Genomic DNA, 57,671 nt, shown 5'->3' with positions numbered 1-57,671 from the left:
CTAGCTTTTGCTCCGCCGTTGCTAAGTCTTTTTTAGCATTGTCTAATAATGTTGTTTTGTTTTTTACATCATTATCTAAAGCGGTTAAATTAGCCTGTGCACTCGTTAATGATTGTTGTGCTTTTTCTAGTACACCTTTTGCATCGGCAGTTGCCTTCTTCGCACTTGCTAAGGATGCCTCTTGATCGGCTTTCTTAGCCATAAAATCAGCTATTTGTTGCTTTATTGCTGACATATTTGTTGTTGGGATAACATATTCTGAGCTTCCAAACTTACCTGAGCCTGAAATATCACTATTAGAAATAAATAGTAATACTAACTTTTGGTTCATTCCTGTTAAACTAACATATCGACTATCATCTAATAAGGTGTTAGCGCTTTGTGGATCTTCTAATGCACTAAGAATCAGATTATAGGTATCACGTTTAAGATCATTTAATGTTACTGGTGTAAACTCGTAGGATGTAACTGTTCGTTCAAAACCATTGAATGACAGAGACGTTTGAGTCATGCCAGTTATTTCTCTATTTAACGTCCCAAAAGCTTTGCCATAGTCATTATATTTTTCTAACCCATTATTGTCAGCAGCATTAGCAATTGAGAATTTTTCATTAGCTCTATCAATATATTCATGTTTTAAGAAATTATTAGCCACATCAGAAGCAAAGTTAACTGAGCCGTTGGTAACCTTTAACGGTTGTAACCCAGCAGCAAAGCGGACTTCATTAATCAAGCTTGCCGCAAACGTTGCTAAACTTGCCCAGTCCCCCTGGGATAATTCATTTAATTCAGCGTATGATCTTTGCGCATCAAGACTAGAATCATGGTACTGGTTCTTATTAAGCGCCTGAATTTCTTCAGCAGAAATAATCGAGTTTGCCCGCAAATTCTTAATGTAATTTTCTGGCAAGTCAATGTGATTAACAGAATTCATTTGGTCATTTAACTGATCGATTTTAGCCTGCGTACCAGCAACAATAGACTGTGCCTTTTCTTGGTCAGCTTGTTTTTGCTTAACGATTTGTTGCTGTTGATTAACAGTTGCTTGTTCACTGTTTACTTTGTTTTGTTGGTCTGCTTTTTTCTGTTGGGCCACCGTTAAGGCAGCATTGGCGGAATCAACTGCCGCTTTTTTATCAGTGATATTCTGTTGGTCCTGTGACAGACTATTTTGTGCATCTACCTGAGCTGCCTTTGCCTTATCTAATGTACTTTGGGCTTGTGAAACCGTCGACTTTGCAGAATCAGCTTGGGCCTGCGCTTCTTGAACCTGCTTTTGCGCACTGTCAACGTTTCCCTGAGCCGCATTTACCTTTTTACCAGCGTTTTCAGCATTTAGCTTTGCTGTATCAAAACTCTTTTGGGCATCATTAACATTTTTTTGCACTTGGGTAACTTGAACCGTTGTCGGCGATGTTGCTGCTTCTACATCACTAGTAGTAACAGCCATTGCACCAAAAGCCAAAGCAACGGTTGTTAATCCCATCACACACCACTTTTTACCAGCCTTGTACAGCTTAAAACGTTTTTTTAACATAAAGTTCTCCTTAATATAAATAAATATAAATGCTTTTTCAGTTTATCATAGTAAGCGGTTACTTGATACACATTTAACAATGTTTTTCAATTTTTATAAAAAAGGAAGCTGACCAGCTTCCTTTTCGTTAATTTGCAATTTAGCCCATTTCAGTTCCTCAGTCTTAGTTGAAGTATTTACTTGTGTAGTGTTTACCTGCTGTAACATCGTATTGGATTAACTTATAATCATGCAAAAACTGCTTCTGCTTTTTGGTAAATGTTTTTTCTTTAACAGTATGACCGCTTTGACCGATAAAATGAGTACTACTGTTAAAAGCATTGACGGTCGAAGCAGAGGTATCCATCGTCATTGCTGGTATCTGTTCATAAACGTTAGTTAGTAAAGCTTGATACCAATCTACCTTTGAATTGGTTTGCTTGGCAACCATCGCAATAAAGTCATTGGGCACAACATATTTCGTCCGATACTCAAAATTCTTTGCACCATGCTCGCGGGCATATTTATTTGAATATATGAAGTAATCTGTTTCATGAAGTTTAACGCCATCTTTCTTCATATCATTTCCATATATTCCTGGTAAGTGATCTCCATAAAATACAATCGTGATCGGCTTATTAATTTCATCTAGCTGTGAAATAAATTGACGTAAGTACTTATCCGTATAGTGAATGCCAGTTGTAAAGTCGTTAACGGCATTGATATTAGTCCCTGCCGAAACTTTAACTGCTTCATATCTTGCAAGATTATCATAGTAATTTTGATCGTATGGGAAGTGGTTCTGCATCGTCACGAGATTGATAAACTGCCCACCATCGTGTTCGCGAATCTGGTCAAGAGCATTATCATATGACGTTTTATCAGATAAGTACGGACTACGATCAATCTTCATCCGATGTTTAATTGGGTCTTTACTTCCTAAATACATAAATTTGTTAAAGCCAAATTTGTGGTATACAGTTATCCGACTATAGAACGCTCCAATATAAGGATGAATTGCCGTTGCGTATCTAAAACTTTGCACAATTGACGGGTTATTTTTTAATGTTGGTACTAATTGGGTATATGGAGTTGGTAATGTTGGTGAAAAATTACTGAGTGTAAAACCGGTTAGAGTCATATATTCCATATTTGCAGTTCCACCACCATAACCAGAACTAATCATCGTTCCACCTGTCCCCTGTTTCTCCATCTTAGTTACAAATGGAATAGGATTGTTTTTCAATTTCACTCCGGGGACACGGTTGGGATTAGCAAAACTTTCACTTAAATTGAAAATAATAGTCTGCTTATCTAAATGATTTTCCCTTGTCTCATTAATTTTTGCAGCTTCCTTACCGTAACGCTGGACAATTTTAACCATTGCCTTTTGCGAATAGCCACTTGGTTGCTTCATTACTGTTACATCAACGTTGTTCAGATATTGAAGAATTGGGCCATTAATTTTAGCCCCACTTAACTGATTGTAAAACATTGGCTGGTCATCAATTGCTGATAAAAAGTTATTTATTGGTGTGTTCGGTTGGTTCCAAATAGTACTACTTAGAAAGATTAACGGAGCAAATAATAAGTAAAATATCCGTTGCCCTCGCGAAAACTTCACCGCCACTACTCTTCTTATTTCTAACCAGGTAATGATGAAAATTAGCAAGATCAGAAAGATAGCAAAACTCAACCATATTTTCAGATCAACCATTCCAAATAATTGTTTAGCAACAGAAAGCATTGCAAGATCAGCTGGAAGAATTGGCTCATTTCTCGCTGCAATTTTTTCTTTGTTAGCTATTACAAGTACAACATTAAAAACCATTACTAGGAAAAGTCCAATCCAATAGCGATTGGTCAGCGCCTGAATAAACTTTATTGAGGCAAAGATTATTAACGTTGTTAATGCTAATGTCATTTCCCGTTGCCCTAAAGTATAAGCAAAGATATTGTAGCTTGGACCAACATTTGGTGTTATTTGCCAACTCGTATTCATTAATAATGTTACAGTCAGTGCCATCATATAAGAAAGTAAGCTTAAGCACAGCGTCGGCCGCAGCTCCCGATATTTTGCAATAGCTATCCTTTGCTGTTTTTTATTAGCCAATAAAAAGAAGTGACTTATCTTCTTACTTAGGGAATCAATAAGTGAGATTCTTAAAAAGAATGTCCAACATTGGGCAATGATTATTCCCACTAATACTAAGCCGAGTGAAAGAACAGCAAGTTTAAATGAAGAGTGGCCAATTTGCTTATCAACAAGGGCCGCCAAGTAAGCAATAATTGCAGTATTTTCAATCAATGTTAGATAGCTAAAGGTAATTCTCAAATTAATAAATTTTATTAATTGCTTAACAATCTGAGCAAGTGCAAACGCCGTTAGAACGGCTAAAAAATTAAATGATGTTGTAAAACGACCAATCGTTGTTCCATCAATACTAAAAAACGGCATGATTGCTTGAAGAAAGGCATTGCCAAATCCAGCAATTGTTGCTAAGCTAAACCATTTTAATAAAGTTAATTTGGGGACAAAACTTCGCCAGCCAAGCAGAACCATCAATGCGTAAAATAGAAAATTAGCTCCGTCTGCCCAGCCAAACATGTTGGGCGTTGAAAATGAAGAAACGAAGACTAGCCCCCATATCAAAATAGGAATATATCTTTGGTACTGCACAGTAAGGTTATCGCTCAACTTCCCCAAAAAGAGGCCGAACATACTTGCAAATATTAATGGATAAGTGTTTCTTAATAATGGAAAGAACGAGTCATAGAAAAGCTTGGGGGTAGCGTTTCTACTACAAAGTGAAACAATCAAGCAGGCAATTGTCCCTAAGGCAAAAGTATTCAACCAAGTTTTAACAGTAAGTGCAATAACATTATCTTTTTGCTTCCTTAGCTGTGTTCCCAATAATATTAGAAAAATAGTTGGCCCTAACAGCGTTAAGCTATGTAACACCTGCAATGCACTAGTGTGTAGGTTGGCACTATTATAATTAGCAATACTTGGCGAAAGTCGCCAGTATACCTGGTCGATTCCAACCCACATCAAAATTAGTAACCATAAAAATTTGTCTTTCAATTTATTCATCTTATTAATCCTCTAATTTAAATTTACAGATTAAATGATAACATACCAATATTATTAGGGTGAGAAACGTTATTTCTCTGGTAGTAGCATATTTTTATCGATCTTAAGTAAAAAAGGAAGCCAACCAGCTTCCTTTTAATTAAATATGATTCTTAGTAGTCCGTGCCAGGGATTCAATCATGTTAACCCCCACATTCATTGGTAAGTTATTGTCCGTGTAAACTGCAATTGAGTATCCACTGTCGCCATGTGGAATATAACCAATACTATTTACGTACCACTTCCAAGAAGGAGCGAGCGCTAACCAACCATTCTTAACGTAGAACTGGTTGCTTCCGGCTGAAATCCCCCAATTTTGGCTTGCAGAAACTGTACTCATTAGTGATTTAATATAGTTTCGTGAATTATCATTCAAGTAGCTAGAATGTGGCTTGATGAAAATTTCATTTAATAACTTTAGTTGGTCTGTTGACGTTGTCTGCGTCAATCCCCAGTGATTATTTACTCCTGGTGTTGTCTGATTCATCCCTAATGCTGAATAGATTGCCCGCATTCCATTTGTACCACCGAGATAATTATTAACCAGCGTCGTAGTAGCCGCATTATCACTGTTTCTAATCATCTTAGCAGCTAAGTCACGTTGATATGCCGTCAAATTGCCATTCGTATTATGAAGTAATTGTGCTAATACAGCAACTTTCACTGTACTTGCAGTTGGTAAGCGGTAGCCAGGCGTATTGGTATATTCATGTACAATCCCATCCTTTTGCGATTGGGCAGCAATCATGATGTGATGACCATTATAGCCATTAATCAATGTCTTCCACTGCGCAACTAACGGATCATCATGAGCAATTCCCTCTTTGTCAAAATAATAGGTCTCACCGTTTACCGGGAAGTATTCAGATGTTGCACGGGCACCGTCCCACTTAAAGTAGTAGCGATTGCCCCAAGCATTCATCCACCGATTATCCCACCGGGCACCATCTGCACCAAAATAATAGGTGTTACCCCAGTTGTTGTAAAATTGATTAGTATAACGAGCACCATCTAGGCCAAAGTAATAAGTGTGGCCCCAATTATTGTAGAAGCGGTCCTTATACTCACGGCCATCATTGCCAAAGTAATATAGTTTGCCATTCTGCGTTAAGAAATAGTTACGTTGCATAACTCCCTGGTTATTAAAGAAATAAGTGCTACCGTTAATATCCGCCTTTTGTGATGTAGCACGGACACCATCGCCAAGGAAATAATACCATTGGTTCCAGGCATTCATCCACCGATTATCCCACCGGGCACCATCGTTACCAAAGTAATAGGTATTACCCCAATTATTATAAAACTTATTATCCCAACGAGCGCCATCTGCACCAAAGTAGTAAGTATGACCCCAATTCGTGTAGAACTGGTTGGTATAGCGAGCACCGTCTAGGCCAAAGTAATAAGTATGGCCCCAGTTGTTGTAAAAGCGGTTTTTATATTCCTGACCATCGGCACCAAAGTAATATACTTTACCATTTCGCTGTTGGAATTGGTTAGCAGCCATCACACCGTAGTTATCAAAGTAATAGGTCGCATGATCAATGTCCGCAAGCTTATTCGTATAGCGGGCACCATCTGCACCGAAGTAATACTTCTTACCCCAATTTTGATACCATTGATTCTGGTAAAGCTTACCATCTTTCCCATAATAGTAAACATTGTTATTAATCGTACTAAAAGTATCAGGCTTACCAGTTGTGGATACTCCATTTACATTCGTAGTTTCTTCGGCGGCTGGTGCAATCGGTGTAACATCTAAAGTTTGCTGATTATTTTCGCCTTCTTGATCAGATTTTGCTTCCGGATTACCAGCGGCCGGTGCTTCTTGAACTGCGGTAATGTTAACCGTTGATTCAGGACTTTTTACAGTGACATCAGCTTGGGCGGTTGTAACGCCAAGGGTCAATCCTGCAAGAACGATTGCTGCGCAACACCACTGCTTACCACTTTTATAAAGTTTAAAGTGCTTTTTTAGATTCAAAATAAACTCCCCTTTTTTCATTACTGCCTAATAGTAACTTTCAATATGGAAAATTACAATCGCTTTCATAAATTTTAACAAAAAAAGGAGCGTGTTACAGCTCCTTTTACGATATTTCAAAGCAAAGTAATCAAATAATACCATTATTAGTTACAATAGGTATGAGAAATATAAGTTAGCAAACTATCCTAATAATGACTAATAAATAGATAATGCTTGACCATTCATTTCGCCCTGGATATGTTTTGCTGGAACCCAGGCATTATAGCCTAAATCATAAGCATTTTTCCCTGTTGAATGAGCTGTCCACCGACCACGATATCCATAAAGCGGATCATAAACATGGAAAGTATTATTATGAGAGTTGTATCCGAGAATAACTTTACAGTGGTTCCGATTACCACCAGCATCATAGGCAGACCAACCATAATAAAGTACTGGGTGACCGCTTTGAACAATTTGAGCGATTTTTGAAAGATTAGTGTATGAAATATCACGAACCCCATTATAGAATTGCTTACCATACTTGCTCAATGCATTAGGCTGGATAACATGATCAAAGCCAGCACCAGTGGTAACATCACCAGATTGACCACCATTCCATCCTTGATTCCGACTTCCTGAAACATTAGGCTCATTATGAATTAGGTCATAAAGGTTGGGATAAACATTCTTTATACTCAAAAGCATTGCTAGTGAAGCACCTGCACATCCCCATGGAGCAAAGACTGGTGTGTATTGGCTAAAGTAGTGAACATCACTAACAATTCCTGCACCATCAGCCCAGTGAGCATCATAATCGTTTCCAGAACCATTAGTATTGAAGAAAGTGTTAGTTAAAAGAACGCCACCTTCACCAAAGAAGTATTTGTGGCCCCAGTTATTATACCAACGGTTATCCCAGCGAGCACCGTCTGCGCCAAAGTAATAGGTATGACCCCAGTTATTATAGAAGCCGTTATCTAAGCGAGCACCGTCCTTTTGGAAGTAGTATGTGTGGCCCCAATTGTTGTAAAAGCCGTCATCTAAACGAACGCCACCCTTACCGAAGTAATAGGTATGGCCCCAGTTATTATAAAAGCCATTGTCTAAACGAACGCCACCCTTACCGAAGTAATAGGTATGGCCCCAGTTATTGTAAAAGCCATTGTCTAAACGGGCACCATCTTTTTGGAAGTAGTACGTGTGACCCCAATTATTATAAAAACCATCATTTAAGCGAATGCCATCTTTTTGGAAATAGTAAGTATGGTTATTTTGGTTTAAGAAGTAGTCTTTTTGTTGCTGACCTTGGTCATTAAAGTAATAATCCTTACCATCAATTTGTTGCTGACCAGTTAGCTTTTGACCATCCTTGTAGTAATAGTTGCTACCGTTTTGCGTCTGCCAGCCAGTTTTTAATGAGGTTGCTTTAGGAGCAATGGCTGCCTTGCTATCTGTCAATTGAGCCTGATTATTATTAACAATGGATTGCTGTTGAATGCCACTATTTCTCTCTTCGCTTTGCCCTGAAAGAGTTGATAAAACTACTGTATTTGAAGCTTGGCTTGCTGTTTCTTGTGTATTTACTAGTGCTACACTACTATTTGAACCCCCAACATTACTATCAGTAACATCCGCACTTACACTTTGAGAGACTGCAAATGCTCCAGTAGCTACTAAAACAGTAGTCATTGCCATGTAACACCAGTTTTTCCCTTTTTTAAACATCTTATAATGTATTTTCATTTTATTAATCCTCCCCATTTATATATCATTATTATCTTATACCTTCAAAAAAATAGAAACAAACACTATTTTTTTACAATTAAGTATCTTTAAAATACAAATCTCTCTAAGCATATCGATTCAATATACTTAGAGAGATTTATTTACCACTTAATGGCTTAGACTAACGTTTTAATTTGTTTTATAGCCATTAAGGAATCCTTTATACATATTAAGCGATTGTAGTGGATATCCATGATCATCAAATAATGTTACATTATCCCATGTGGTACCACCCCAAGTTGGCTTTCCTTCGTAAAACATTACCGAGTCTGGAGCATACCCAGTAGCGTACTTAGAAGCCCAACCTGTTCCATACTGGTTTGACATCTGTTTATTATAATCCCAGTTATCCCAACCAGCCTTTACTGGTATCCAAGCAGGCTCCCAATAAAAACCACCAATACCGTTGCCAGCAAGAATTGCCTTGTACATATCAGCCATTGCATCTACTTGACCTTGTGGATCATGAGAATAGGTATCAATTACATCACTTACTGAATTTCCGGTACCATCAGCATCACGTTTATTATTGATCCAACCAGTTTCAAGAACAACTGTCTTCTTACCAAATTCTTTTTGAACCATGTTTTCGACTGCAGTAAGATTCTTAGGCGTATTAGCGCCAGTACCAAGGTCTTGACCGTCATAAGAACCATTATTATCACCTGTTGACCAGAACGGGTAGTATGAAGTTCCCAAATAATCATAATCAACATTGTTATCCTTAATAGCGGTTAGTATTGACCTATACTTATCAATGTTTGGCGTTTCTAACTGAATAGCGATCTTGACATTTGAAGCATTTTCACGAATTGCCTGTGAAGCTGCAGACAAGTATTCACAGATTTGAGCAGCTTTATTCTTGTCACTCCAAATATTTGACCATGATTCACCAGCATCACGGTTACTGTAAATTCCAAAGACCCCATTGGTAATCTCATTACCAATTTGAACCATTCCAAGATTTACACCATTTACTTTAAGATCATTTACTACTTTTGCAGTGTATAAGTATACTTCCTTCTTCAAGGCATCAGATGAAAGATTCTTCCATGCCTTAGGAAGTGGTTGCTTAGCTGGATCAGCCCAGAAATCTGAATAGTGGAAATCAAGTAATACCTTCATTCCATACTTAGTGGCTTCCTTTGCCATATTAATAAGACTTACTTCATCATTAGTCCCACCAGCATAGCCTTTACCATCTGCATTGTATGGATCGTTCCATAACCGCAAACGAATATAGTTAACGCCAGCATCACTTAATACTTTAAATAAGTTTGCAGGATGGCCATTAAAATCATAGAACTTAACACCAGCATTAAGAAGTGTTTGGTAACTAGATACATCAACTCCACGAATAGTATCGTTTATCATTCCTGAAACTGGCTTAACTTTTACAGAATCATATTTAAGGCCAATCTCACTCCCAGTTTGGTAAGCTAAGTCAAGTTCCTCAGCTGTCTTTTTACTTGCAGGAGTAGTGTTCGCCATATCAAGCTGAGTTGGTTTAGCCTTACCCCATGTTAATGTTGCACTGTAGTTAACCTTTAATGGATCGCCATATTTAACATCTTTATTTAATTTCAGGAAATTATTTAGCTTATCATCGGCATTATTACCTACAAGCCAGAATTCATAATGGTAAGCATCATTGCCATTATAATAATTCTTGGTTCCTTGCAATGCCGTCGAATTACCAGGCAGTGAAGCAAAAATACTCGTCAAAGTCTGAGTATCAATTGTGCTACCTTTCTTACCAGTGAGTAATGCAGGGTAGTATGAATTTAGTGCATTCCCTACTTCATTCGATGTAATATCACTATTGATAGCAAGAGCGTCTTTTACGTTTTTACCATTATCATAAATTGCTGAAGTGATGGCAGTAAGAGAAGAAGTTGCTTGAGCTTCATTAATAGCTTGACCTGGTTTGAAAACAACTACAACAAGTTTATCTTTGTTAACATCCGCTCCAACACCGACTACTGAATCATTAGCATTTTCAAAATCGTATGAATTCAAACAGTTCTTGGCAATTTCCTTTGAATCAGCATCAGAGAAGTTTGTCGTATAAACAACTAAAACCTTACCATCAAGCAAGCTATCATCGTGCAGTTTTTGAGCAATTACATTCTTATCAGCATTTGTATCACCTTGTGCAACTTCTTGGGCTATGTCATGTAACGCTAACTCTTGATAGTGATTAGTTTGATTCTGCCAATCATATTTTACATTTTTAATTCCTTGGCTGGTTAATGTTTTCGCAATATCTTGTGCAACTGCATTTCTGGTTTCTTCAGCATCATATACCTTAGTTATTTCACCCTTGGCGTTAAATTGATAGCCTTTACCGTCAATAACCTTAAGTTGGTCAGTAAGCATTATGCCTTGACCATCAAAATAATACTTTTGACCATCTTTATTTAAAAATTGGTTTGTATACCGTGCGCCATCTTTACCAAAATAGTAAGTATTTCCCCAATTCTTGTAGTACTCATCTTGATACATTACCCCATCGTTATCGAAGTAATAAAGCTTACCGTCCTTATTTAAGAACTGGTTCGTATAGCGTGCACCATCTTTACCAAAGTAGTAGGTATGGCCCCAGTTTTTGTAATACTTATCTTGATACATTACTCCATCATTGTCGAAGTAATAAAGCTTACCGTCTTTATTCAAGAATTGGTCCGTATAACGGGCACCGTTTTTACCAAAGTAATAAGTGTTGCCCCAATTCTTGTAATATTGGTTCTGGTACATAATTCCTTGGTTGTCAAAGTAGTAAACCTTACCATTCATATTCAAAAATTGATTGGTATAACGGGCACCATCACTGCCGAAATAATAGGTATGTCCCCAATTGTGATAGAACTTATTAGCTACTAGAGTACCTTTAGAGTCAAAGTAGTAAAGTTGATTTTCGTTTGCCGTTAAGAACTGATTCCGCAAAGGAATAACTCCATCATTATTTATCCAGTAACTGTTTCCATTAACGTTCTTCGTTTGGTTCTTAACTAAGGCGCCATCTTTACCGAAGTAGTAAGCACTTCCCCACTTTACCATGTAGCGGTTATCCCAACGAGCGCCATCATTTCCAAAGTAGTAAGTGTTTCCCCAGTTATTGTAAAATCGGTTATCCCAACGGGCACCATCTGAGCCAAAGTAGTAGGTATGCCCCCAATTATTATAAAACTGGTTTTGATACATAATTCCTTGATTATCAAAGTAATATGTTTTGTTATCTTTAGTTAAAAACTGATTAGTATAGAGCGCCCCATCATTTCCAAAATAATAAGAATGTCCCCAATTATGGTAAAAACTGTTATCTAAGCGGGCACCATTTTCTTGAAAGTAATATGTTTTTCCCAAGTTATTATAAAACTGATTTTGATATAATTTGCCATTCTTACCGTAGTAGTAAGTGTTTCCGTTAACCGTCTTAAATGTTTCAGGTTCTGCAGCTGCTGGGACAGTTTCTGCATTTCTTTGACTACTATCATCAGCAGCTGCTGTTTTAATCGCTTCTACATTAGAAGCAGGATTTTCATCCGTTATTGATTTATTTACTTTTTTTACCGACTCTGTCTGACTACTATCTGTTTGAACTGCTGGCTCTTGTTCAGTACTGCTAGTTGTCATCGCCGTCGTGTTCTCACTTGGAGTATCGTCAGCTAAGGCGACAGAACTACCTAGCGCCATTCCAGTTCCCAATGCAATTGTTGCAATAGCTGCACAGCACCAAGTCTTTCCAGCTTTATAGAGCTTAAAATGTTTTTTTATTTCCATTTTTATTCCCTTTCGAATGTAAATTTACCCATTTAATATAGATCATTCTTATAGTAATTTCAAATAGAAAAAGGCTAGCACCTAGGGCACTAACCTTTCCGTCTAATCTTCTTTTAACTTATTGGCATAATCATTAATTAATGTCTCATTGGTTTCCTTTTCATAGATTGCAGTAAGGTCACTCATTGGGACAACTTTTTCGTCATACTTAGCATGGGCGGTATCAGTTCCAGATTTTGGATCCAGGTACTTAATAAGGACGTTATTGCCTTGAATTTCCTTAAAGTAAATGTAACTAGCTGGATCACCGTTAGCAGTAATGTAGTTATAACCTTTATTAACACCGTTCTTTTCCGCACCGTAGCTAAGGACATTATCGGCAACATAAGACTTAAACCAATCTGGGTCCTGGTAAAGAGCTACAAGGGTAGCCATATATTGTTTATAGTTAACCTTGTTAATCCCATTAGGAATCAGAGATCCCTCATCATTAAAAAGATATGTTTGCCCGTTAATTTCTTGCTTTCCAGTTACTGGGTAACCATTTTTACCAAAGTAAAGCGTGCTGCCTTCGTACATTAACCACTGGTTAACAAGCATCCGTCCTTCACCATCAAAGTAATGAATGTGGGTGTTAGAATCATTTTTATCTAAAAATTGATTAGTGTAACGAGCACCATCGGCACCAAAGTAGTAAGTGTTACCCCAGTTCTTGTAGTAACGATTTTGGTACATTACCCCATCATTGTCAAAGTAATAAACCTTTCCATCCTTGGTTAAAAATTGGTTTGTGTAACGTGCACCATCGTTACCGAAGTAATAGGTATTGCCCCAGTTTTTGTAGTAACGATCTTGATACATTACACCATCAGCACCGAAGTAATAAAGCTTACCATTCTTCGTTAGAAATTGGTTGGTGTACCGCGCACCATCAGCACCAAAGTAATAAGTCTTGGTACCATCTTTATAATAACGGTTATGATACATTACACCATCATTATCAAAGTAGTAAGTCTTACCGTTCTTGGTTAAGAACTGGTTGGTATACCGCGCACCATCAGCACCAAAGTAGTAAGTATTGCCCCAGTTCTTGTAGTAACGATCCTGGTACATTACTCCGTCGTTATCAAAGTAGTATAGCTTACCATTCTTTGTTAAGAATTGGTTGGTGTATCGCGCACCATCAGCACCAAAGTAGTAAGTATTGCCCCAATTCTTGTAGTAACGATCCTGGTACATTACTCCATCATCATCAAAGTAGTAAAGTTTACCATTCTTTGTTAAGAATTGGTTAGTATAACGAATACCGTCGGCACCAAAGTAGTAAGTATTGCCCCAATTCTTGTAGTATTGGTTCTTGTACATCGCACCATCATTGCCGAAGTAGTAAAGCTTGCCATTCCAATTCAAGAACTGGTTGGTATACCGCGCACCATCATTACCAAAGTAATATGTATTGCCCCAATTATGATAGAACTTATTAGCAATCATGCTACCGTTTTTATCAAAGTAGTAAAGTTGATTTTCATTTGCCGTTAAGAAAGTATTTCGTAAAGAAATAATACCATCAGCATTGGCCCAATGATATGAACCACCGACATTAACATTCCTATTTTTCACTAAAGCACCATCATTGCCAAAGTAGTAAGCATTCCCCCATCTAGTCATAAAACGGTTATCCCAGCGGGCTCCATCACCACCAAAGTAGTAAGTATTGCCCCAGTTATTATAGAAACTATTATCTAAACGGGCACCGTTCGTACCGAAGTAGTAGGTATTACCCCAATTATGATAAAAGTAGTCCTTTGCAAGTTTTCCTTCACCATTATAATAGTACGTACTTCCATCTACCGTTGCAAACGTATTAGGGGTTCCTGTTTCAGCAACACTATCAGTTGATTGCTGAGAGGTACTAGTTTTTGGATCATTGCTTTGAGGTGCTACAGGTGCCTTTGATTGTTCGTTATCACCACTCTGATCTTGAGTTTTCTTATCAGCCACCTGTTGATTCTCTTGTCCAGCTACTGAATCAGTATTAACTTCTAATGTCTGAAGATTACCGTTATCTGTATCGGCATAGGCTGACTCAGCTACTGTTAGTCCTAATCCTAGAGTTACCGTTGCAATTGCGGCATAACACCATTTCTTGCCTGCTTTATACATTTTGAAATGTTTTTTCATGTTGCTTTACTCCTTCAAAACCTTTTTCACACTAAATATAATCTAAAATTGGATTACAATCAATTTCTATTTACACTAGATATTAAATTATCTAATATGCAAAAGATCTTTTCTTAATATTAGTGCTATAAGTAACATCCAGGTTACTATACTTACAACCATTGAAATATTGTCCAAAAGTGATGGTACATATTTAATAATAAGTGGATAATTAATTACATTATTTACAGTAAGCAAGCTATTTTTTTTATTACTTGTTAAAATATTTTGCTTATTTTGATAAATATGTATATTTCGGTAACTAGCCACGGGTAAGACAACTCGGCCCTTATTACGTATATCTTTATCATAAATAATAATTCCATTTGGTATTGCTTTAAATTTATCTAGTTTAATATTTTTTCCATTTACAATAGCATTATTATCTATAATATTATCGAAACTTTTTTTATCCATTTGGGGAGTATATTGATCTAACCACCAATACGTCATATCTTTTGAATCGGAAGAATAAATTTTTCCATTTATAAAATTTTCCTTCTGATTTTGATGTAAATAGGTGAATGTTGTTGCACTTGAATACCAAGGAATAATTACTATTAAAATACTTAATAGTAATATTAATACTTTACTTTTTACTTCAACTTTATATTTGCTAAAGATATTAACAATCATTGTTCCGAATAGTGGTGATAGCAGTATAGTAGATAACTCTAACAATCTAAACGGAAATTGCATAACTTTTAAGGGGGTTGCCATTACAATTGTCCACGGGAAAATACTAGATGACATTAAAAATAAAATTCCACCGCTAATTTCAAAAAATTTATCAAAACTATCTAGCTTGTTATAGTTAAAAAGCCCCCAAAGCATTGATATAAGAAGAATAAAGCCAATGTTTGCTACTTCCCACCAGTTTGATACCTGTTTTACACTAATTATATTAGAGAAAGAATTTAACAATAGATTAGATAATGTCGTTGTAAATTCCGATAAATAAGTTGGACTTGGTTGATTATAATTCTTAAATGTTTCTTGTTCTAAAAATGGAACTATAAATATTGCACTACTACATAAAAAAGCAATTACTGCCATAAATAGATATTTAATTGTTTTTTTATTAATAATATCTTTGATATATGCAACAAAAATAACTAATAATAAAGATACGCACAATAAAGTACTTAGCACATGTGAAAGTAACGTAAAGGACAGCCCCAACGCTAAATACGGCCAGTCTCGCTTATTTCCGTATATTATTGAGTATAATCCGTAAAGTGCAAGTGGAATAAACGTCATCCCAATATATTCACCTAGTGCAAAGCGGCTAAACGCATTTATAGTACGATATGTACTAAAGCAATAGACAACTGCTACTAATATACTTTGTATCGTTGATCTCTTTATCTTCCTCATTACAATGTACATATTCAACATTGATAGGAAAGAATAAAATGCCATTCCAACATATACACCATTTACATCATTTTTTAATAGAATACTTGCTACAGCATAGGGTAACAATGTCAATTGAGGGTAAAATGCTCCTAGTAAGTAAGCCGTATTTTTAAAATGATGAGTATATAAATATGGATACCAAACACCATTTTTCAAATTATCAGTAAGTTCTTGAATTCTATTTATATGATAAGGAAGATCTCCAGCACTAAATATGACATGACAACGTATAAAGGGATAGATAAATAATATACTTAGACAAAAAAATACCAATATTATAAAACTATTTTTTAATATTCGATTATTAATCTTTAATCATCTCACTATCTATTCTGGCGGAAAGAATGCTTGTTGTTCACTTGCGTTTTCATAAAATTCTTCATTAACCTTACTATCTGGCTTAAAAATAACATGTATTCTTGTTCTTATAATACGATGTGAATATAAAGTATTTTGCATCCAGACTGCCATATTATATGGATGTGGCCAGTTGGATGTTGTTACTTTAGATGAAGCATTCTTATCCTCAAGTGGAACTTTGACAATAACACGAGCTTTTCCCTGACTATCAGCCGCTACTATTTGATTAATTATGTAATTATCAATTCTTTTGATAGTCACAGGATCATGCATTGTATTAGCAGCATAAATAGGTCGTTCATTGGTATTAAACGAAAATACTGCTCCAATAATAATTCCTAAAGGTAAAAATGGCTTTATCCATTTAATTGTCATTACACAATAAGCAATTGAAAAATTCAGAGCTAATATAAAAAAAGTGGTTACTGCCCACATTGAATCAGGTCGTCCAGCATATGAGCTTCCTGCTTTCGTATATGCTAAGAGTAAATACATTAAAGAAGTCAAAGAACAAAAAATCATACAACTGATTACTTTTAAAAAATCTCGACTTAATTTTAAATTATTATTCACAACTGCAATCATTATCAACGTTACCATTATAATTAGTAATGATAGTATCAAAATGAAAGTATTTTGTTGTTTAATGAAATAAATAAATTGTTTAACTGTCATTCCTAAGTTGTGTAGAAAAGTGCCCTTATTAGAAGACGAAACATCTTGAGCTCTTTGCCCGTTTAGATCAAAAATAACAGTTAAAATCCAAAAAATTAATATCAGTAGATATAGCCAAGAGTCCTTTAATAGATTACCCTCATACCCCTTTACTTTTCTATATATTATTTGTACTAATTTTGCAAAGCTAAAAGTTGCAATAATTATATTTAATTGTGTATTAGAAAAAATTGCAAAATATAAAAGGAAGATAAATATTCCTTTTCTTAAATTATTAAATCTATTGAAGTCCGTATTAAAAAATTTAAATTGCAACATATATAATACAATTAGTATATTTAATAATCCCGGTACGATGTAATAAAAAACACACGCTAAATCTGCTGCCCAAAAGCCTGTATAACTTGATTGATTAAATTTCTTAAATAGCAAGAAAAAAGATAGAAAACATATAATTTCACAAGCTACAGCTAATTTCTCTGACAATAAGAAACGTTTAATTAATACTTTATAAAAGTAATACAACATAGCAAAAATAAAAATAGCTTCAATTAGGCTTTCTGTAAAAGCCAAAGAACCTACATAATCCTTGCTAATCGGATAAACGATAAATGCAGCAATCGAACCTCCTAATGGCATTAAAACTTCTGGCAAAATTCTCGTAGGATTCCATGCCCCCCATAACGGAATAGGTTGTCTAAAGCCACCAATGTACCTCCAATCATCACCATCGAAAGGCAGGAGAGGAGCGAAACGTGTTAAAAATAATAATATACCAAGAAATAGCAAGACTTGGATCCCCAACTTTGCATGCTTTTTCATTTTTCTGTTTTCCTTCCTAGAGTATTGTTCTTCACCATTAAAATCAAAAATAGTATACCTAAGTCAACTATTAATCGCAGTAATACTGCAATATACCATTTTGGAAAATATCTTCCCCACCATAACCAGTATAAGTCTAGATGATGAATACATAAAATTGCTAATGTATTTCTTCCTATAGTTTTTAAGAAATTAAATGAACTATTCTTACTAATACCATTACTAATGAAAGAAATAATTATAGTTCCTGCTACAGCTTCTAGTATAGAAAAAATAAACAGGGGATAGTGCCTTACTGACATATCAATATAAACATTATTTTGAATCATTGCTATCCAGTATATAAAGATTGCTATTATAACTACCGATATCAAATATTTATTAAAATTCAATTTAGATTGTATCTCTCGTAGATAGGCACCGATCCACATAAACAACGAAGCAATAGGAACAATATCTAAAGCTTGCGGTAACCAAACATTATTAGAAACAACAAATGCAAAATACGATAAAATGCCAAGTACAAGGCCATTATAATTATTAGGAACTATTATTTGTAAAAAATCATAAAAGAATTTTGCCCAAAAAAATACTATTAAGAACCACATAACTCCGACATTGTTCAAATGGTCTATACCATAATTAGATCCCCAAAATATTCCTTTTAAATCTAACTGCAAAACACTCAATATATTTTTATGTTGAAATAATACAATTTCAAACCCCAAAAGGGTTATCATAATAGCCGCTAATAACCAAGAATTTATAAAATTTCGTTTTGTCTTTTTTAAAAGTTGATTCCAACTAATTATGGGGCTTGAAGTATAACCAGACATCATAAAAAAGAGCGGCATATGGAAAGAAAAGATAAAGGCAATTATAGATTTTTTAGAACATTCATGTCCTATTATCATTAAAATTATTGCAATTGCCTTAGCAATATCAACCCATATTATTCGCGTATTTTTCAACTTTACTTTTTCCATTTTGTCTCCCGATAATCCTCCGTATAGCTAATTATAGTTTTTTCATTTTACTTGTATACGTCTCACTCTCAATTGTAAAACGGGGACGATGTTTAACCTCTGAAAAGATTTTTCCAATATATTCACCAATTACACTAATTGAAATTAATTGAACGCCTCCTAGTAACCATATTGAAATCATAAGAGATGCCCAACCACTCACCACATGTCCCATACATTTTTCAGCAATTGTATATATCATACAAGCAATACTAATAAACACAGTTATCAATCCCAAATATAAAATTAAATGGATTGGAGCAATAGAAAAAGATGTAATTCCATCTAAAGCAAAATGTAACATTCTTCTAAAAGGATACTTTGACTGTCCGGCAAAGCGTTCTTTCCGTGCATAAAAAACCTTAGATGATTGATAACCAATTAATGGTACCATTCCACGCAAGAATAAATTTCGTTCTTTAAAATCTAATAAACTTTTAACAGCTCTTTTACTCAATAATCGATAATCAGCAGAATCAGGCACAAGATTTACACCTAGTTTTTGCATTAAGCTATAGAAAGTTAATGCAGTACGCCGTTTAAAAAAAGAATCAGTTTTTCTGCTATTTCTTACTCCATAAACAACATCTGAACCTTTATAATATTCTTCTACCATTTTAGAAATCGCATTAACGTCATCTTGTAGATCAGCATCAATAGTTATCATCATATCAGAAAAATCAACTGCCAGCGATAATCCTGCTAAAAGCGCGTTCTGATGACCATAATTACGTGAAAACTTTATACCAGTGACATAGGTATATTCCTTTGTATACTTAGAAATTAAACTCCAAGTTTTATCTCTACTACCATCATTAACAAACAAAAGTTTACTTTTCGATGCAACTTTATTTTTTTTGATTAAATTATTAAGAATTTCCCCTAATTCTTTTACGGTTTCTGGTAATACTTCTTCTTCGTTATAACAAGGAACAATTATTGTTAAAACATCATTATTCATGGTAACTTCCTCTAACGTATTTCTTACAACTTCGCCGTCAACTTCACATCAGGATACTTCTGCTTGAACCAATTTTCCGCAAACTGGTTTTCAAATAAGAAGAGTGGCTGGTCATGAATATCCTTAACCAGAATATTCCGTGAAGATGACATCTTTTCATCCAACTGATCTGGATCAATCCAGCGGGCAGTCTTGCTCCCCATTGGTTCCATGATAACTTCGGAATTATATTCGTTTTGCATCCGGAACTTGAAAACTTCAAATTGCAGTTGCCCAACGGCACCAAGGATATAGTCACCAGTCGTGTAAGAACGGTACAGTTGCACTGCCCCTTCTTGGACAAGTTGGTTGATTCCCTTGTGGAAGGACTTTTGCTTCATCACGTTCTTTGCTGATACCCGGACAAATAGTTCTGGCGTAAATTGTGGCAGCTTTTCAAATTGAATATCATTTTTACCATTGTAAATGGAGTCACCGATTTGGAAATTACCAGTGTCATACAAACCGATAATATCGCCGGCCACCGCCGTCTCAACATTTTCCCGTGTATCCGCCATGAATTCGGTCACGTTTGACAGCCGCAATGGCTTCTTCGTCCGTGACAAGGTCACATCCATCCCCCGGTCAAATTCACCTGAACAAATCCGGACAAAGGCAATCCGGTCACGGTGCCGTGGATTCATATTCGCTTGAATCTTAAAGACAAAACCAGAAAATTCAGGATCAAGTGGCTTAACCACGTCGCCGTCTTCTGTCTTGTGTTCACTTGGGGCCGGTGCAAATTGCAGGTAGGACTCCAAGAATGTCTGGACCCCAAAGTTAGTCAATGCAGACCCAAAGAAGACTGGGGTCTGATCTCCTTTAGCAATCTTCTCCCGGTCTAACTCGTTTCCGGCAACTTCAACTAGCTCCATCCCGTCAAGGGCATCTTGCCATTCACCGTCACCTTCAAGAGGATTAGCACCAATAACATTGCCATCATCGTCCAATGGCAAGTAAGGGTTGGCTTCATCAGCAGGATGGGTCAAAGCAACCCGCCGGTTAAAGCGGTCATAGACGCCCTTGAACTGGTGACCGGAGCCAATTGGCCAGTTCATCGGGTAAGTCTCAATTCCTAAGACATCCTCCACTTCATTCAGCAGGTCTAATGGCTCACGCGCATCCCGGTCAAACTTGTTCATAAAGGTAAAGATCGGAATTCCCCGCATCTTACAGATTTGGAAGAGCTTCTTGGTCTGTGGCTCAATCCCCTTGGCACTATCAATAACCATGACCGCTGAGTCAACGGCCATCAACGTCCGGTAGGTATCTTCAGAAAAATCCTCGTGCCCTGGGGTATCCAAGATATTGATCCGCTTTCCCTGGAAGTCAAACTGCATCACAGACGAAGTAACCGAAATTCCACGCTTCTTTTCGATTTCCATCCAGTCTGACTTGGCAAAGTTCCCCGTCTTCCGTGCTTTAACTGTTCCGGCTTCACGAACAACCCCCCCAAAGAGCAGGAGTTGCTCAGTAATCGTCGTCTTCCCCGCGTCCGGGTGTGAAATAATGGCGAAGGTCCGCCGCTTATTAACTGCTTCAGCAAGTTCTTTTGATGACTTCATTTAATTATTCCTTTCATCTTTTTTCGCGAAATATCTCTACTATAGTACTACACTTTTTTATGCAGGTCTATCCTTCACAAAAGTTACGGAAAGATTAAACTATTTGTATTCAATTGAACTTAATATTAAAAATCTGCTATGATATTAGAGTTAGAACTTATTTATTGAGGTATTTTTCTATATGAATAATCACGAATCACGCGAACATTACCGTAAGCGGATGGAAGAAAAGATCCGCCGGGACGTTAATGAACGCAAACAACGAGAAAGAGAAGAATCTGCACAAAACGCTCAATTAAAGCGCGAAGAAAAGCAACAACCAGCGGCTAACTTCCAGCCACCGCAAAAACACCATTACCGAACACCTAACTGGGTACGATTGTTAATCGGTTTGCTTATTTTCCTAGTTGTTATTGGTGGCTTCTATGAATACCATAAAATTCACTCAGCAACGCAGGGGATCTTTAGTGAAGGCGATGGTAAGATCAGCAAAAAGCTCCAGCGTGGTGAACCAGTTTCGGTCCTTACAATGGGGACAGACGTCGGTGCCCTAGATCGTGGTAATACCGGTGGTAACACTGATTCACTGGAGTTATTTACCATCAACCCTAAGAAGAAGACCATTACGATGACCAGTATTCCCCGTGACATCTTAGTCCGTGTTGAGACAAAAGATGGGCCTGACTATGTTAAGCTAAACGCTGCCTACGCAATTAACGGTCCAAAGCAGACGGTCAAGCAGGTATCCGAACTGCTCGATGTGCCAATTGACTATTATGCCGTTATTAACATGGGTGTCTTACAGAAAGTAGTTAATTCCGTCGGTGGGGTTGACGTCGATAACCCCTTCGCCTTTGACTACGAAGGGCACCACTTTAAGAAGGGAAAGCAGCACCTTAACGGGGAAAATGCTTTAAAGTACTCCCGGATGCGGTATGATGATCCAAACAATGATTACGGTCGGCAAAAACGCCAGCAACAAATCCTAAAGAGCGTTATCAAGAAGTTTAAGTCATCTGGCTCAATCAGCGCAGCCAACAAGATACTTGATGCCGTCGGTGATGGCGTTAAGACCAATATTCCAATTGATGATATTGCGACCCTTTATGGTAACTACCACGGCGCAATGCAAAATGTTAAGACCTACCACTTCCAAGGACAAAACGCAATGATTGAAGGAGTTTCTTTCCAGATTGCAAGTCCAAAAGAAATCAACCGGGTATCTAAACTCGTTCGCAAGCAGCTTAACCTAAAGCCAAAGAACGTTGTCAACCATGAGACCAAGATGTACAAGTCACAGCCACACTATAATGGCTTCGACAAAATCGACTTTATCCTTCCTGGTGGCGCCCGCTATAATGATCCTGGTAGTGGTAATGGTAGCGATGAGGTTACTGGCGTTCACCAAAAGAGTGAGGCCAATGAAAATGCTAGTAACGAAGAACAAGCTACAAGTGAATCACAAGTAGTACCAGCTAACCAACAACGGCAAACATACCCTACTCGCCAATACCCACAAACACAGCGACGCTACTATCCATCGCGGACATACCCCTCTAATGGATACCATTCGTATCATTCCAATACTTATGGAAACCGTTATGGTTATGCTCACCGTGCCTACTAAAGAAAAAGACGTATGAGAATGATTTTTCACATTCTCATACGTCTTTTTAGTCTGTCGTTTCTTCATCCTTGCCCGGATGCTCAATCTTGTAAATATCAAAAAGGTATTCACACACCGTCTTAATCACCGCATAAAATGGAATGCAGAGGATCATCCCGCCGATTCCAGCAATGTGCCCAGCAGCTAGCAAAAGCATAATTATCGTTAACGGGTGGATCTGAAGAGTCTTCCCAATGATATTTGGGTAAACGATATTCCCATCAATTTGCTGGACAATTAAGACAACAACAATCACCCAGATGATCTTTTCTGGGGCCATCGTCAAGGCAACAAATAGGGCTGGCGCAATCCCAATGTATGGACCGATATACGGGATGATATTGGTCAAACCGGCCACAATTCCAAGAACCAATGCCAGCGGTTGACCAATTATTAAGTAGCCGACTGAGGTAAATACGCCCACAAATAAACATTCAATTATCTGCCCTGAAATATAGGAAGACAGGGTGCCGTTCATCTTCGCAAGAAGCTCGTTAACTTCCTTGGCATGGTGTGGTGATAACCATTTTTGAATGCTGGGGCTAAGCTTTGAGCCATCCTTTAGCATATAAAATAGCATGACCGGCACGGTAATTGTCACCACAGTGATATTCGTCACCATTCCGATAATATCACCGACCCGTGACGAAAGACCTTTCAGGATCTTTTGCGCGTAACTGGCTAGCTGGTGGTCAAATTGGCGGTAATAAGTGTTTAAGTCAACGTTTCGCAAGAAAGTATCTTGAACAGTGTCATTAATCAGTTTTTGCAGACCCGTGACCGTTTGTGGGAGGTGGGTTACCAATAGGCTGATTTCTTTTACCACCGGTGGAATCAGTAAGGATAGGCCGCCGATAACTATCAAAATTAACAATAGGACAATTAGCAGGCTAGCAATCCCCTTGTTCATCTGAAACTTGCCAATCCGCAGCTTCATAAACAATTTGAGGACGGGGTTGAGCATATAGTACAAAAATCCCGAAATAATCAGCGGGACAAAAACAACCGAAATAAAGGTAAAGAACGGCTGGAAGATAAACTGAATCTTGGTACACATCCAGATTAAAGTGGCAACCGTAAGTAATAGCAATGGCCAGAATAGCCAGTGTGAAAATTTATGATTAAACATATTCGCTCCTAATAAAAAAGTCAGTAAATCCATTATAAAAGACTTACTGACTTTTTTAAATTATGAATATTAGTTACCAGTAACAGAGTTTGCAGTAACGTGGTAAGTATGACCATTCCCCGAAACAGTCCAGTCATTAGTACCGTTTGGTGTAGCAGTGTAGCCATCGATTGAATCAATGGATGGTAAATCAGAAGTCGATTGCCCCGCAACACCACGGTTGTTTAATTGGTTACCAATGTGTTCCTTAACAATGTTACGAGCATCAGTAGCTGACATCGTAGCTTGCTGCGTATTTTGCTTTACATTTGACTTAGCTGTACTTCCATTATCAGAAGTTGTCGTTGATGAAACAGAGTAGTTGTTTTCAGAACTACTTGATTTTGTAGAACTAGTTGCATCACTTTCTGAACTAGCTTTAGAATCATCACTGTCTTTAGAAGTACTGCTCTTAGCTTTAACAGCATCTTCTTTCTTGTTATCATGGTGCTTCTTAGTAGCAACCTTACTTGAAGTTACATCTGAGCTGTTATCAGATTCATTAGCCGAATTGTTACCACAAGCAGCTAAAGTCAACATCAAAGAACCAGCAGCAATTGTTGTAAATAACTTTTTAATTTTCATCTATCTTTCTCCTCGTTTCATATTATCGCTTATTATAACAGATTTCAGTATCTATAACTAAGTATATCTAAAGATTACAAAGTGATAAAGAAACTAGGCTTGAAGTATTTAGAATAACCAATCTTAACAACATCGCCTGGTTCTGGAGCGTGGACATATGTACCATTACCCAGTGAAATAGCAACGTGGTAAGGAGCGCTATCGCTACCGAAGAAGAGTAGTGAACCCTTTGGTGCAGTCATGACATTACGTTGGTGAGCACCTAACGTAGCTTGTTGGTAGGTTGTCCGGTAACGAGCACCTAAGCCATAAGCCCATTGTACTAAACCAGAGCAGTCAAACCCAGCCGGTGTGTTACCACCCCAAACGTATGGCACTCCTCGTTGTGATAAAGCACGGTCTACCTTAGCATCAACGTTGTTCTTAACAGATAAAATACCTTGAGCATCAGCATGGTACTTCTTACCCTTAATAGTAACATCATTATTTTGAACTAAGGCACCATCGTTACCAAAATAGTATTGGTGACCCCAGTTGCTGTAAACCGAATTGTCTAAACGAGCACCATCCTTGCCAAAGTAGTAGGTGTGGCCCCAGTTGTTGTAGAAGCCGTTATCTAAACGGACGCCATCTTTGTCAAAGTAATAGGTATGACCCCAGTTGTTGTAAAAGCCATCATCTAAACGAACACCATCATCACCAAAGTAGTAGGTGTGACCCCAGTTGTTGTAAAAACCGTTGTCTAAACGAGTACCATCTGCCTGGAAGTAGTATGTATGACCCCAATTGTTGTAGAAGCCATCGTTAAGACGCGTACCATCTGCTTTAAAGTAGTAAGTATGGTTATCTTTATTTAAGAAGTAATCCTTTTGTTGTTGACCTTGGTCATTAAAGTAGTACTGCGCACCGTTAATATCTTGAACGCCGGTAGCCTTTTGACCATCATTGTAGTAGTAAGTACTGCCGTTTTCAGTTTGCCAACCATTAAGTTGGTTGTTTTCTGCTTGTGGTGCAACTGCTACTGGGTTTGCTACCGTTGATTCAACATTAGCATCACTTGCCATATTACTACCTGCAGAACTAGCTTCATCAACAACGGATTGTGCAGAACTAGCTTCAACCTGTTGTGAAGTAGCAACGGTGTCAGCGGTATTTGCCGTATCAGCATTTGCAACAGTAGTAGTAGATACTCCAAATGCAACAGCTGCTGTAGTAATTGCCATGTAGCACCAGTTTTTGCCCTTCTTGAACATCTTAAAGTGTTTCTGTTCTTCCATTATCAATGAATCCTACCTTCCATTTTTTCATTTCTTTTCGTAAATAATTTCAACGCTTATTACTTTATCATAAAAAAGACGCCCATTGGTAAAATGGACGTCTTTGTTAATCAATGATAATGTTCGCAACATTAATGTAAAGAAAACGTTACATTAAAGATGTGCCCAGCATGAAACAAATCGTGTAATCTGCCTCATTAAATTTTATAAACTAAACGCTACTCGGTCATAGCGAGTTAAGTCGTACGTATTAATGACGTTTCGTAATGAGCTGGTGTAACTTGATGCAGTCGCATAACCGTCTGCACGGATTAAGTAGGTTGCTGTATTAGCGTCACGAACACCAATTAGGTTATGGTAACGACGGTTTTGAACCAAGAAGTCCGTATGATCTTGGACACTTGCGTTGTTATCTGGGTAACGACGGAAGCGGTCATTAATCATTACGTAACGGCCACCGTATTCTTCATACGTTGGCATATTTACCGACATTCCATGGTAACTACCCTTGATTCCAAAAAGATTATGGTACTTAGAAGCAAGCGATGACTTCCCCCAAGCACTCTCAAGGATAGCTTGTGCTAATGTCAATGACGGCAAAATCTTGTGCTGTGTCCAACCCTGGATAGCCCCGTTGACAATACTGCCGATAAAAGCATTGGTAGAACTTAAACGACCCTGGCTATCAAATGTTAAATTCCCATAGCCGAGATTAACTGTTTGGTTTTGCAGCAAAGCGCCATCTTTGCCAAAGTAATATACGTTACCCCAGTTATTGTAAAAGCTGTTGTCTAAACGAGCACCGTCTGCACCAAAGTAGTAAGTATGGCCCCAATTGTTGTAGAAGCTATTATCTAAACGCACGCCACCTTCGCCAAAGTAATAGGTATGACCCCAATTACTGTAGAAGCCATTATCTAAACGAGCACCGTCTTTTTGGAAGTAATAGGTGTGGCCCCAATTGTTATAAAAACCATCATCTAAACGGACGCCGCCTTTTCCAAAGTAATAGGTATGACCCCAATTGTTGTAAAAACCATTATCTAGGCGAGTACCATCCTTTTGGAAGTAGTAAGTGTGACCCCAATTGTTGTAGAAGCCATCATTTAACCGGGTACCATCTGCTTGGAAATAATAAGTATGGTTATTCTGGTTTAGGAAATAGTCCTTTTGTTGTTGACCTTGATCATTGAAGTAGTAATCCTTTCCTTCAATGCTTTGTTGACCAGTCAACTTCTGACCATTTTTATAGTAGTAGTTACTACCATTAGTATTCTGCCAACCATCTTGCGCTTCTACTGCTTGTGGTTGAATAGCGCGGCTAGCAGTTGATGGTTGCGTAGTATTTGCGTTTTCCTGGGTTGCTTCGCTATTAGTGTTTGCTGCTGTGTCAGCAGTTGTCGTTTGACCTTGTGGTTGCTGTGCTTGTGTCGTCAAGGTGACTGTGTTTGTATTTAGGTCTTGTGTGTTAGTCGTTGCTGAGGTATCACTTGCACTATCAGTACTGGTCGTATCCGCATTGGCATTTTGTGAAACAGATAGTGTACCTACTGCTACAGAAAGAGTAGCAATTGCCATGTAACACCAGTTTTTTCCTTTTTTAAACATTTTATAATGTTTATTAACACTCATTGACTTCTTTACCCCTTTTTTAATTTATAACATTATCTATCCTACCACATGTAGTTCGATAAAATTATTTTCTCCTGAAATGTTAATAAAGGATAAACTTTGAAACATTATTGTAACTTAAAAAAGGAGTGGTTGCCCACTCCCCTAGTTTTATCCTAAACAACCCTTCTAATACCAAAAACGCCATTCCAATTCGTCCGAATAAGGCTTCTCCATGTATAGCCAGGCTTTTGTAGAAGGTTGTCATCAAGGTTATTAATACCAACCCCACCAGTCTTAGAATATGGAGAATCATGAATAAAGTAACCGCCACCAAGATAGAGGATAACATGATTATACTTTCCGTCCTTCATGAATACTAAATCTCCACGCTTTAACTGGCTTAACGCCACGCCCTGTCCTGAATAAATTTCATTATAAGTAGAAGCTTGTAATCCGCCATTTAGTTGTACGCCGGCTTGGGCATATGCCCAGCGAACAAAGCTTGAGCAATCAAATTGATGCGCAGCAATACTTGCTGAAGTACGGCCACCTCCCCATACATACTTATAGCCAAGTTGCGACTTAGCTGCTTTAATTGCCGTTTCGATCTTACTATTAGTACTTGAAATAATCCCATTAGCATCTGCCCAATAACTATTTCCGTTTTCATTCACAACTTGGTTAGTAGCTAAAGCACCATCTGCGCCAAAATGATACAAGCTTCCCCAATTATAGTAGTAGCGGTTATCCCACCGGGCACCGTCTGCACCAAAGTAATAAGTATGGCCCCAATTGTTATAGAAGCCATTATCCAATCTGACGCCACCTTCTCCAAAGTAGTAGGTATGACCCCAGTTATTGTAGAAACCATTATCTAGGCGAGCACCGTCTTTTTGGAAATAATAGGTATGGCCCCAATTATTATAAAAGCCGTCATCTAAACGGACGCCGCCTTCTCCAAAGTAGTAGGTATGGCCCCAGTTATTGTAGAACTTATTATCCCAGCGTGCACCATCTTTGCCGAAGTAATAGGTGTGACCCCAATTATTATAAAAGCCATCATCTAACCGCGTACCGTCTTTTTGGAAGTAATAAGTATGATTATCTTGACTTAGGAAAAAGTCTTTTTGTTGTTGACCCTGATCGTTAAAGTAGTAGTTTTTGCCGGCAATAGTCTGCTGACCAGTCATCTTTTGACCATTCTGGTAGTAATAGCTATTACCATTAGTATTTTGCCAACCATCTTGTTCTCTTGCTGCTTGTGGTTGAATGGCACGGCTAGCTGTTGATGGTTGCGTAGGATTTGCATTTTTCTGTGTTGTTTCGTTATTAATGTCAGCAGTTGTTGTTTGACCTTGTTGTTGCTGCGCTTGTGTTGTCAAGGTGACTGTGTTTGTATTCAGGTCCTGTGCTTGTGCACTTGCTGCTGAGGTATCACTTGTATTGTCAATAATGGTCGTATCCGCATTAGCAGTTTGCGAACCAGCTAGTGTACCTACTGCTACCGCAAGCGTCGCAATTGCCATGTAACACCAGTTTTTCCCTTTTTTAAACATTTTGTAGTGTTTTTTAGTATTCATTATCGATACTCCCCCTTTTTCGAATACTATCTTATCATAAATAAATGAAAAATAATCGCTTTCATAAAAAGAAAAACACTGGAATTCATCACAACTCCAGTGTTTTTTAGGCCTAACCTAGTTTTGCATATTCATAATTTACTAGCTGTAAGAAATCGTTCATGTTATACCCAGTGCCAAAGTAATTACGAGCACGATTACTCCAGTAACCGTCTGGATCTGTATGGTCAGTACCACCTAAGTATTGCGTGACGTTATGGTGTGACCATAGTGTCCCTGTTCCATTCGACTGTGCTAATGAAGGGGTCAAACCATACTTACGCATATTATAGGCAGTGTAGTAAGCAGCATTTACTAATTCACGCGCAAAGTTCCAGCCGCCATATACTTCAACCTGTTCAAACTGAACAGCACGACCATTAGCAGGATAAGCAGCCCCCCATGCTTCGTGATCAGTTGTTGAAATTTGAATAATATTATTTGCGTCTACAAAGGCATGAACAAATGCATTGTCATAATGCGCACGTTCAAAATTAATTTCACCCCAAATACTATCTTTGGGGTTAGCTGTTTCATGAACGACAACCATATTCGGCTTGCCATTATCAGTGCCAGAATAAGTACCTGTTACAGCAGGAATAGCATTTTGATATGAGATGTTGGCATGACCAATTCCATTTCTTAGAATATATGAATTAACTCCGTTCCAACGAAGGGAAATTGGTGAAAGGATCCCAGCATTGTTGGCATTGTACTGACTACCATTTACCCAGATATTTTTATTTTGAGCTAATGAGCCATCACCAGTAAAGTAATAAGTATTGCCCCAGTTATTATAGAAGCTGTTATCTAAACGCACACCGCCATTGCCAAAGTAATAAGTGTGACCCCAGTTGTTATAGAAACCATCATCTAGACGCACACCACCATCGCCAAAGTAGTAAGTGTGACCCCAGTTATTATAGAAACCGTCATCTAAACGCACACCGCCATTGCCAAAGTAGTAAGTGTGGCCCCAGGTGTTATAGAAGCCATCATCTAAGCGAACACCATCTTTTTGGAAGTAGTAGGTGTGACCCCAGTTATTATAGAAACCATCGTTGAGCCGGGTGCCATCTGCCTGGAAATAGTAGGTATGGTTATTTTGGTTCAGGAAATAGTCCTTTTGTTGTTGTCCTTGATCATTGAAGTAGTAGTCTTTTCCTTCAATATTTTGCTGGCCAGTCAACTTTTGACCATTCTTGTAGTAATAACTATTACCATTAGTAGTTTGCCAGCCATTTTGTACCTCGGTAGCTTTCGGTTTTACAGGTTGGGATACTGTTTGCTCTTCTTGTTCAGAAACTGAACTGCTTTTTGTGTCATTTTGATTATTAGCAACTAATTCTTGACTATTTGATAATGACTTTTGACCATCATTTGAAATTGCAGCGCTAATGACAGCCTGACTAGTATCTGTACTATCTGCACTTGCATTCTGAGCAATCATTGTTGTTCCAAAGACAACGGAAACGATTGCCAGTGCCATATAACACCAATTCTTACCTTTTTTAAACATCTTATAGTGTTTGCGAATACTCATTTACACATTTACCCCTTCTATAAATTTAACATTGTCTATCCTACCACAAATATTTTAAAGATAAATAGATTTCGTTAATGTCTTATAAACTTATACTTTCTATGCATATAAAAAGATCTAAGAACTGGTATATGCGAAATGGATAGAGTTATTACGACCGCAAAACAAATTCGATAAATATTTCCTACAGTTATTGCTAAGAGATATGAATTACTGATTCTCATTACGAAGTTAATGAGATGCGGCCATATTTGAATAAAATCAAGGTCTATTAAATGGAAACAAAAAATACATAGTGACTCAGCACCTAAAAAGCAAAGGGCATTTTTTATTTTGCTTTCTTGACTTAACAAATCATTTTCAAGATACATTGAAAATTTGATAACCACAAGACTTGATGCAATTCCCCCAACTACCGCTAAATACATATTAGGAAATTGTAGATTATCTAATCCGAATAATCCTATTGTAGCTGTCATTAACCAAATTACGGACGAAACAATAATTACAATTTTGTGTTTAGCCACTAACAAATCAAATTTCTTTAAAATAAAACCTGCAAAAAAGAATACCTGTGCCAAAAGTGCTGCGTTAATTGACCATGGCAAATAAATGTACGTCTGTATATACATGCCAAGAAAAGCACAACAAGCCACAATTGCCCCCTTTATCACAAGATCATCTTTCTTAAAACTAAGCGACATAATAATATTAAATAGTTGTGTTCCAATAAAAAATGCTAACAAAAACCATATAGCTCCTATCGGGATAATTGATTTGCCAATAAATGGTAAATCAGCAGAAGCACCAATTCCATAAAGCGCAGATATAGATAGTTGTTTATAGCTAGTTACCCTTGATGGCGCAATTATTGGATTACTATAAAGCTTGTAGATTGTAAAGAGAAGAAATGCTAGTATGACGGTACCAATATAAGGAATTATTAAATTAAAAAAAGATGACTTTAAAAACCTATTTTTATTTTTAGGCTTATATAAATAACCGCTAAGAATAAAAAAGATTGGCATGTGAAATACATAAATTAAATTTGCAAAATAACTTGAAAAATAGTTTCCTAAAGAGTGACCAACAATTACAAAAAGAATTGCAATTCCTCGAGCTATATCAATCCATTCAATCCTCTTACCTAACATAAAGTTCTTTTCTCCAATATTTGATCTAATCTTAAATAATAATTTTTTGAATTAAATTTAGAGATACTATTTGCAATAGTTTCATTCTTAAATTTATTTTCATTTGCTATGTACATTTTTTGCACTAAATCTTTCGTGTTATTGCTGAGGTATACTAATCCATTTACTTGTTTTTTAATAATATCTTCATAACCACTAAAATCAGCAACAAGACACGGAATTCCACGAGACATTGCTTCGATCATCACCATAGGAAGCCCTTCATATTTTGACGTTAATACTAGAGCGTTAGGATGAATTTCTTCTACAATAATTTTCCAAGGATTTTTTGTCCAACCATGAAAAGTACAGTGACTATTAAGGCCAATACTATTTACATAGTCCTGTACTTCCCCATTACTACTATCCGCACCAAATAGGTCTAAATGAACTGGGTGAGAATAGTTTTTTATACCTTGGAATAACTCTCTCAAATTTTTTTGACCATCAAGCATTATTTTCCCAACATAAACAAGTCGAAGCGTATCCGAAGTATCGGGGGTATTTAGATCTCCTGCATACTGATCAACAGGATTAAATATTAAGCTAATTTTATTTTCATTTATTCCCAGATCCATTAATTGCTTCTTAATTGGTGTACTAATTGCCCAATGATTATCAGCCAAAGTAATATTATTTGGGTTAAACATATTTTGATTGATTAATGAGTAATGTATCCACGATGTTATCATATACTTTTTCTTCGTAATTTTCCTAATTTTCGAAGCTAAATTAATAGTATTTGCTCCTAAAATTATAAAGCGATCAGAATTACGAGCCGTTAAAAATATCCTTAATAGATAAAATAACTTATACGGCTTGCTTTCACTGTGGGGTTCATGAATTTTAACATTCTTCATTTGGTCTAACCATAATCTGTTTACTGGAATCGTAGTTAAATATAATTCAACCTGATACTTCTTAGATAAATGATTTAACGCCTTTTTTAAAACTGTTTCAGTCCCACCGTTTCCAGAAGCTGGCGCACAAATAAACTTTAATTTCATTGCTACACTCCTATTTTTTCATGAACAAAGTTTTAGCTTGCTCGAGAATTGGTGCCTTCGTGATAAAAAGGCATACAACATATACAACTGCGCCTAACATAATTTGTAATATTAAATTCATAATTGTCATACTTATAACGCTGTCAATTCTTGAAACAACAATATACATAAATAATCCACTTAAAAGATAACGCCATACGGAACTAAATAACCGACGACGACTTATAGTACCACGAATATAAAATAATTGAACCGCTGTAACAGAAAGTTCAGAAATCACTGTTGCAATGGCAGCACCATTAGCACCATACCATGAAATTAAAAAAAGATTAGTAATAATATTTACTACCGCTCCAATTGTAACTGAAATAGTATATTCATGCTCTCGATGAATTGGCATTAAATATTGAATACCAGTAACATTGCTCCATGCAATCATCAATATTGCTGGAGCTTCATAAAAAATAACACTACCAGTTGGTCCATACTGATCCCCTAAGAACCATGGTGCAAACTTATAAGAGATTGCCATTAGGCCAAACATTAATGGTACAGAGACAGCAGTTACAAAATCAAATGATTTGTATAAACTCTCCCGCACTCCTTTTATATCCCCAGAAGTAAACTTATTGGCAATATGAGGAAGCATTACAGTTCCTGTTGCAGTCACTACAGCCAAAACAAGCTTAACTATTTTATCCCCGAAATCAAATTGAGAAACAGCGGCTTGTGGAGCCATCCTTCCAAGCATAATTCGGTTTACAACCAAGTAAATCTGAGTCGTTATTGTCGGGATAAATAGTAGCAATGTTGGGTAAAAGTGGCCGAACGGACGCCATTTTTTTATACTAACCCACTCAATGCTTCTACGTAAATAAGGCCACAACGTTGCACTTCCTGCTAGCTGAGCAAATCCAAGTAAGAAAATATATTTACTTAAGTCATTTTCATTACGTACAAGAATAAAAATCAATGCAATTGAAATCAATTTTACAATTGTATTTCTTGTAACTGTCTTTTTAAAGTCTTCTAACCCCATAAAATACCATGAAATATCTATACCATAAGCTATAATCCATAGCGCTTGGAGTAGAAAATAAACTTTAAAAGCACTACTAAATAAAAATACTGCCATCAAATAAGCGATTAATGCAACCGAACTGGTCATTAACTGTAATGAAACAATTTCAAAAAATGACTTTGACCGCTCATACTTATTTTCTCGCTTATAAGCTATTTCACGGTTCCCATATAAGGATATCCCTAATTGACCAATTAAGTAAAAAAATGTTACCCAACCGTTAGTATAGGTATTAATTCCATTATTATGCGCTCCTAATACCCGTGATACATATGGGGTCGTTATTACAGGGGCTAGCATCAGCAAAATCTGATACCCTGCATTATATAAATAGTTTTTGATGACCTTCATATAATAACCTCGTCTAACTCTTCAAACTAAAGTTTAATTTTACCACTGTCCTTTACTAAACAAAAGGCTAGCTAAAGTAACTCAATAATAATAACGGCGAATCAAGGACATTCCTCAATTCGCCATTGTTATTATTTAAATTCTTCATTAACTGCTGTCAGCGCCGCATGTAATACCTGATCCATGTTGTAGTAACGGTATTGTCCTAAGCGACCACCAAAGATTACATTTTCTGCCTTTTCACTAGCAAGTTTGGCGTATTGCTTGTACAGCTCATTGTTCCGTTGGTTGTTAACCGGGTAGTATGGTTCATCACCCCGGTGCCAATCGGCTGGGTACTCACGAGTAATAATGGTCTTATCCTTGTCACCTTTACCAAATTCAAAGTGCTTATGCTCAATAATCCGCGTGTAAGGAGTTTCCGCATCAGTATAGTTGATCACTGCATTACCCTGGTAATTTCCGACATGCTTTTCTTCCGTTTCAAAACGCAAGCTCCGGTATTGGAGTTCGCCTAACTGATAATCAAAAAACTGGTCAATCATTCCGGTAAAGACAACCTTTGGGTATTCCTTAAGGTATTCCTCTTTCTTATCAAAGAAGTCTACCCCGGTTTCAACATCAATTAGGTCACTATCAAGCATCTTTTCGACGATTTGTGTATAGCCGCCAATTGGAATACCTTGATAAGGATCATTAAAGTAGTTGTTATCATAAACTAGCCGGACAGGAAGCCGCCGGATAATGAAGGCTGGCAATTCGGTTGCCTTTTGCCCCCATTGCTTCTCTGTGTAACCCTTGATCAATTTTTCGTAGATATCCCGGCCAATGAGGGAAATGGCTTGCTCCTCTAAGTTAGTTGGTGTCTTCCCAGCCATCTCTTGCCGCTGTTCATCAATCTTTGCCATTGCTTCTGCTGGCGTCCGTACACCCCACATTTGGCTAAAGGTGTTCATGTTAAATGGCAGATTGTACATGTGGCCCTTGTAATTGGCTACCGGACTATTAGTGTAACGATTAAACTCAGCAAATTGGTTAACATAGTTCCAAACCTCCTTGTTGGAAGTGTGAAAAATATGAGCACCGTACTGGTGAACCTGAATCCCATCAATTTCTTTAGTGTAGATATTTCCAGCAACATGGTCACGCTTTTCAATTACTTTCACGCGATTCCCACGTTTAGCGGCTTCGTATGCAAATGTGGCACCGAAAAGGCCGGCACCAACAACTAGATAATCATAATTATTCATATTCTTATCCTCATTTCAGTATATAATCTTTCATATTCTAACAGACTTCTTTAAAACAGACAAAAGGACTTACCGTTGCAAGCCCCTTTGTCTGTTAAAGTTTCATATTTTTATCTAATAAGGCAATTAATTTATCTGAAATTGGCCGTTCAACTTTTCTTGCCCACCAATAGTTACCCGAACTAATCTTTTCATAATCTTCCTCATCTAATATTGCGGGGCGGCTACCATGCTTTTCATGCATTTCAATATAATGATGAATATCTTTATTAATTCGAAGTTTATATTGAGAATTACATAAAATTGTTTGCAGCCACATCTCATCAGAACAAAAACTTGTTGAAAAAATCTTTTCTAATTCTGGATGCTTATCATAATAATCAATCGCGTATTGTAGGGCATCACGAGGAATATCAACCCACTCTTGACCAGCATAAATATAGTTATCTTGTAAATTATATTTTTTTAATTTATTCACTCTAAGAACAGTTTGAATAAGCAACAAAATACGATGGTAAATTTTGCCAAAAGTTGTTCGGCGGTTAATCTGATCATAGTTAAAGTAGTATTTAACCCACCATATTTCCGGCTCACCTGTTTTCTTCATAGACACTGCTGACCAATAGTTCATAAAAATTTGATTATTTTCTTCAAAAAAATCATAAATTTTTTGTGGCGATTGAGCTGGCCAATCCTGTCCAGAGATTAAATGAAAGTAGGTGTTTCTCTCATTACGTAAGGCAATTTTCATTAAATCAATTGTTGCCCTAACTATGCTATAACTTCCCCACTTAACATTGTATTTAGAGATAAATGTCGACGAAACTTTCTTAATCCTTTTTTTCTGCTGATCACTTAGAACCGTCTTTTTATCAAAATGAATATAAACATTGAAACTTTTTGAAAGGCGCGTTGCTAGTTCAATAACCTGGTCTATATTTTTATGAGCTAATATTAAAACTGCTTGCATCAGTCTCTCTCCTACTAATGATTTATCCCCTTAGTAATACCCAATCTATTAGTTATACGCCTTATAACTGCTCTTCGACTTAAATCATCAGTTTTGAAAACTGTTAAATATTTCACCTTATATTCCTTATGTTTCTCAAGCCATACATTTAACAATCTCTCACTTAAAAAACCGTATAATCGTTTTTGATAATCTGTATACCCTGTCATATCAGTTCTTTTTTCAACTTCAAACAGCACATCAAATAACCATGCACTATACTCATCCATTTTCTCCTTCGAAGAATAAAACATATTATAAGGTGACATCCAACTTGAACTATGCATTACTTTATCAAACGCATCAACATAATCAGGATATTTTTCAGCAATCACATTCCTTGTATTTTGCATATCTATTTCATGATTTGCTTTATTAAATTGGGTCCACAAGTCCTTACCACCTTCATCTTCAGGGTGGGCAACTACCCAGTCATAATCCTCTAGCAAACCATCTAACTGATCTACTGACGCCGGCTTAACTCGACTACCCATAAGGATCAAATAAGCATACATTGCAAAACGACCGCCAATACTTTTAGAATAAAAGAAGCGCCGATAGTGAGCTAAGCCAACATTTTTAGCTTTAGAATTTTTCCAAATCCAGTAAAGACCCGTTAGTTCACAATACTCAGGATTTTTATCAGAAATATTATCCATAGTGTTATCTGTAAGATAATTAAGAGGATTAGGATTTTTATTTGCTCCAACCATCATCGGTACATAGCCAGTTGGAAGCTTATCTGCATAATTAAACTCTTTATGCGTAATTACATATACTGTCATTATAAGAACTCCTTAAAACTAGGCAATGTGTTTCCAGGTAGTAATAACAAAAGAAATTAACATCCCCGCAACTATTCCTAAAGCAGTTCCAACGAGAGTCCATTTTTTAATAGAACTATGTTTTTCTGAACTAGTATTCTTAAGGGTAGCCTTAGGATAAACATGAACCTCGCCTATACCTTGTTGCATTTTAGGAAGTTCTTTTTTTGCTGCCATTGCCGTATTATTTACAAAAGCAACTGACTGTTTTGCATCTTTAGTAGTTGCTTTAATAGTTATAATCAAGGAATCAGGTCGATTATTAGTATCGATACTATCAGATAATAATTTGATTGAAGTATTTTTTCTAATGTTTTTTGGCAAAGATTTCCATGTACTTTCCGTAACTTGGCGTCCCTTTATCATGTCCTCATAGGTTGGAATCATTGCTAAATCAGCACTAACTTGGGAGCGTGCTCTTTTGGCATTTAAGTTATGACTAATCATAATACTACGTTCTGCAGTATAGGTGATAGTTTGTTTATGCCTTGCTAACATATAAAAACATCCTCCACCCACTACGGCAAAGATGATAATCACAATAATATTCTTCCAAATAATTCTTATCAAATCATTTAGACTGTACTTTTTGTTTTCCAACTATATATACCTCCGAAATAGTTTTGGGATTTGCTAATAAAGCTAATAAAAACGGATTGTAAGACAACTCAAGTAAATGCTGCTCCACAAAACAACTAATAGTAACAATAAATAGGACAGCAGTAAGAGCGTAATCTCTTCTCATAACTCCTCTTATTGAAAGAGCTATCATAACTCCAACAATAATTAAAGTAACAATAATCCCATATATCATAATTAATCGTAAATAAGAAGAGTCAATGTAAAAATATCCTATATTTCCATGATGGAAGACAGATAGTCCTTTATTACCGCCTAGTCCAGTTTCCTCAACCTTTTGACCTAGCCAAGTAAATCGATATCTATACATTGACATAAGGCCATAAGACAGTCTTCCAGAGAGTGCATGATCAATTTTATAATAAATATGATTTGTGTTATCAAAAAAGTATGTTCCCGCAAAACTGGTAAAAGCCAAGAAAGGAATAAATGCCCAATAAAGTGATGGAATAAGCCGCACAATTTTACACTGTGATTTTTCTGCTGCTTTTGCCATTAAAACAGTTGGAATTATTAGTATTATACAAATAATACTTAAGCGAGCATCAGTTATTAATTTTAATAAAAATGCTATTACTAAATAACTAAGGTAATAATGCCAGTTTAGCTTTTGATATTTAAGATAAACATTAGCCAATATTAAGTATAAAACATGAGAAGCCAAATCTGTTGGATATACTATTCCTAAAGCATATCGAGTTGCACGACCATGTACAACAAACACTAAGTCTTTAATTATTCCAACCACAGAAAATAACATTACACTTAATAATAAAATCAATGTTGTATAAAAATAACACTTAATAATATTAGTAAATGAAACATCTTTAGCTGCTAATATAAACGCTGCCATAACGAGAATTAGATTAGATGTTGATAGACGCCACGAGCAAATAGCAATCAACATGAAAAAAGTAATTATTAATTTATCCTTTAAGTTGTATCTATCAAATAAATAAATTTTTAAGATAAGTAGAGCACTACATGCATAAGACGCTAAATTAAAGGGTCTACTCCCCAAGTAAGGATCAAAAGTTGTATTTCTTAAAAAAGAGAAAAAAAGGTAAAAAACCAATACTCCTAGATAAAGCTGTTGCCCTGTAACTGGTGCATTTAGCACCTCTTTTACTTTTTTCAAAATTTATTTACCACACTTCCTAGTAAGCACCTTCGCTCTTGAAAATACTAATAATATTCTTAAACATTATTGCAGCATCAAAAGTAAACGAAGCCTTATCAACATACTCAAGCTCAACATCACACCGCTCAGGGTATGGAATATTACTCCGGCCACTAGATTGCCACAGGCCCATCGCGCCTGGTTTAACTGATAGGAACTTATCAACCCGGTTCCCGTATTCCGCTAATTCTGCTTTGACAATTGGCCGCGGTCCAATAATACTCATGTCCCCCGCTAAGATGTTAATGAATTGGGGAATCTCATCAACTGATGACTTTCGCAGCCACCGACCTAAATGGGTAATCCGCGGATCCTCTTCCGGTTCCAGCTTATAATTATTGGCAACGTACTTTGCATACATCTCTGGATCATTTTCCAAGATTGTGTCCGCATTAACAATCATTGAGCGGAACTTATAAATCTTAAACGGCTTACCATGCCAGCCAATCCGCTCTTGCTTGTAAAATAGTGGTCCCTTATTATCGCCGAAACGATTCATAACAAAGATAATAAGGAAAACCGGACTGAAACAAATCAGTGCAATTACCGATAACAAGATATCAAAGAACCTTTTCCAGAAAAGGTACATCATTGATTGTTGTTTAATTGTCCCTTTCTCATTCATGATTCTCATTCCTACTTTTTCTCTTTGATTATATAAATCGGTCGCTTCTTAGTCTGCATATAAATCTTCCCGATATAACGGCCAACAATCCCTAAGCATAGTAACTGAATACCGCCAAGGAAAAGAATGATGCAAACCATCGAAGCCCAGCCAAAGGCACTACTTGCGGGGATAACTAACTTCCGAACTAAGACAAAGATAAGGCCAATAATGGATACAACGGCCGTTAAACCACCCATCCAGGTAGCAAGGGCCAATGGGGCTTCGGAAAAGTCCGTAATTCCGTCAACAGCGTACTTAAATAGCTTCCAAGTCGACCAATCAGTCGTCCCTGCTACCCGTTCTACGTTCTTGTACGGTAAGTACTTGGTCTTAAAGCCAACCCAGTTAAAGATTCCCTTGGAGAACCGATTATATTCAGTTAATGATAAAACGGCATCGACCATTTGTCGAGTCATCATTCGGTAATCCCGCGCTCCAGAAACAATCTTGGTATCTGAAATCTTATTGATGACGTTATAAAACTGGTCACTGAGGAAAGACTTAAACTTTGCTTCGCCTTTCCGGTCAGTCCGCCGCATCCCCACACAGTCATACTCCCCAGAAGTAATGTTACTATACATTTCCGGCAAGTATTCTGGCGGATCTTGCAAGTCAACATCCATTACAACGACGTAATCACCAGTTGCTGCTTGTAGGCCGGCATATAGACCAGCCTCCTTCCCAAAGTTGCGGGAAAAAGAAACATAATGAACTCGTGCGGGGTCCTGTTCGTGAAGTTTCCGCAATTCAGCTAACGTCCCATCACTGGAACCATCATTAACGAACCAATATTCAACATCAATTGGCATCGCTGTAACAACCTTTTCTACTGCTGGATAGAAAAGCGGAATTGCCTCTTGCTCATTATAGCAAGGAACAACGATCGATAATTTTGCCATCGTTATTCTCCAATCTTTTTAGTGTTCACCATGACCGGTGATCTTTCGTTTTAAGAACTTGGCAATCTTTAGCGGCCAGTTCTGTTTTTCTAAGAAGACCCGGTTTACTTCAACGGTCTTGTATTCTGGATGCGTACCTAACCAGGTATCTAACAATAATTCACTGAGAAAGCCAAAGACACGTTGCTCATATGCCGTGTAGTCGGAATAGTCAATCTGCTTCTCAACTTCAGCTAGGACGTCAAAAAGCCAGGTGCAGTACTCACCTAATGGTTGTTTTTTCATCACCATCATATTGAAGTAGTGGGCAGATGTCTGCTTCATTACCTGTTCAAATGCTGGTAAGTATTCCGGATACTTTTCTTTTAGTACTTGCCGGGTCACCTCTAACGGTTCATGTTCATGAACGTGGAAATAGTGTGACTCATTCGTTTCAATGTAATAATGCCGCTTCTTTGGCAAAATTACATCAGCATTTTCAAATAGCTCCTCGACCTGTTGCTTATTTAAAATGGTCGATAATTCTTTGCTGTGCCCCATTGTCAGATAACGACGGTAATGAACCAAGCCCAAAGCGTCAACATCAAGGTTCTTCCATCCCCAGTACAATGCTGTTAACTCATTGTAGTGCGGATTTTTCGCTGAAATATTATCCCCCGTGTTGTCACCTTGGAAAGTTTGATTAACTGTCGGGTGTACTTCCTTGCCCACAAAGACAGGCAGGTACATGGGATCATCTGGCATCCGGTAATTTTTATGGACAGCCACTAAGATTTTAATATTCAATGTCGTTCTCCTAATTTGCTTTTAAACAATATCACTAAAATAATACCAGTTATTACCCTGCATGGAAAGATTTTATTGCAATTCCTGCGCATCCAGCCACCGTTGGACATCGTCAAGGTCAAAGCCCTTGCGAAACATCCCCTGCTTAAAGTGCTGCTCGCGTTCAAAGCCCTGGTAGCGACGGTAGCGGCGCCACATTTTTGACGCCTCTTTGGCTAATAAGTCCTCTTCTAGGGCGGTGTCTTCTGCTGGCATTACGTCCTCTTTAATGCGGTCATAGATACCAGCGGAGTATCCCTTTGTCATTAACCCCTGCCGAACCTTCTGCTCCCGCCTTTTCAGCGGCTGCGAACGGTACCGGCGAAATAACTTGGTCGCCAGTTTGCTAGCGTTTTCTGCCTGCAATTCTGGGGTGAACTGGGCAAGAGCATCATCAATATCATTTTCCCCCACTTTTTTCTGCCGAAGGTGTTGGCGAATAACGCCGGGGCCCTTGAGCCCGGTAGTCATTTCCGTCCGCACATAGGCGGCAGCGTACTCGTGGTCGTCTACCAATTTTTGCTCCCGCAGCTTTTTTAATACCGGCGCGATGAATTCCTCCGGGGTCTCAATCTCACGGAGCTTTTTGATAATGTCACTCTCTGTCCGCAGCTGGTGCGACAGGTAGTCGAGCATCCGGGAATAAGCCTTCGCCCGTTGGTCAGCAGCTGTAATGGCGGCTGCCTGTTCCTTATCAATCTCCATCCCCTTCATCAAGCGGAACTGGATCAAGACACTCTCCGCTACCGGAAAGGCATATTTACCATCAAGGTATACATTATAGCGCCCCTGCTGCTTTTGGGCCGCAATTTTCGTAATCTTTGCCATCTTTTTAAAATTCTCCTTTACATTTCTCTCCGTCAACCGTTTATAAAGGTGTAAGCAGTGGCCACCGCTTAACAAATTAAATACTAAAGGAAGTTTTTATCATGCAAATGGTTCGTAAGTTTAAGTCAGCGAAGGTTCAACTCACTCTTGTCAGTGACGCTCACCCAAAGGGCATCAAGCACCTTTTCAACAATGTCATTGACAAGGCTGATGATCACCAAGTTGCTAGTCTCAGTACCGCCATCGAAATGTTAACAACCGAAAAGTGTACTAACGCTGCGGTTATCACTACCGATGAATTAACAATGGAATAATCAGAGGAGGACTCATTAATGAAAACTTTAAGCTTAACTTTTAAGGGTAGTCTCGGTAAGAAGCACTCATTGAAGCTCAACTACGCTAGTGAACGGCTAGATGAACAAACCGTTCGCCAAGCAATGGAAAAGATTGCCGAGTCACACTTATTTGTCAAGGATAACGAGGAACTTTACCAACAACCACTAGCTGCGAAGTACATCGACACTGTCTCAACTATTCTCTTCAATGACGAGAAGAAAACAGCATAATTAAATATGTTCTAAAGATTTTAACGAGAGGCTGGAGATTAACTCCAGCCTCTTTACTGTTTTAAAGCTATAAATTCTCCCGCGCTAATCCGCGCAAGGCACGGCCGTTTATTTTACCCGCTTCTTCTTTTCTAGTTCTGGTAACAACCAAAAGTGCTTCTTGGCGTGCAACTCGCCCTCACGCGACTCCTGCAATGCTGCGTTTAACGCTGCGCCTAGCATGATGATGTAACCGGAAAAGTCCAGCCAGACCATCATTGCCACGAAGGCCCCAATCGTCTTATACGAGATAACCCCGTGGCTAAACAAGAGCGTGTAAAAGGAAAATAGCCGCGAAAGCCACATCCATAAAATAGCCGCAAAAAAAGAACCAATCAGTGCATAGCGTAGCCGCACCTTTGCATTCGGGACAAAGTAGTACAGCAAGGTTAGCGCGATAAACAGGACCGCAAATGTTACCGGCCACCGTAATGAACTGAATAAGGAAATGTAGTCCTTGCGAAAATTAAAAATTGGCTGAATACTCTGCAAAACTTGTTCACCAAAGCCGTACAAAATGATGAAGACAAAGATGATTACTAGAACCACAATCATCCAGATAAATGAAACCACCCGGTTGATCACCGGGTTTTGGTTTTCCGCAATCCCATATGCATGGTTGACACTGCGCTGAAAAGCAGCAATCCCCTGGCTCGTCGACCACAGAGCAATCAATGCCCCGGTCGTTAGGACACCCCCACTTCCCCGTTGCAAGAAGTCATAAATTAACGGGCGGATGAAATCATATACCGACGCAGGGATGGCCGTCTGCAGGTAGGCAAGAACTGTCCGGGCGTCGATCCCAATCATCGGTAACAGGTTCCCCACCACCATAACGGCGGGAAAGACGGACAGTAAGGTATAGTATGCTAAAACGGCAGCTGAGTTTGAAATCTGGGCCATGTTAATATGCCTGATTAGCAATGAGATAAATACTTTTCCTTTCCCAGGTTCCTTGTTCATAATATCCTCCAAAAAATTGTATATGGACATTATAGCAAACTGAAAATGACGAACACATTACAAAAGCAAAAGATTCCGCAGCATGAACTACCGCGGAATCTTTTGTATCCAAAGCTAGTGCTTAATAAAGCAGCCGCTTTTGCTTTGTTATTAATTATTTACCTTGTTCTTCTTGGAAGCGATCTGGTAAAAGACTAGCGCCACTACGGCGAAGAAGACTGGTCCGGCTAGTGTCCAGAAAGCAGTCTGGTAATCCTTATCCATCAATGGTTGGATAAAGGTAAAGAGAATCCCCACAATTAAGATCAATTCCACGAAGCAAACCAATACATTGGTCCAGAAACGATTCTTAAAGACAACAAATGGCCGGTTAAGCCCCTTCTTGGCCTTAAAGAATGGGAAGGCCCCAATCAAGAAGATGTATGGGAAACAAGTTGATACGTTTGCCATATCAGTCAAGATCAAGTAGAACTTTTGCGCGGCGTTACCACCAAAGGCAACGAGGAAAACAATCACGCAAACAATGGTTGCCTGTAGCCACATTGCATTCGCTGGCATCCCTGCCTTGTTCAACTTGGTAAGCTTCTTTGGCCATAAGTCCGGGTTGGACCCAAGGATAAAGGCCTTGATTGGTGAGTAGAGTAAGATGAACAATGCTCCCAAGAACCCTAAGGTCTGAGCAAAGGCAACGATCCGGGTCATAATTACCCCAAAGGTCAATGCTGCTGCATGTGACCAGCCGAGGGCATCACCCATCGTAACCCCTAATTGGTTAAAGACAACATAGGTAACGTTTCCTAGGTTAACAGAACTCTTCGTCAAGTCGTGTTGGTAGTTGACCGACCAACCAAGCATGAAGATCATCAAAACGTAAGCACCAATGGTAAAGATGCTTGCGATGATTAAGCCCCGGGGGAAGGTCCGTTCAGGGTTTTTCATACTATCAGTAACGGAACCCAACGACTCCATCCCACCATACGCAAAGATTGCGTAAACAACGAATGAGATAATCGCAATTGGTGTCTGGAATTGGGGATTTGGTGAGGTAATAAAGGTTGACGCACCGTGAATTGGTTGCTTCAATACTCCCTTATCAGCAATTAAAACAATCACACTGACAACCAGGAAGATCACGTTAACGATAATGGTAAAAATCCCCCCAAGGGAACCAACCTTCGCGATCGCAGTCATTCCCCGGGAACTACACCAGGTAGCACCCAAAATAAGTAAAATCCCAAGAATCCCAATTACCTGGGTCGATGAGAGGCCAAATGCTTGCCACTGCTGGGTAGTATCCTTACCAAAGATTAATGCTGAGAAGGTAATCCATACCCGCGAAGCAGTGGAAACCATCCACACAATCCATGATGCAAGCCATACGAAGGTCCCAACAAAGGCGATTCGCTCACCGACAGAACCAGCAAGCCAGGAGTAAATCCCCCCCTTAGCGTCCTTAAAGGTTGAACCATATTCAGCCATCATCAATCCACATGGGAAGAAGAAACAAATCCCCGCCAATGCGTACCAAATGATACTACCATAGCCCATCTGTAAGTAGGCGTTTGAAACATTACCAAAACCGAAAATGGCGGTAATGATCATCGTCACTAGACCAAAGGTAGTAATCATTTTTTTATTACCACTTTGTTCGTCCAAAATAATGCCTCCAAAATTTAATTAATATTCTTAAATAAAAATAAGAACTCATTTAATAATTTAAGTATAGTCGTCTTTTAAATAAATGAAAGTCTTTACCGTAAATTATCATTATTTTTTAATTGAATTTTGCATATTATTACGATTTAGCGCTTTTATGCTTGCTATTTCTGCATAAAATTAAAATTGAAAGAATAAACATGCATCAGTGGCAATTGCGGGAAACGCATCTTCCACGACATAAGCAGCTAGTCCTTAATGAGAATTGCCGTCGCTTCACTTAAGAATAATAAGGATTGGCAAAATAATTCTTATCATTCTTAATGAGTACCTGTCGCAATCATATTAAAAAAATTAACTGCCCTAAAACTACTAAAAGCCTGGCGAAACGTCTTCCGCCAGGCTTTTAGTAGTTTTAATTCAATTATTCAAACGGCTTTGCAACCTTTTCGGCAATCTCACCATAGTGCTTCAGGAACTTAGCGTAGTTATCGTCGTAGATGTACTTTGCATCCGCCTCTGGATCCTGAGAAGTCAAAATCTTCGGTCCATCATCAGTGATTACCAGGGTGTGTTCGTATTGGCAACTCCAACCACCATCGGCCGTCTTGGCAAGCCAGCCACTTGGGTCGCTAGTATCTGCTTCCCAGGTACCGGTATTGATCATTGGTTCTACCGTGATCGTCATTCCCTTGCGCAGCCGGGTTCCTTGACCATGTTCACCGTAGTGGGGAACCATTGGATCTTCGTGCATCGTTGGCTGGATTCCGTGACCGACGAATTCCCGGACATCCCCGTAGCCATTTTCATCTTCAGTGTAGTGTTGAATAACCGCACCAATATCACCAATCCGGTTACCCGGAACACACTGGTCAATCCCCATGAACATTGCCTTCTTGGTAACGTCCATTAGCTTTTGAATTTCCGACTTAACCTCGCCAACCGCGTAGCTCCAGCAAGAGTCACTGAAAGCCCCGTCAACACTAATTACTGTATCGACCTTGACCAGGTCACCCTTCTTTAAGATTAACTTTTTCCGGGGGAAGCCATGACAAATCTCGTCATTGACACTGACACAGGTTGCGTATTCGTAACCTTCAAAGCCAATTTGTTCTGCCTTGGCCCCGGCAGCCTTAAAGTACTTGCGGGCAAATTCTTCCAGCTTCCAACTAGAAATGCCAGGCTTGATAATCCGCCGCATTCCAAGGTGCATTCCCGCTAAGGCCGCACCTGCTTTTTCCATTGCAACGATTTCTCGTGGTGATTTTAAACTAATCATGCAATATATCTCCTTCATAAATCTCTAACATTACATAGTATACCACTTGTCACTCGTCTTTTCGTAAACCATGCTATACTATATGAATGTTATTAACATTATGGAGGTTATCAAGATGGCAAAAGCACTTGTGGTATACGCAACAATCACTGGAAATAATGAAGACGTTGCCGATATCATCACAGACGCCCTTGAAGATTTAGGCGTGGAAGTTGAAGAAACAGAAATGACAATGGCTGATCCCGCAGATTTCAATGATGTCGATATCTGCGTCATCTGCCCATACACCTACGACGAAGGAGCCCTTCCCGAAGAAGGCTTGGACTTTTATGAAGACTTACAAGAAGAGGACTTGACCGGCAAGGTATTTGGCGTCGCTGGTTCTGGTGACACCTTCTACGGCGATGATTTCTGTGTTGCCGTTGATAAGTTTGGCGAAGCATTAGCCAAGACTGGGGCGACAAAGGGTTCCGAAAACGTCCGCGTCAACCTGGCGCCTGATGAAGAAGACGTAGAAAAGCTCGACCAATTTGCAAAAGAGCTAGTAGAGAAGGCAGGCAACTAGGATGATTAAGGACCTGTGGAACAAGTACAAGTCAATCATCGCCTACCTCTTCTGGGGAGTCGTCACGACCGTCGTTAACCTGGGGGTCTTCCAGCTGCTAAGTCCGGTTCTTCACTGGAACGTGTCACTTGCAACTGTCATCGCCTGGTTTGCCTCGGTTCTCGTAGCGTACTTCACCAATAAAGTGTGGGTTTTTGGTTCCCACTACACGACCGTTCACGACTTTATCATTGAATTACTGCGGTTCTTCTTTTACCGTGGCTTGACCCTTGTGATTGACTTAATCATCACCTACATCGGGATCAATGTCCTCAAGTTCGATACCCCACTGCAACAGTTTATCGTCAAGTTTGTCGATAATGTTATCGTGGTAATCGCCAACTACATTTTCTCAAAGTGGTTGATTTTTAAGGACAATCAAGATATCGCAAATAAATAGAAAATAGCAAGGAGACCGGAATCGCTTTTCCAGCTCCTTGCTATTTTTGTTTTAAATATTTTTCAATGATTGTCAGGATTTTTTCGCTCGCGTGACCATCACCAAATGGGTTTTCAGCCTCTTCCATCTGCCGGTAGGCCTTCTCATCATTCAGCAGTTCAAATACCGTCTGCTGAATTGTCGTCGGGTCCGTCCCCACAATCTTGACACTCCCAACGTCAACCGCCTCTTGCCGCTCTGTCTTATCACGTAAGAGTAAGACCGGTTTGTGCAACGCCGGGGCCTCTTCTTGGATTCCGCCCGAATCGGTTAAGATTAAGGTGCTGCGCGCGGCAATGTTAAGAAAGTCATGGTGGCTTAACGGCTTCACCAGGTGGATCCGGTCATGGCCCTTTAATAGCTCATTGGCAAGTGCCACTTCTTCTGCTAGCGGGTAGACGGGAAAAACCAATTCGACATCTGGATTCGTCTCCACAATGTCACGGACCGTATGAAAGACTTGCTTCATCGGTGTTCCAACACTGTCCTTGCGCCGCATCGTCATCAAGAGGATCCGGTGGTCGGCCGGGATCGTTTCAAAGAACGGGTGGGTAAAGTCTTCTTTGAGGTTGTTTTGAACGGCATCAATTGCGGTATTCCCAGTTACGTAGATCTGGGCAGCCGGATGGTGTTCCTGCAATAAGTTATCACGGGCACTTGTCGTTGGCGCAAAATATAGGTTTGCCAAGTCATCGGTCAACCGCCGGTGCATCTCATCCGGAAACGGTGAGTAACGGTCATACGTCCGCAAGCCGGCCTCCACATGCCCAAGGGGAACGCGGTGATAAAAACTAATTAGGCTGGCCGCAAGACTCGTAGTCGCATCCCCCGCAACCAAAATCATATCGGGCTGCCCTGCATTGATCACGTTGTTTAAATTATGCAGGATCTGACTAAGCTGCTCCACATCATTGGCCCGTGCGGTAGCAGTCGTATCAATATCAAAATCAGCATGAAAATTGAGGGAGTCGAGGGTCTGCTGAAGCAATTCGTGGTTTTCAACGGCCGTCGCCACCATCACTGGTTGCCACTTTGCTGGTGCTTGCCGCATCTGCTTAATGATTGGTGCCAATTTCAAAACTTCTGCACGAGTCCCAAACAGAAGCATTATCTTATACGGTGCTTGCATTTCCCACTCCCCCTTTCTTAGGAATTAATAAAAAGCGACGGTACTATCTGGCCAATAGCAAGCACGTCGCTTTTCAAGGATAATGGTCCCATCCGGATTTGAACCGGAATCGGCCGCTTAGGAGGCGGATGTACTATCCAATTATACTATAGGACCAAACAAAGAATATTATCGCATTTACACGGAAAAAGGTAAAGGCGATAATACTCTTTTTTTAGTTATCACCATTTTGGCGACGGTGTTTCAGGCGAATCCCCTTATTTTTACGATTTTTCTTCCGCCGTCGCTTCTTCGGTGTTGAAAAGCCGTTAAAGGTCTTGTCAATTTTAGTGCGCGGCTTACCATTCAACTGTTCTTTTTGAAGGTGCTGGCTGGCCTGCCGGTTGATTGAGACAACTTGCTGGCCCTTGGCTGGCTTTTCTTCCGTCAACTGATTTTCACCGACATATAGCTGGACTAGCTGGTAATCCGTATCCTTGAGCAACTTCTTTAAGTCGCGAATATCGTGGTCATCCCCAAAGTTAAGTGCAAGACCCGGTTCTCCCTGGCGGCCAGTCCGCCCTACCCGGTGGATATAGGTGTTAACCGCTGTCGGGAGGTCAAAGTTGATCACCGCTGGCAGTTTCGGAATGTCAATTCCACGGGCCGCCAAGTCGGTAGTCAGCAATAGTTTGAGCTGGCGTTTTCTAAACATCCGCATTGCTTTTTCCCGCTGGGTCTGCTTTTGCCGGCCACCAAGAGTCGCCACTGCCACGTGTTCATGCCGGAGCCGACTAGCCGCGTAGTTTAATGTCCGCGTACTATTGAAGAATACCAGCGCCCGGAAGTCTTTCATACTCGTTAACCGCCGCAAGGTAGCAGTCTTTTGCGCGTTTGTCCGCGCGCTGAGGTAACCATGCTTAACCGGTCCCCGTGAATGGTCTTGGTCACGAACATCAATTACCGCAATATCACGGCCAAACATCACGCTTAGCTGGTCGAGGACGGGAGACTTAGTTGCGGAAAAGAACGCCAGTTGTGCTGACAGCGGGGTTGCCCGCTCGATGTCTTCAACGACTGCTAAAGTGTCATCTTGGAGCATGTCATCCGCTTCATCGACCACCATCGTCTGCAAGTGGCCGAGTTTTAAATGCCGGTTATCAAGCATGTGTAATACCCGACCAGGCGTCCCAACAACGACGTCTGGGTGTTCGTGAAGCCTAGCAACTTGCCGCCGCAGGTTTGCGCCCCCCGTCAGTGACTGGACACTGACACCGATCAGGGCGGCCCATTCCCGCATTACCCTTGTCGTCTGAATAGCAAGCTCTTGCGATGGGGAAAGGACAAGTAGTTGGGTCCCATCCCCTGGCATGATCTTAGGCAACAGCGGCAGCGTGAACGCCAATGTCTTTCCAGACCCAGTCGGGGCGATTCCTAAAATCGACTGGTCTTTTTGCAGCGCTGGGGCAACTGCTTGTTGGATCGCTGTTTGCTCTGCAAATTTTTCATCAAAGTGTGCTTGAAATTGTTCGATCAACTTAAATCATCCTATTCTTGATCGTTATCTGCTGGGAAAGTGAGTTGCGCAGATTGCCGTAGTGAGTACATTACCGAGTTTACTGTCTTGGAGAGTGCCAACCAGTGCTTATACTTCTTAACTTGCTCCTCATCATCAGGGTTATTGAAGAGGTCTGCAAAGTCATTCATCTCATCAGTCATTGAATTCTCTTCAACCGGTGCCTCGATTGGGTGTGCTTGCTTATCAGCGTCGTAGTAAGTAACCTTGGTAGTGTCAAAAATACTGTCGAATACTAAGGTGTCTTTCAAGCCATAGATTTCTGAGTCCAGGTAAGAATTAGCGGTCTTCCCGAAGTTTAGCGTAACGGTAAACTGATCGTAGTTTAAGATGGCAACCCCCTTAGCATCAACACCGGTCTTTGCAAGGGTTGGGAAGTATACTACTGAATCTGGTTCACCAAAAATCGTGATTGCCCCGTAAACGGCGTACACCCCAAGGTCCATCAATGCACCACCAGCAAACTTCAAGGTAAAGATGTTTGGATATGGTTCAGCACCATCCAAAACCTTGTCGTACCGGGATGAGTACTTCATTACATTGATCGTGGCACCTTGAACATGGTCAGCCTTCATTTCGTGAATCTTCTTCAAGGCTTCGTTGTAAATCTTAGTGTGGATATGCCGGGCGGCTTCTACTAACCGGGCCTTTGGGTGTGCAGCAAGTAGCGATTCAATCGCACTGTATTCACGCGGGTTCACAAAGGCAGGCTTTTCAACGATGATGAACTTGTCGTTTTCAATTGCCTTCCGAACTTGCTGGTAGTGCAAGCTGTTTGGTGAAGCAACGTAGACAACATCAAAGTCCCCATCTTCAAAGAAGCGGTCAATATCATCATAAAATTCAGTGGCACCGTATGGTTCACCAAATTCCTTCGCCCGGTCAATCGTCCGCGAATAGACCGTCGTCAGCTGGTACTTTCCCGTCGTCTTCGCCGCATCTAACATTTGATCAGTAATAATGTGTGTACCGATAATTCCAAGTTTAAGCATTATAATCAACTCTCCTTACTAAACCTATTGTTTGTTACACTTAATTTTAACAATTATTGCGCGTTTTTAACAGAAATGAAATCTTCCGATAATATAAATGTGTGTATAATTAACAATGTTATGTTAATTACTTATCACTTAATTGAGGAGATTGATGAAATATGAGAAAAAAGGGAATGTTACTTTTTGGCGCGGGACTTATGGCTGGACTCACCAGTACCTTAGGGTTCAGTCGCGCAAAGAAGAGTAACAACACGGTCGCACTACCAATTTTTTATGCAGGCACATGGCAATATTACGATAAGGAACGCGATCGCTCCCATAAAATAACAATTTCTCCTGAATTAAGGCTTCATATTGACAATCAAGTTATCCCGGCAACTGTTCAACAAATCCAGCCAACAAAGCTGGTCTTTCTCGATAAGTTTGGTTACCATATTACAATCCGGGCAAATGAACAACGACCAGTATCGTTGGCCGACGAAGCCGATGACCAGATCTACACCATTCAACCATTAAAATAATGTTGGCGCTGTTAAGCAGCGTTTTTTATTTTTAAATCATTTAGTAGCTACGGTGTGCTGGCGCCTGGTAATCCGTCATAAACTGCAAGATCTCATCAAAACTACCACTAAAACACAGACTATTTAAGTACGGATCTTCAAGAAAGCCCGCCCGGTTCATCTGGTGAAAGAGCTGTTCTAATGAATCATAAAAGCCACGAAAGTTGTAGAACGCAACCGGCTTCTCATTATCGCCAACCGTTGTCCATGAGGCTGCCTGGCTGATTTCTTCTAAGGTACCAAGGCCACCAGGGAAAGCCAGCATCCCGTCTGCCAGGCGCATCATCGTTTGCTTGCGGACATCCATGTTCGGAACAATCTGTATGTCTGGCAGCTCACGAAAAATTGCGCCACGGTCAGCTAATTCTTCCGTAATCACCCCGTGGACCACGCCACCATTTTCCAGGACTGTCCGGGCAATCTTCCCCATCAAGCCAAAGGCACCACCACCATAAACCAGTTCAATATTGTTGGCGACCAACCACTTTGCAAAGCGTTCAGCCTCCATATCGTATACCGGGTCGTTCCCGTCACGGGCGCCACAGTAGACGGCGATTCGTTTAATCATTTATCGCTACTCCCTTCAATATTATTTAATGATGCTAGCTGCTGTTTAATTGTTTCAGCAGCGCTTTTTATTTCTTCTTGCTCCAAGGGATACAAGTTCAATAATAATAGGTTACCAACCCCCTGCCGACCAATCAAGGCAGGAAAACTGACATAAGTTGAATATTGCGGCTGATAAATTGCTACTGGCAAGGCAAGTTGCTCATCAGCAAAGATTGCCGTCATGATCCGCAATGTCCATGCTGTAGCCGCACTAACGTTATAGCCAATCCCACTTAGGGTATACCAGTTACTAAGGTTAGCCTTGATTTTCAACTGGCTCTGGTCAAGGTGGTGACCATTTATTGCGGCCGTCAAGGGCTGGCCGTTAACATGAACTGTTGACCACGCAAATACTTGGTGACCATCGTGCTGACCATAGACAAAGCCACTAACGTTAGCAGTGGCAACCTTTGCTGCCTCTGCGATTGCCCGATGTAAACGAGCAGTTTCAATTACGGTGCCGAGACCAATCACCTGCTTTGGCGGAAGGCAAACCGCCTGCTGAAGGACTGCTGTGATTGCTTCGTTCGGGTTGGTTAGGTTAATTATGATTCCCGCGAAGCCACTTTCGTTAAGTTGCTTGCCAACCACTTGAGCTTCGTGATAACTCGTTTCTAACTCGGCCATCGGTTGTTGTTTTAATAACTCACTCTTCCCGAAAGCAGTAACAACAATGTCCGCATCGGCAAGGGCAGCATAGTCTTGCACGATAATCTGGGTATGAGTCGCCAAGGCAGATTGGGCATCGTTTAGGTCTGCTTGCACCCCCACTGCTAGCTGGTCATCTTTGTCAATCAGTACTAATACATCAGTTTTACCATTCACCACAAGCTGGTTAGCAAGCATCCTCCCGACATGGCCCAGGCCAATAATTCCAATTTTTCGCATTTTAGATCTTTCCTCCTATTTCCCGGGAAATAAAAAAGCCGGGGCATTCCCCAGCTTGTCGTCTTATTCCTGATAATTTACTGCTTCAGGGAACGTTTCAAGAACCACATCACGAGCGCCCTTTGAAAAGTCAAAGCTGGCATTAGCAGGATAACTTTCTTCATGATCACCCGCCTGTAAGCTAACGGTCGTCTCACCAAGGTCAACTTGTAGTCCTAGCTCAATGGCGGCCTTTATCAGCAGCTGGATATCATCTGAATACTTGTCACTGATTGCTTGCAGCGGGTGCTGGAAGTTGATGTTCTTCGTATAACGGTCGTTTGCAATCTTTAAGCCAAACGAGAGCAAATCACCGTTATCTAACTGGTCAGCCAGCTGCCCGCTGATGGTTAACGCTGGGTCATCAATCCGCCGCTGAGCAAACTTCAACGCTAACTGGTACTCCCGCGGCGCGTTGAACTCCGTCACGAAGTTTTGCAAGTCAGCAATCAAGGCTAGCGCCTCATCACGCATCCACGGTAACTGCTCTTTTGGTTTTTGCAGGGCAACCTGATCATTGCGCTTTTCTGCTTCGACCAGCCGGGCGGATAAGTTATCCGGCAACGGGGTAATGATACTGTATAGCAACAACAACTCAAGGAAGTTGATTGTATCATCACTAATCCCCGTCCGCGATAACGGATCAAGGTCGAAGTTACGGAACTCCAGGTAATCGATCCCCTTCTCCAGGATTCCCTGAATATCATGGGGATCTTGATTATGATGACGTAGGCGGACAGGACCAAAGAACTCTTTGAGACTGTAGTAGGTCCCGTTATCCATCAATTTCTGCAACTTTGCAAAGTGCTGCTCTAGGGAGTCATAACCGACCCGCTCTCCAGGCATGTTGTCATCACCGTAATCACTGCAGCGCAAGCTCCGCACTGGCAACTCTAAGTCATCCGGGGTACTGTGCGGCATATCTTGGGATACCGGGCTTGCCCCGAATAGGTAGGTAAACAACCACTGGTATAGGCAAAAAGTTTGGACCAGCTTGAAGTAAAGGTGGTTTTGAAAATCGACCTTGCTCTTATACCGTTCCGTATAAAAGCGACGATAGAGCTCATCAATCAAATCACCGTTTAAGCCGAAATTGACGTGGACATCCCCCAGAATCTCTTGAACAATCCCGTACTTTTTACCAAGATAGTCGTGGGTCTCTTGGTCCCAAGTCTTGGTCGAAAAGTCCGCCAAAAAATCAAGGTCTTGCTGGTAAGTCGGCCCCGGAGCCATACTTAGTGGCCATAAGCGTTCATCATCGTGTAACTGTGAGATCACAATCTGCTCCAGCATTTTCAGCCGCCGGACAGCATTTTTGCTCCCCACAACAGGTGTTGTCTGAAAGTCCATCATGTCATCCGTAAAACCTGAATTTAGGTATAGGTTATGCTGGCGTGAGCGCAGATTTTCAGGGTATGGATAGCGGCTTGAGCGCCCATTGGTCAAAATCCGGTGCTTCTTCGCTTCAAGACCGAATAGTGATGAGAATAGCTTTGCATTAAGGGCCGGCTCTTTCAATGCCGCCTTGATTTGTTCATAGTGTTCATCCATCCTGAGATCCCCCCAATCAATTTAATTCACAATCAACAATACCACTTTTTTAAGATAATGGACAATCCTCAATTGTAAATTTATTTGGTGATGAAGTCGAGAATCTTAAACATAATCTGTTGGTTTTCCTGGGGAACTCCATGCTTTAGGATATCTCCCGGCCGCTGGTTAAGATCATTACCATCTAACGCATACTGCCCATCGTTTACAACCATCTTTTGCAGGTCGTCTTCTGCGGGCTCAAAGTGGAATTGTAAACCAACAACATTGTCATTAAGAATGAAACCCTGATTTTTAAGCAGGTCACTTGAAAACAGTAATTGTGCCTCTGCTGGAACCTCAAACATTTCTTCGTGCCAGTGCAGGGCCACTAGCTTCTCTGGAACACCCGGAATAATGTCATTTTGGCGGTAGACTGGTGCCCAACCAACTTCCTTATGTGGTGCCTTGCCAACTTTGTAGCCGAGGGTCTTCGCAATTTGCTGAGCACCAAAGCAAGCCCCAAAGATTGGCCGGTGGGCATCGAGGAGCTGCTTAATCAACTCCCGTTCTTCTTTGATCCATGGCTCGTCATCGTTGGGACTCATTGAGCCACCGAGGATAACAAGCATGTCCGTCTCTTCAGCTGACGGCAGCTTTTCAAGTAAGCTTGGATGGTAAGTGTAAACATTGTGGTCATGGTTGTACGCCCAGTCCATGATAAAACCAGGCCCTTCGTTTGGGCTGTGTTGTAAAATATTAATTCGCATAAGATCACCTTTTTTTATCTGTTATTATAGCAAATTGTCGGTAGGGAGAGCGCTTTAAATACTTATTGATCCCCCTATTTCTGTGCCATTTATCAGTCAAATACTGCTGGTAAGCGCTATAGACGGGTTGCCGCCAGTCGCAAGGCACGCGCCGCCAAGCCAAAACATCAGCAAAGCTTTTCACCAGGTCAGCGTATTCGCCACCGGCGTGAAGATCGTGGGGATAATGCCAATATTTTTTTGCTGCCCGCCGAATTTTGCTGTTTGGCGGCTGGCTAATATCTAACCACTGGTGGGTATGCCGGTATTTACTAAGCACCAGGTGCCCACCAGCCGGGATGCCATAGTTGAAGGACTCAGTATTCGCGACTTGGTAAAGCTGGTGGATAGAATAATGAGCTGGGCTACCGTCAATTAAGCCATTGCTACGATGATGGTAGACGTTCCACTGGCTAACAAAATTACCAGTATCAATGTCGATAATGAACTCAATCATCCTAGCCGGATTCCTACGCAGGCGGTATGAATTACGGGTTAGTTGCACCTTCATATTCCGTGGATAAGTGAACTGGTCGTGGTAGCGGTTATGAAAACCCGCTGCGGTTTTTAAATCTAGTCGTAAGTGATGGTCAATTGCATACTGGCATAAGCGGTGAAGGTCGGTTGCGTTTGCTGATATCGTTTCTGTCCGGTAGTGACGAATAAAGTTAATGTTTTGCCGGTCAAGGTAGCTTCTGAAAAGGTGGATTTTTTGCCCCAGCTCATCGGCTTTCAAACCAGCTGGCGTATGATAAGCCGCAACTACTAAGTCCCGGAAATACGGGTAAAAACTACTTAGCGGCGTCAACGTTGGTGCGAGGATGTAATCGCCCGGTGGTAGTTGCAAGAAATGATCATGGTCGATAAACGCGTGGAGGTGGTGGTTGATAATGAGGTCTAGCTGTGCCGCTGCGGTTAAGCCACTGTGGCGCAGCATCGTTAGGTATGCCGGTGAACCGACTTGGTTTAGTTCTCGCAAGTAACCACCCCTATTTCCCAGGAAATATCATAGTCAGATTCCCCACCACTGGCACTTCTTGATATCAACATGGGTCTCATCCTTGAAGGGGACCCCTTCCGCTAATAGCATTGGCCGTTGATCAAACCAGCCAGGAACAAGCCGCCCCGTCGCTGTTACCACCCGGTGACAGGGGTGTTTTCCATAATTTCCCGCTTTCCCCAGTGCCTTACCAACTAAGCGGGCATTTCGCGGCCGACCGATCAAGCGGGCAATTTGACCATAGCTTGCTACCCGGCCAAGCGGAATTATATCGACAATGTTAAGGACATCTTGCATGAAATTTTCGTCGATCTTTGTCATTATCCGATAACTTCCTGCCGCAAATTTTGAACCCGCCGCTTTATTTCATCCCGAACCTGACGAAAGACTGCTAACTGTTCTTCGTCCGTTCCCGTCGCCTTGGCCGGATCAACTAGCGGCCAGTGGATTGCCTTTGCCTGTGATGGAATAGCGGGACAGCGGTCACGGGCATCCCCACATAAGGTCACGATCA

At 39.7% G+C, this 57,671-nt stretch carries 48 protein-coding genes and 1 tRNA gene (2 of these 49 running past the window's edge); 6 read left to right on the top strand and 43 right to left on the bottom strand.

Features of this window, described 5'->3' with window-relative positions; all coding sequences use genetic code 11:
- The 11 genes from CZ502_RS03330 to CZ502_RS03280 form a co-directional block, all read right to left on the bottom strand.
- Window positions 1–1,537, bottom strand: partial view of an SEC10/PgrA surface exclusion domain-containing protein gene (locus CZ502_RS03330; protein WP_076459677.1) — the 5' portion only. 1,073 nt of this gene lie to the left of the window's left edge; 1,537 of the gene's 2,610 nt are visible here — the first part of the coding sequence; the start codon lies at window positions 1,535–1,537; its stop codon lies beyond the left edge, outside the window.
- A gap of 163 nt (window positions 1,538–1,700) precedes the next feature.
- The gene (locus CZ502_RS03325; RefSeq protein ID WP_076459676.1) at window positions 1,701–4,610 is read right to left on the bottom strand and encodes an LTA synthase family protein; all 2,910 of its coding nucleotides are present in this window, start codon (window positions 4,608–4,610) and stop codon (window positions 1,701–1,703) included.
- Window positions 4,611–4,749: 139 nt separating this feature from the next.
- Window positions 4,750–6,633, bottom strand: a complete 1,884-nt coding sequence (locus tag CZ502_RS03320; protein WP_159434552.1) for a serine hydrolase — start codon at window positions 6,631–6,633, stop codon at window positions 4,750–4,752.
- A 198-nt stretch (window positions 6,634–6,831) separates the two neighbouring features.
- Window positions 6,832–8,361: a C39 family peptidase gene (locus tag CZ502_RS03315; protein ID WP_159434551.1), complete on the bottom strand. Its 1,530-nt coding sequence runs from the start codon at window positions 8,359–8,361 to the stop codon at window positions 6,832–6,834.
- A gap of 171 nt (window positions 8,362–8,532) precedes the next feature.
- On the bottom strand, window positions 8,533–12,186 hold the full coding sequence (locus CZ502_RS03310; RefSeq protein ID WP_076459673.1) for a glycosyl hydrolase 53 family protein: 3,654 nt from the start codon (window positions 12,184–12,186) through the stop codon (window positions 8,533–8,535).
- Between the two features lie 102 nt (window positions 12,187–12,288).
- Complete coding sequence (locus tag CZ502_RS03305) at window positions 12,289–14,367, bottom strand: Lreu_0056 family protein (RefSeq protein ID WP_076459672.1); 2,079 nt, start codon at window positions 14,365–14,367, stop codon at window positions 12,289–12,291.
- 87 nt (window positions 14,368–14,454) lie between these two features.
- Window positions 14,455–15,981, bottom strand: coding sequence for a 6-pyruvoyl-tetrahydropterin synthase-related protein (locus CZ502_RS03300; RefSeq protein ID WP_159434550.1), 1,527 nt, complete (start codon window positions 15,979–15,981; stop codon window positions 14,455–14,457).
- A 171-nt stretch (window positions 15,982–16,152) separates the two neighbouring features.
- The gene (locus tag CZ502_RS03295; protein ID WP_076459670.1) at window positions 16,153–17,682 is read right to left on the bottom strand and encodes a hypothetical protein; all 1,530 of its coding nucleotides are present in this window, start codon (window positions 17,680–17,682) and stop codon (window positions 16,153–16,155) included.
- Entirely contained in the window at window positions 17,679–18,668 is a 990-nt protein-coding gene (locus CZ502_RS03290; RefSeq protein ID WP_076459669.1) for an acyltransferase family protein, read from the bottom strand. Before CZ502_RS03290 ends, CZ502_RS03295 begins: the two co-directional genes overlap by 4 nt.
- A gap of 31 nt (window positions 18,669–18,699) precedes the next feature.
- Window positions 18,700–19,668, bottom strand: coding sequence for a glycosyltransferase family 2 protein (locus CZ502_RS03285; RefSeq protein WP_076459668.1), 969 nt, complete (start codon window positions 19,666–19,668; stop codon window positions 18,700–18,702).
- A 23-nt stretch (window positions 19,669–19,691) separates the two neighbouring features.
- Window positions 19,692–21,272, bottom strand: coding sequence for a peptide chain release factor 3 (locus tag CZ502_RS03280; RefSeq protein WP_076459667.1), 1,581 nt, complete (start codon window positions 21,270–21,272; stop codon window positions 19,692–19,694).
- Between the two features lie 181 nt (window positions 21,273–21,453).
- Here CZ502_RS03280 and CZ502_RS03275 point away from each other — a divergent pair, with 181 nt between their 5' ends.
- Window positions 21,454–22,899, top strand: a complete 1,446-nt coding sequence (locus CZ502_RS03275) for an LCP family protein (RefSeq protein WP_076459666.1) — start codon at window positions 21,454–21,456, stop codon at window positions 22,897–22,899.
- 46 nt (window positions 22,900–22,945) lie between these two features.
- On the opposite strand, the gene CZ502_RS03270 is transcribed toward CZ502_RS03275, so the two are convergent.
- The 18 genes from CZ502_RS03270 to recX form a co-directional block, all read right to left on the bottom strand.
- On the bottom strand, window positions 22,946–24,067 hold the full coding sequence (locus tag CZ502_RS03270; protein WP_076459665.1) for an AI-2E family transporter: 1,122 nt from the start codon (window positions 24,065–24,067) through the stop codon (window positions 22,946–22,948).
- A gap of 69 nt (window positions 24,068–24,136) precedes the next feature.
- A complete protein-coding gene (locus CZ502_RS03265) occupies window positions 24,137–24,691 on the bottom strand; it encodes a hypothetical protein (protein ID WP_076459664.1) in 555 nt (184 codons plus the stop codon).
- Window positions 24,692–24,765: 74 nt separating this feature from the next.
- Window positions 24,766–25,968 (bottom strand): NlpC/P60 family protein, encoded by a 1,203-nt coding sequence (locus CZ502_RS03260; RefSeq protein WP_076459663.1) that lies wholly within the window; start codon window positions 25,966–25,968, stop codon window positions 24,766–24,768.
- Window positions 25,969–26,172: 204 nt separating this feature from the next.
- Entirely contained in the window at window positions 26,173–27,600 is a 1,428-nt protein-coding gene (locus CZ502_RS10555) for a glucosaminidase domain-containing protein (protein WP_083673313.1), read from the bottom strand.
- A gap of 155 nt (window positions 27,601–27,755) precedes the next feature.
- The gene (locus CZ502_RS03245; protein WP_076459662.1) at window positions 27,756–29,162 is read right to left on the bottom strand and encodes an NlpC/P60 family protein; all 1,407 of its coding nucleotides are present in this window, start codon (window positions 29,160–29,162) and stop codon (window positions 27,756–27,758) included.
- Between the two features lie 112 nt (window positions 29,163–29,274).
- Window positions 29,275–30,744 (bottom strand): N-acetylmuramoyl-L-alanine amidase, encoded by a 1,470-nt coding sequence (locus CZ502_RS03240; protein ID WP_083673312.1) that lies wholly within the window; start codon window positions 30,742–30,744, stop codon window positions 29,275–29,277.
- A 74-nt stretch (window positions 30,745–30,818) separates the two neighbouring features.
- Window positions 30,819–31,898, bottom strand: coding sequence for an acyltransferase family protein (locus CZ502_RS03235; protein ID WP_076459661.1), 1,080 nt, complete (start codon window positions 31,896–31,898; stop codon window positions 30,819–30,821).
- Window positions 31,892–32,944 carry a glycosyltransferase gene (locus tag CZ502_RS03230; protein WP_076459660.1) on the bottom strand — a complete coding sequence of 351 codons (1,053 nt, stop codon included), beginning with the start codon at window positions 32,942–32,944 and terminating at the stop codon, window positions 31,892–31,894. Before CZ502_RS03230 ends, CZ502_RS03235 begins: the two co-directional genes overlap by 7 nt.
- Window positions 32,945–32,954: 10 nt before the next feature.
- Window positions 32,955–34,376 (bottom strand): flippase, encoded by a 1,422-nt coding sequence (locus CZ502_RS03225; RefSeq protein WP_076459659.1) that lies wholly within the window; start codon window positions 34,374–34,376, stop codon window positions 32,955–32,957.
- Window positions 34,377–34,507: 131 nt separating this feature from the next.
- The gene (gene glf, locus CZ502_RS03220) at window positions 34,508–35,626 is read right to left on the bottom strand and encodes a UDP-galactopyranose mutase (RefSeq protein WP_076459658.1); all 1,119 of its coding nucleotides are present in this window, start codon (window positions 35,624–35,626) and stop codon (window positions 34,508–34,510) included.
- 94 nt (window positions 35,627–35,720) lie between these two features.
- Window positions 35,721–36,596 carry a beta-1,6-N-acetylglucosaminyltransferase gene (locus tag CZ502_RS03215; protein ID WP_076459657.1) on the bottom strand — a complete coding sequence of 292 codons (876 nt, stop codon included), beginning with the start codon at window positions 36,594–36,596 and terminating at the stop codon, window positions 35,721–35,723.
- Between the two features lie 14 nt (window positions 36,597–36,610).
- Window positions 36,611–37,420: a DUF4422 domain-containing protein gene (locus CZ502_RS03210; RefSeq protein WP_076459656.1), complete on the bottom strand. Its 810-nt coding sequence runs from the start codon at window positions 37,418–37,420 to the stop codon at window positions 36,611–36,613.
- A gap of 18 nt (window positions 37,421–37,438) precedes the next feature.
- The gene (locus CZ502_RS03205; protein WP_076459655.1) at window positions 37,439–38,059 is read right to left on the bottom strand and encodes a Wzz/FepE/Etk N-terminal domain-containing protein; all 621 of its coding nucleotides are present in this window, start codon (window positions 38,057–38,059) and stop codon (window positions 37,439–37,441) included.
- Window positions 38,031–39,236, bottom strand: coding sequence for a hypothetical protein (locus CZ502_RS03200; protein WP_076459654.1), 1,206 nt, complete (start codon window positions 39,234–39,236; stop codon window positions 38,031–38,033). Before CZ502_RS03200 ends, CZ502_RS03205 begins: the two co-directional genes overlap by 29 nt.
- A 19-nt stretch (window positions 39,237–39,255) precedes the next feature.
- Entirely contained in the window at window positions 39,256–39,903 is a 648-nt protein-coding gene (locus CZ502_RS03195; protein WP_076459653.1) for a sugar transferase, read from the bottom strand.
- A gap of 11 nt (window positions 39,904–39,914) precedes the next feature.
- Window positions 39,915–40,844, bottom strand: coding sequence for a glycosyltransferase family 2 protein (locus CZ502_RS03190; protein ID WP_076459652.1), 930 nt, complete (start codon window positions 40,842–40,844; stop codon window positions 39,915–39,917).
- An 18-nt stretch (window positions 40,845–40,862) separates the two neighbouring features.
- A complete protein-coding gene (locus CZ502_RS03185; protein WP_076459651.1) occupies window positions 40,863–41,630 on the bottom strand; it encodes a DUF4422 domain-containing protein in 768 nt (255 codons plus the stop codon).
- 72 nt (window positions 41,631–41,702) lie between these two features.
- Window positions 41,703–42,497 carry a recombination regulator RecX gene (gene recX, locus CZ502_RS03180; RefSeq protein ID WP_076459650.1) on the bottom strand — a complete coding sequence of 265 codons (795 nt, stop codon included), beginning with the start codon at window positions 42,495–42,497 and terminating at the stop codon, window positions 41,703–41,705.
- Window positions 42,498–42,598: 101 nt separating this feature from the next.
- Here recX and CZ502_RS03175 point away from each other — a divergent pair, with 101 nt between their 5' ends.
- Together CZ502_RS03175 and CZ502_RS03170 are read left to right on the top strand one after the other, a co-directional pair.
- Window positions 42,599–42,811, top strand: coding sequence for a DUF1659 domain-containing protein (locus CZ502_RS03175; protein ID WP_076459649.1), 213 nt, complete (start codon window positions 42,599–42,601; stop codon window positions 42,809–42,811).
- 18 nt (window positions 42,812–42,829) lie between these two features.
- Window positions 42,830–43,063, top strand: coding sequence for a DUF2922 domain-containing protein (locus CZ502_RS03170; RefSeq protein WP_076459648.1), 234 nt, complete (start codon window positions 42,830–42,832; stop codon window positions 43,061–43,063).
- 108 nt (window positions 43,064–43,171) lie between these two features.
- Here the strand turns inward: CZ502_RS03170 and CZ502_RS03165 are convergent, their stop codons facing one another.
- From CZ502_RS03165 to map, 3 genes are all read right to left on the bottom strand, one after another.
- The gene (locus CZ502_RS03165; RefSeq protein ID WP_076459647.1) at window positions 43,172–44,065 is read right to left on the bottom strand and encodes a YihY/virulence factor BrkB family protein; all 894 of its coding nucleotides are present in this window, start codon (window positions 44,063–44,065) and stop codon (window positions 43,172–43,174) included.
- A gap of 150 nt (window positions 44,066–44,215) precedes the next feature.
- Window positions 44,216–45,721, bottom strand: a complete 1,506-nt coding sequence (gene yjeM, locus CZ502_RS03160) for a glutamate/gamma-aminobutyrate family transporter YjeM (protein ID WP_076459646.1) — start codon at window positions 45,719–45,721, stop codon at window positions 44,216–44,218.
- 424 nt (window positions 45,722–46,145) lie between these two features.
- Window positions 46,146–47,000: a type I methionyl aminopeptidase gene (map, locus tag CZ502_RS03155; RefSeq protein WP_076459645.1), complete on the bottom strand. Its 855-nt coding sequence runs from the start codon at window positions 46,998–47,000 to the stop codon at window positions 46,146–46,148.
- Between the two features lie 115 nt (window positions 47,001–47,115).
- Here map and CZ502_RS03150 point away from each other — a divergent pair, with 115 nt between their 5' ends.
- Both CZ502_RS03150 and CZ502_RS03145 read left to right on the top strand, forming a co-directional pair.
- Window positions 47,116–47,565: a flavodoxin gene (locus tag CZ502_RS03150; RefSeq protein ID WP_076459644.1), complete on the top strand. Its 450-nt coding sequence runs from the start codon at window positions 47,116–47,118 to the stop codon at window positions 47,563–47,565.
- A 1-nt stretch (window position 47,566) separates the two neighbouring features.
- Window positions 47,567–48,004: a GtrA family protein gene (locus tag CZ502_RS03145; RefSeq protein ID WP_076459643.1), complete on the top strand. Its 438-nt coding sequence runs from the start codon at window positions 47,567–47,569 to the stop codon at window positions 48,002–48,004.
- Window positions 48,005–48,044: 40 nt separating this feature from the next.
- Here the strand turns inward: CZ502_RS03145 and wecB are convergent, their stop codons facing one another.
- From wecB to CZ502_RS03125, 4 genes are all read right to left on the bottom strand, one after another.
- Window positions 48,045–49,172 carry a non-hydrolyzing UDP-N-acetylglucosamine 2-epimerase gene (gene wecB / locus CZ502_RS03140; protein WP_076459642.1) on the bottom strand — a complete coding sequence of 376 codons (1,128 nt, stop codon included), beginning with the start codon at window positions 49,170–49,172 and terminating at the stop codon, window positions 48,045–48,047.
- 83 nt (window positions 49,173–49,255) lie between these two features.
- Window positions 49,256–49,328, bottom strand: a tRNA-Arg gene (locus tag CZ502_RS03135).
- Window positions 49,329–49,386: 58 nt separating this feature from the next.
- On the bottom strand, window positions 49,387–50,688 hold the full coding sequence (locus CZ502_RS03130; RefSeq protein WP_076459641.1) for a DEAD/DEAH box helicase: 1,302 nt from the start codon (window positions 50,686–50,688) through the stop codon (window positions 49,387–49,389).
- Window positions 50,689–50,699: 11 nt separating this feature from the next.
- Window positions 50,700–51,719 (bottom strand): Gfo/Idh/MocA family protein, encoded by a 1,020-nt coding sequence (locus tag CZ502_RS03125; RefSeq protein ID WP_076459640.1) that lies wholly within the window; start codon window positions 51,717–51,719, stop codon window positions 50,700–50,702.
- 161 nt (window positions 51,720–51,880) lie between these two features.
- On the opposite strand from CZ502_RS03125, the gene CZ502_RS03120 reads away from it, so the two are divergent.
- Entirely contained in the window at window positions 51,881–52,243 is a 363-nt protein-coding gene (locus CZ502_RS03120; RefSeq protein ID WP_076459639.1) for a DUF4828 domain-containing protein, read from the top strand.
- A gap of 40 nt (window positions 52,244–52,283) precedes the next feature.
- On the opposite strand, the gene CZ502_RS03115 is transcribed toward CZ502_RS03120, so the two are convergent.
- The 7 genes from CZ502_RS03115 to arsC form a co-directional block, all read right to left on the bottom strand.
- A complete protein-coding gene (locus CZ502_RS03115; protein WP_076459638.1) occupies window positions 52,284–52,850 on the bottom strand; it encodes an LOG family protein in 567 nt (188 codons plus the stop codon).
- The gene (locus tag CZ502_RS03110) at window positions 52,847–53,779 is read right to left on the bottom strand and encodes a lactate/malate family dehydrogenase (RefSeq protein ID WP_076459637.1); all 933 of its coding nucleotides are present in this window, start codon (window positions 53,777–53,779) and stop codon (window positions 52,847–52,849) included. The genes CZ502_RS03115 and CZ502_RS03110 overlap by 4 nt, the downstream gene beginning before the upstream one ends.
- A 63-nt stretch (window positions 53,780–53,842) precedes the next feature.
- The gene (locus CZ502_RS03105; RefSeq protein ID WP_076459636.1) at window positions 53,843–55,369 is read right to left on the bottom strand and encodes a glutamate--cysteine ligase; all 1,527 of its coding nucleotides are present in this window, start codon (window positions 55,367–55,369) and stop codon (window positions 53,843–53,845) included.
- An 80-nt stretch (window positions 55,370–55,449) separates the two neighbouring features.
- Window positions 55,450–56,118, bottom strand: a complete 669-nt coding sequence (locus CZ502_RS03100; protein ID WP_076459635.1) for a type 1 glutamine amidotransferase — start codon at window positions 56,116–56,118, stop codon at window positions 55,450–55,452.
- A gap of 4 nt (window positions 56,119–56,122) precedes the next feature.
- Window positions 56,123–57,136 carry a DUF3114 domain-containing protein gene (locus CZ502_RS03095; protein ID WP_159434549.1) on the bottom strand — a complete coding sequence of 338 codons (1,014 nt, stop codon included), beginning with the start codon at window positions 57,134–57,136 and terminating at the stop codon, window positions 56,123–56,125.
- A gap of 33 nt (window positions 57,137–57,169) precedes the next feature.
- Window positions 57,170–57,478, bottom strand: a complete 309-nt coding sequence (locus CZ502_RS03090; protein ID WP_076459634.1) for an MGMT family protein — start codon at window positions 57,476–57,478, stop codon at window positions 57,170–57,172.
- Window positions 57,478–57,671: the 3' portion of an arsenate reductase (thioredoxin) gene (arsC, locus tag CZ502_RS03085; protein WP_076459633.1), read on the bottom strand. Its footprint extends 223 nt past the window's final position; 194 of the gene's 417 nt are visible here — the last part of the coding sequence; its start codon lies off the right edge, out of view — the gene reads right to left on this strand; its stop codon occupies window positions 57,478–57,480. Before arsC ends, CZ502_RS03090 begins: the two co-directional genes overlap by 1 nt.

The sequence above is a fragment of the Limosilactobacillus caccae genome (assembly GCF_900156885.1).
Taxonomy (GTDB): Bacteria; Bacillota; Bacilli; order Lactobacillales; family Lactobacillaceae; genus Limosilactobacillus; species Limosilactobacillus caccae.
The sequence above is the reverse complement of the archived record's forward strand: the minus strand, read 5'-3'. Positions and strand labels throughout refer to the sequence as shown.

Excerpts from the sequence above, each read along its gene's own strand:
- CZ502_RS03325 (WP_076459676.1), bottom strand. The coding sequence starts at position 4,610 with ATGAATAAATTGAAAGACAAATTTTTATGGTTACTAATTTTGATGTGG.
- CZ502_RS03315 (WP_159434551.1), bottom strand. The coding sequence starts at position 8,361 with ATGAAAATACATTATAAGATGTTTAAAAAAGGGAAAAACTGGTGTTAC.
- CZ502_RS03310 (WP_076459673.1), bottom strand. The coding sequence starts at position 12,186 with ATGGAAATAAAAAAACATTTTAAGCTCTATAAAGCTGGAAAGACTTGG.
- CZ502_RS03305 (WP_076459672.1), bottom strand. The coding sequence starts at position 14,367 with ATGAAAAAACATTTCAAAATGTATAAAGCAGGCAAGAAATGGTGTTAT.
- CZ502_RS03295 (WP_076459670.1), bottom strand. The coding sequence starts at position 17,682 with ATGAAAAAGCATGCAAAGTTGGGGATCCAAGTCTTGCTATTTCTTGGT.
- CZ502_RS03290 (WP_076459669.1), bottom strand. The coding sequence starts at position 18,668 with ATGGAAAAAGTAAAGTTGAAAAATACGCGAATAATATGGGTTGATATT.
- CZ502_RS03285 (WP_076459668.1), bottom strand. The coding sequence starts at position 19,668 with ATGAATAATGATGTTTTAACAATAATTGTTCCTTGTTATAACGAAGAA.
- CZ502_RS03280 (WP_076459667.1), bottom strand. The coding sequence starts at position 21,272 with ATGAAGTCATCAAAAGAACTTGCTGAAGCAGTTAATAAGCGGCGGACC.
- CZ502_RS03275 (WP_076459666.1), top strand. The coding sequence starts at position 21,454 with ATGAATAATCACGAATCACGCGAACATTACCGTAAGCGGATGGAAGAA.
- CZ502_RS03270 (WP_076459665.1), bottom strand. The coding sequence starts at position 24,067 with ATGTTTAATCATAAATTTTCACACTGGCTATTCTGGCCATTGCTATTA.
- CZ502_RS03265 (WP_076459664.1), bottom strand. The coding sequence starts at position 24,691 with ATGAAAATTAAAAAGTTATTTACAACAATTGCTGCTGGTTCTTTGATG.
- CZ502_RS03260 (WP_076459663.1), bottom strand. The coding sequence starts at position 25,968 with ATGGAAGAACAGAAACACTTTAAGATGTTCAAGAAGGGCAAAAACTGG.
- CZ502_RS10555 (WP_083673313.1), bottom strand. The coding sequence starts at position 27,600 with ATGAGTGTTAATAAACATTATAAAATGTTTAAAAAAGGAAAAAACTGG.
- CZ502_RS03245 (WP_076459662.1), bottom strand. The coding sequence starts at position 29,162 with ATGAATACTAAAAAACACTACAAAATGTTTAAAAAAGGGAAAAACTGG.
- CZ502_RS03240 (WP_083673312.1), bottom strand. The coding sequence starts at position 30,744 with ATGAGTATTCGCAAACACTATAAGATGTTTAAAAAAGGTAAGAATTGG.
- CZ502_RS03235 (WP_076459661.1), bottom strand. The coding sequence starts at position 31,898 with ATGTTAGGTAAGAGGATTGAATGGATTGATATAGCTCGAGGAATTGCA.
- CZ502_RS03230 (WP_076459660.1), bottom strand. The coding sequence starts at position 32,944 with ATGAAATTAAAGTTTATTTGTGCGCCAGCTTCTGGAAACGGTGGGACT.
- CZ502_RS03225 (WP_076459659.1), bottom strand. The coding sequence starts at position 34,376 with ATGAAGGTCATCAAAAACTATTTATATAATGCAGGGTATCAGATTTTG.
- glf (WP_076459658.1), bottom strand. The coding sequence starts at position 35,626 with ATGAATAATTATGATTATCTAGTTGTTGGTGCCGGCCTTTTCGGTGCC.
- CZ502_RS03215 (WP_076459657.1), bottom strand. The coding sequence starts at position 36,596 with ATGCAAGCAGTTTTAATATTAGCTCATAAAAATATAGACCAGGTTATT.
- CZ502_RS03210 (WP_076459656.1), bottom strand. The coding sequence starts at position 37,420 with ATGACAGTATATGTAATTACGCATAAAGAGTTTAATTATGCAGATAAG.
- CZ502_RS03195 (WP_076459653.1), bottom strand. The coding sequence starts at position 39,903 with ATGAATGAGAAAGGGACAATTAAACAACAATCAATGATGTACCTTTTC.
- CZ502_RS03190 (WP_076459652.1), bottom strand. The coding sequence starts at position 40,844 with ATGGCAAAATTATCGATCGTTGTTCCTTGCTATAATGAGCAAGAGGCA.
- recX (WP_076459650.1), bottom strand. The coding sequence starts at position 42,497 with ATGGCAAAGATTACGAAAATTGCGGCCCAAAAGCAGCAGGGGCGCTAT.
- CZ502_RS03175 (WP_076459649.1), top strand. The coding sequence starts at position 42,599 with ATGCAAATGGTTCGTAAGTTTAAGTCAGCGAAGGTTCAACTCACTCTT.
- CZ502_RS03170 (WP_076459648.1), top strand. The coding sequence starts at position 42,830 with ATGAAAACTTTAAGCTTAACTTTTAAGGGTAGTCTCGGTAAGAAGCAC.
- CZ502_RS03165 (WP_076459647.1), bottom strand. The coding sequence starts at position 44,065 with ATGAACAAGGAACCTGGGAAAGGAAAAGTATTTATCTCATTGCTAATC.
- map (WP_076459645.1), bottom strand. The coding sequence starts at position 47,000 with ATGATTAGTTTAAAATCACCACGAGAAATCGTTGCAATGGAAAAAGCA.
- CZ502_RS03150 (WP_076459644.1), top strand. The coding sequence starts at position 47,116 with ATGGCAAAAGCACTTGTGGTATACGCAACAATCACTGGAAATAATGAA.
- CZ502_RS03145 (WP_076459643.1), top strand. The coding sequence starts at position 47,567 with ATGATTAAGGACCTGTGGAACAAGTACAAGTCAATCATCGCCTACCTC.
- wecB (WP_076459642.1), bottom strand. The coding sequence starts at position 49,172 with ATGCAAGCACCGTATAAGATAATGCTTCTGTTTGGGACTCGTGCAGAA.
- CZ502_RS03125 (WP_076459640.1), bottom strand. The coding sequence starts at position 51,719 with ATGCTTAAACTTGGAATTATCGGTACACACATTATTACTGATCAAATG.
- CZ502_RS03120 (WP_076459639.1), top strand. The coding sequence starts at position 51,881 with ATGAGAAAAAAGGGAATGTTACTTTTTGGCGCGGGACTTATGGCTGGA.
- CZ502_RS03115 (WP_076459638.1), bottom strand. The coding sequence starts at position 52,850 with ATGATTAAACGAATCGCCGTCTACTGTGGCGCCCGTGACGGGAACGAC.
- CZ502_RS03110 (WP_076459637.1), bottom strand. The coding sequence starts at position 53,779 with ATGCGAAAAATTGGAATTATTGGCCTGGGCCATGTCGGGAGGATGCTT.
- CZ502_RS03105 (WP_076459636.1), bottom strand. The coding sequence starts at position 55,369 with ATGGATGAACACTATGAACAAATCAAGGCGGCATTGAAAGAGCCGGCC.
- CZ502_RS03100 (WP_076459635.1), bottom strand. The coding sequence starts at position 56,118 with ATGCGAATTAATATTTTACAACACAGCCCAAACGAAGGGCCTGGTTTT.
- CZ502_RS03090 (WP_076459634.1), bottom strand. The coding sequence starts at position 57,478 with ATGACAAAGATCGACGAAAATTTCATGCAAGATGTCCTTAACATTGTC.